At 60.8% G+C, this 57,671-nt stretch carries 52 protein-coding genes (2 of these 52 only partly in view); 27 read left to right on the top strand and 25 right to left on the bottom strand.

Annotated features, from left to right (window positions below):
- The 3 genes in view from E5180_RS09925 to E5180_RS09915 are tightly spaced (at most 14 nt apart) and all read right to left on the bottom strand, a layout consistent with a single transcriptional unit that may run on beyond the window.
- Positions 1-1,781 carry the 5' portion of an NADH:flavin oxidoreductase gene (locus E5180_RS09925; protein ID WP_138924241.1) on the bottom strand. 274 nt of this gene lie to the left of the window's left edge, so the window shows 1,781 of its 2,055 coding nt (coding positions 1-1,781); the start codon lies at positions 1,779-1,781; the stop codon falls past the left edge of the window.
- A 14-nt stretch (positions 1,782-1,795) separates the two neighbouring features.
- The gene (locus tag E5180_RS09920; RefSeq protein WP_171048937.1) at positions 1,796-2,848 is read right to left on the bottom strand and encodes a flavin reductase family protein; all 1,053 of its coding nucleotides are present in this window, start codon (positions 2,846-2,848) and stop codon (positions 1,796-1,798) included.
- A complete protein-coding gene (locus E5180_RS09915; protein WP_138924239.1) occupies positions 2,845-4,113 on the bottom strand; it encodes an aromatic ring-hydroxylating oxygenase subunit alpha in 1,269 nt (422 codons plus the stop codon). The genes E5180_RS09920 and E5180_RS09915 overlap by 4 nt, the downstream gene beginning before the upstream one ends.
- A 145-nt stretch (positions 4,114-4,258) precedes the next feature.
- Between E5180_RS09915 and E5180_RS09910 the strand changes: the two genes are divergently transcribed.
- Positions 4,259-5,167, top strand: coding sequence for a LysR substrate-binding domain-containing protein (locus E5180_RS09910; protein WP_138924238.1), 909 nt, complete (start codon positions 4,259-4,261; stop codon positions 5,165-5,167).
- 88 nt (positions 5,168-5,255) lie between these two features.
- Here the strand turns inward: E5180_RS09910 and E5180_RS09905 are convergent, their stop codons facing one another.
- Positions 5,256-6,587 (bottom strand): aspartate aminotransferase family protein, encoded by a 1,332-nt coding sequence (locus E5180_RS09905; RefSeq protein WP_138924237.1) that lies wholly within the window; start codon positions 6,585-6,587, stop codon positions 5,256-5,258.
- A 201-nt stretch (positions 6,588-6,788) separates the two neighbouring features.
- Between E5180_RS09905 and E5180_RS09900 the strand changes: the two genes are divergently transcribed.
- Positions 6,789-8,381: an FAD/NAD(P)-binding protein gene (locus E5180_RS09900; RefSeq protein ID WP_138924236.1), complete on the top strand. Its 1,593-nt coding sequence runs from the start codon at positions 6,789-6,791 to the stop codon at positions 8,379-8,381.
- On the opposite strand, the gene E5180_RS09895 is transcribed toward E5180_RS09900, so the two are convergent.
- The 5 genes from E5180_RS09895 to E5180_RS09875 all read right to left on the bottom strand — a co-directional run bounded on the left by E5180_RS09895 (position 8,378) and on the right by E5180_RS09875 (position 15,993).
- The gene (locus E5180_RS09895) at positions 8,378-11,494 is read right to left on the bottom strand and encodes an efflux RND transporter permease subunit (RefSeq protein ID WP_138924235.1); all 3,117 of its coding nucleotides are present in this window, start codon (positions 11,492-11,494) and stop codon (positions 8,378-8,380) included. The two genes, E5180_RS09900 and E5180_RS09895, sit on opposite strands and share 4 nt — an antisense overlap.
- Positions 11,491-12,750: an efflux RND transporter periplasmic adaptor subunit gene (locus E5180_RS09890; RefSeq protein ID WP_138924234.1), complete on the bottom strand. Its 1,260-nt coding sequence runs from the start codon at positions 12,748-12,750 to the stop codon at positions 11,491-11,493. The genes E5180_RS09895 and E5180_RS09890 overlap by 4 nt, the downstream gene beginning before the upstream one ends.
- Positions 12,751-12,843: 93 nt before the next feature.
- The gene (locus E5180_RS09885) at positions 12,844-13,578 is read right to left on the bottom strand and encodes a TetR/AcrR family transcriptional regulator (RefSeq protein WP_138924233.1); all 735 of its coding nucleotides are present in this window, start codon (positions 13,576-13,578) and stop codon (positions 12,844-12,846) included.
- Positions 13,579-13,851: 273 nt separating this feature from the next.
- Entirely contained in the window at positions 13,852-14,688 is an 837-nt protein-coding gene (locus E5180_RS09880) for an NAD-dependent epimerase/dehydratase family protein (RefSeq protein ID WP_171048979.1), read from the bottom strand.
- A 102-nt stretch (positions 14,689-14,790) separates the two neighbouring features.
- Positions 14,791-15,993 carry an NAD(P)/FAD-dependent oxidoreductase gene (locus E5180_RS09875; protein WP_138924231.1) on the bottom strand — a complete coding sequence of 401 codons (1,203 nt, stop codon included), beginning with the start codon at positions 15,991-15,993 and terminating at the stop codon, positions 14,791-14,793.
- 284 nt (positions 15,994-16,277) lie between these two features.
- On the opposite strand from E5180_RS09875, the gene E5180_RS09870 reads away from it, so the two are divergent.
- The 4 genes from E5180_RS09870 to E5180_RS09855 all read left to right on the top strand — a co-directional run bounded on the left by E5180_RS09870 (position 16,278) and on the right by E5180_RS09855 (position 18,770).
- Positions 16,278-16,820, top strand: coding sequence for a sigma-70 family RNA polymerase sigma factor (locus E5180_RS09870; protein WP_138924230.1), 543 nt, complete (start codon positions 16,278-16,280; stop codon positions 16,818-16,820).
- Positions 16,817-17,506: an anti-sigma factor gene (locus tag E5180_RS09865; RefSeq protein ID WP_138924229.1), complete on the top strand. Its 690-nt coding sequence runs from the start codon at positions 16,817-16,819 to the stop codon at positions 17,504-17,506. The genes E5180_RS09870 and E5180_RS09865 overlap by 4 nt, the downstream gene beginning before the upstream one ends.
- 404 nt (positions 17,507-17,910) lie before the next feature.
- Positions 17,911-18,405 carry a peptide-methionine (R)-S-oxide reductase MsrB gene (gene msrB / locus E5180_RS09860; protein WP_138924228.1) on the top strand — a complete coding sequence of 165 codons (495 nt, stop codon included), beginning with the start codon at positions 17,911-17,913 and terminating at the stop codon, positions 18,403-18,405.
- Complete coding sequence (locus E5180_RS09855; protein ID WP_138924227.1) at positions 18,405-18,770, top strand: DoxX family protein; 366 nt, start codon at positions 18,405-18,407, stop codon at positions 18,768-18,770. The genes msrB and E5180_RS09855 overlap by 1 nt, the downstream gene beginning before the upstream one ends.
- Here the strand turns inward: E5180_RS09855 and hrpB are convergent.
- Positions 18,767-21,181, bottom strand: coding sequence for an ATP-dependent helicase HrpB (hrpB, locus tag E5180_RS09850; RefSeq protein ID WP_138924226.1), 2,415 nt, complete (start codon positions 21,179-21,181; stop codon positions 18,767-18,769). The two genes, E5180_RS09855 and hrpB, sit on opposite strands and share 4 nt — an antisense overlap.
- Positions 21,182-21,293: 112 nt before the next feature.
- Here hrpB and meaB point away from each other — a divergent pair, with 112 nt between their 5' ends.
- Positions 21,294-22,265: a methylmalonyl Co-A mutase-associated GTPase MeaB gene (gene meaB, locus E5180_RS09845; RefSeq protein WP_138924225.1), complete on the top strand. Its 972-nt coding sequence runs from the start codon at positions 21,294-21,296 to the stop codon at positions 22,263-22,265.
- Here meaB and E5180_RS09840 read toward each other — a convergent pair.
- The 3 genes from E5180_RS09840 to fsa all read right to left on the bottom strand — a co-directional run bounded on the left by E5180_RS09840 (position 22,262) and on the right by fsa (position 24,818).
- Complete coding sequence (locus E5180_RS09840) at positions 22,262-23,209, bottom strand: tyrosine recombinase XerC (RefSeq protein WP_138924224.1); 948 nt, start codon at positions 23,207-23,209, stop codon at positions 22,262-22,264. The two genes, meaB and E5180_RS09840, sit on opposite strands and share 4 nt — an antisense overlap.
- On the bottom strand, positions 23,206-23,913 hold the full coding sequence (locus E5180_RS09835) for a DUF484 family protein (protein WP_138924223.1): 708 nt from the start codon (positions 23,911-23,913) through the stop codon (positions 23,206-23,208). Before E5180_RS09835 ends, E5180_RS09840 begins: the two co-directional genes overlap by 4 nt.
- A 251-nt stretch (positions 23,914-24,164) precedes the next feature.
- On the bottom strand, positions 24,165-24,818 hold the full coding sequence (fsa, locus tag E5180_RS09830; RefSeq protein ID WP_138924222.1) for a fructose-6-phosphate aldolase: 654 nt from the start codon (positions 24,816-24,818) through the stop codon (positions 24,165-24,167).
- Between the two features lie 118 nt (positions 24,819-24,936).
- On the opposite strand from fsa, the gene E5180_RS09825 reads away from it, so the two are divergent.
- The 4 genes from E5180_RS09825 to E5180_RS09810 all read left to right on the top strand — a co-directional run bounded on the left by E5180_RS09825 (position 24,937) and on the right by E5180_RS09810 (position 29,897).
- Positions 24,937-27,132: a primosomal protein N' gene (locus E5180_RS09825; protein ID WP_138924221.1), complete on the top strand. Its 2,196-nt coding sequence runs from the start codon at positions 24,937-24,939 to the stop codon at positions 27,130-27,132.
- A gap of 143 nt (positions 27,133-27,275) precedes the next feature.
- Positions 27,276-28,508 (top strand): MFS transporter, encoded by a 1,233-nt coding sequence (locus tag E5180_RS09820; protein WP_138924220.1) that lies wholly within the window; start codon positions 27,276-27,278, stop codon positions 28,506-28,508.
- Positions 28,509-28,567: 59 nt separating this feature from the next.
- The gene (locus E5180_RS09815; protein ID WP_138924219.1) at positions 28,568-29,440 is read left to right on the top strand and encodes a 50S ribosomal protein L11 methyltransferase; all 873 of its coding nucleotides are present in this window, start codon (positions 28,568-28,570) and stop codon (positions 29,438-29,440) included.
- A 109-nt stretch (positions 29,441-29,549) separates the two neighbouring features.
- Positions 29,550-29,897, top strand: a complete 348-nt coding sequence (locus E5180_RS09810) for a hypothetical protein (protein ID WP_138924218.1) — start codon at positions 29,550-29,552, stop codon at positions 29,895-29,897.
- Positions 29,898-30,030: 133 nt separating this feature from the next.
- Here the strand turns inward: E5180_RS09810 and E5180_RS09805 are convergent, their stop codons facing one another.
- Positions 30,031-30,249: a DUF1127 domain-containing protein gene (locus E5180_RS09805; RefSeq protein WP_093733392.1), complete on the bottom strand. Its 219-nt coding sequence runs from the start codon at positions 30,247-30,249 to the stop codon at positions 30,031-30,033.
- Positions 30,250-30,578: 329 nt separating this feature from the next.
- On the opposite strand from E5180_RS09805, the gene ruvC reads away from it, so the two are divergent.
- From ruvC to folD, 16 genes are all read left to right on the top strand, one after another.
- Positions 30,579-31,130 (top strand): crossover junction endodeoxyribonuclease RuvC, encoded by a 552-nt coding sequence (gene ruvC / locus E5180_RS09800; RefSeq protein WP_254700452.1) that lies wholly within the window; start codon positions 30,579-30,581, stop codon positions 31,128-31,130.
- The gene (ruvA, locus tag E5180_RS09795) at positions 31,072-31,737 is read left to right on the top strand and encodes a Holliday junction branch migration protein RuvA (protein ID WP_138924217.1); all 666 of its coding nucleotides are present in this window, start codon (positions 31,072-31,074) and stop codon (positions 31,735-31,737) included. The genes ruvC and ruvA overlap by 59 nt, the downstream gene beginning before the upstream one ends.
- 49 nt (positions 31,738-31,786) lie before the next feature.
- Positions 31,787-32,806 carry a Holliday junction branch migration DNA helicase RuvB gene (ruvB, locus tag E5180_RS09790; RefSeq protein ID WP_138924216.1) on the top strand — a complete coding sequence of 340 codons (1,020 nt, stop codon included), beginning with the start codon at positions 31,787-31,789 and terminating at the stop codon, positions 32,804-32,806.
- Positions 32,807-32,853: 47 nt separating this feature from the next.
- Positions 32,854-33,477 (top strand): hypothetical protein, encoded by a 624-nt coding sequence (locus tag E5180_RS09785; protein ID WP_138924215.1) that lies wholly within the window; start codon positions 32,854-32,856, stop codon positions 33,475-33,477.
- Complete coding sequence (ybgC, locus tag E5180_RS09780; protein ID WP_138924214.1) at positions 33,474-33,860, top strand: tol-pal system-associated acyl-CoA thioesterase; 387 nt, start codon at positions 33,474-33,476, stop codon at positions 33,858-33,860. Before E5180_RS09785 ends, ybgC begins: the two co-directional genes overlap by 4 nt.
- Positions 33,861-33,992: 132 nt before the next feature.
- Positions 33,993-34,688, top strand: coding sequence for a protein TolQ (tolQ, locus tag E5180_RS09775; RefSeq protein ID WP_093733387.1), 696 nt, complete (start codon positions 33,993-33,995; stop codon positions 34,686-34,688).
- 3 nt (positions 34,689-34,691) lie between these two features.
- Positions 34,692-35,171: a protein TolR gene (gene tolR / locus E5180_RS09770; RefSeq protein ID WP_138924213.1), complete on the top strand. Its 480-nt coding sequence runs from the start codon at positions 34,692-34,694 to the stop codon at positions 35,169-35,171.
- Between the two features lie 2 nt (positions 35,172-35,173).
- A complete protein-coding gene (locus E5180_RS09765; protein ID WP_138924212.1) occupies positions 35,174-36,379 on the top strand; it encodes an energy transducer TonB in 1,206 nt (401 codons plus the stop codon).
- On the top strand, positions 36,376-37,698 hold the full coding sequence (tolB, locus tag E5180_RS09760) for a Tol-Pal system beta propeller repeat protein TolB (protein WP_093733384.1): 1,323 nt from the start codon (positions 36,376-36,378) through the stop codon (positions 37,696-37,698). The genes E5180_RS09765 and tolB overlap by 4 nt, the downstream gene beginning before the upstream one ends.
- Positions 37,699-37,797: 99 nt before the next feature.
- Positions 37,798-38,322: a peptidoglycan-associated lipoprotein Pal gene (gene pal, locus E5180_RS09755; RefSeq protein ID WP_138924211.1), complete on the top strand. Its 525-nt coding sequence runs from the start codon at positions 37,798-37,800 to the stop codon at positions 38,320-38,322.
- A gap of 28 nt (positions 38,323-38,350) precedes the next feature.
- Complete coding sequence (ybgF, locus tag E5180_RS09750) at positions 38,351-39,202, top strand: tol-pal system protein YbgF (RefSeq protein WP_138924210.1); 852 nt, start codon at positions 38,351-38,353, stop codon at positions 39,200-39,202.
- 4 nt (positions 39,203-39,206) lie between these two features.
- Positions 39,207-40,466, top strand: coding sequence for a tRNA lysidine(34) synthetase TilS (tilS, locus tag E5180_RS09745; protein WP_138924209.1), 1,260 nt, complete (start codon positions 39,207-39,209; stop codon positions 40,464-40,466).
- A 78-nt stretch (positions 40,467-40,544) separates the two neighbouring features.
- Complete coding sequence (gene ftsH, locus E5180_RS09740; protein ID WP_138924208.1) at positions 40,545-42,461, top strand: ATP-dependent zinc metalloprotease FtsH; 1,917 nt, start codon at positions 40,545-40,547, stop codon at positions 42,459-42,461.
- A gap of 114 nt (positions 42,462-42,575) precedes the next feature.
- Entirely contained in the window at positions 42,576-43,157 is a 582-nt protein-coding gene (locus tag E5180_RS09735; RefSeq protein WP_138924207.1) for an MOSC domain-containing protein, read from the top strand.
- A gap of 171 nt (positions 43,158-43,328) precedes the next feature.
- A complete protein-coding gene (locus E5180_RS09730) occupies positions 43,329-45,005 on the top strand; it encodes a formate--tetrahydrofolate ligase (protein WP_138924206.1) in 1,677 nt (558 codons plus the stop codon).
- Positions 45,006-45,099: 94 nt separating this feature from the next.
- Complete coding sequence (folD, locus tag E5180_RS09725) at positions 45,100-46,002, top strand: bifunctional methylenetetrahydrofolate dehydrogenase/methenyltetrahydrofolate cyclohydrolase FolD (RefSeq protein WP_138924205.1); 903 nt, start codon at positions 45,100-45,102, stop codon at positions 46,000-46,002.
- Here the strand turns inward: folD and E5180_RS09720 are convergent.
- The 11 genes from E5180_RS09720 to E5180_RS09670 form a co-directional block, all read right to left on the bottom strand.
- Positions 45,999-46,427, bottom strand: a complete 429-nt coding sequence (locus tag E5180_RS09720; RefSeq protein ID WP_138924204.1) for a PaaI family thioesterase — start codon at positions 46,425-46,427, stop codon at positions 45,999-46,001. The genes folD and E5180_RS09720 overlap by 4 nt on opposite strands.
- 41 nt (positions 46,428-46,468) lie before the next feature.
- A complete protein-coding gene (pdeM, locus tag E5180_RS09715; RefSeq protein ID WP_138924203.1) occupies positions 46,469-47,134 on the bottom strand; it encodes a ligase-associated DNA damage response endonuclease PdeM in 666 nt (221 codons plus the stop codon).
- A 262-nt stretch (positions 47,135-47,396) separates the two neighbouring features.
- On the bottom strand, positions 47,397-49,841 hold the full coding sequence (locus E5180_RS09710) for a ligase-associated DNA damage response DEXH box helicase (protein ID WP_138924202.1): 2,445 nt from the start codon (positions 49,839-49,841) through the stop codon (positions 47,397-47,399).
- A 102-nt stretch (positions 49,842-49,943) separates the two neighbouring features.
- Positions 49,944-51,251 (bottom strand): ATPase, encoded by a 1,308-nt coding sequence (locus tag E5180_RS09705; protein WP_138924201.1) that lies wholly within the window; start codon positions 51,249-51,251, stop codon positions 49,944-49,946.
- A gap of 62 nt (positions 51,252-51,313) precedes the next feature.
- Complete coding sequence (locus tag E5180_RS09700) at positions 51,314-51,808, bottom strand: prepilin peptidase (protein ID WP_138924200.1); 495 nt, start codon at positions 51,806-51,808, stop codon at positions 51,314-51,316.
- Between the two features lie 5 nt (positions 51,809-51,813).
- On the bottom strand, positions 51,814-52,668 hold the full coding sequence (locus E5180_RS09695) for a tetratricopeptide repeat protein (RefSeq protein ID WP_138924199.1): 855 nt from the start codon (positions 52,666-52,668) through the stop codon (positions 51,814-51,816).
- Between the two features lie 28 nt (positions 52,669-52,696).
- Positions 52,697-53,251 (bottom strand): tetratricopeptide repeat protein, encoded by a 555-nt coding sequence (locus E5180_RS09690; RefSeq protein ID WP_138925184.1) that lies wholly within the window; start codon positions 53,249-53,251, stop codon positions 52,697-52,699.
- Between the two features lie 56 nt (positions 53,252-53,307).
- Positions 53,308-54,264 (bottom strand): type II secretion system F family protein, encoded by a 957-nt coding sequence (locus E5180_RS09685; protein WP_254700451.1) that lies wholly within the window; start codon positions 54,262-54,264, stop codon positions 53,308-53,310.
- 12 nt (positions 54,265-54,276) lie between these two features.
- Positions 54,277-55,239 carry a type II secretion system F family protein gene (locus E5180_RS09680; protein WP_138924198.1) on the bottom strand — a complete coding sequence of 321 codons (963 nt, stop codon included), beginning with the start codon at positions 55,237-55,239 and terminating at the stop codon, positions 54,277-54,279.
- 12 nt (positions 55,240-55,251) lie between these two features.
- Entirely contained in the window at positions 55,252-56,697 is a 1,446-nt protein-coding gene (locus E5180_RS09675) for a CpaF family protein (RefSeq protein ID WP_138924197.1), read from the bottom strand.
- A 39-nt stretch (positions 56,698-56,736) separates the two neighbouring features.
- Positions 56,737-57,671, bottom strand: the 3' portion of a protein-coding gene (locus E5180_RS09670; RefSeq protein WP_138924196.1) for an AAA family ATPase. It continues 304 nt past the right edge of the window; 935 of the gene's 1,239 nt are visible here — the last part of the coding sequence; its start codon lies beyond the right edge, outside the window; the stop codon is at positions 56,737-56,739.

The following is a 57,671-nucleotide window of genomic DNA, read 5'->3' as shown; positions in this document are numbered from 1 at the left end:
CCGATGATCGCGCGCAGCCGGTTGCCGTCTTTGAGAACCCCGCGCAGCCGTTTGGTGACGGTGAAGGTCACCTCATCACGTTGCAGATTGCGCATGTAGGGCACAAGGTTCATCGCCATGACTTCGGGTGCAAAGGTGCGATCTGGGGTCATGATTTCGACGGTGCAGCCCGCGTCGACGGCCATCTCGGCGGCTTGCAGCCCGCTGTGGTCGCCCGCTTCGTCGTAGATTAACAGGGATCCAGCCGGTTTTACATCACCCGATAATATATCCCAGGCCGATACGACGTGATCTGGCGTGTCCCCTTCATAGAGGGTGGTGTTGGCCATGCCGCCGGTGGCAATGATCACGACGTCAGGGCTTTCGGCCAGCACGTCCGCTGCCTCGGCATATAGATTATAGCGCAGGTCAACGCCGCCAGCTTCGCATTGTGCAACGCGCCAGTCGACGATCTGCATCATCTCGGCCCGTCGCTTTGTGCGCGCTGTCAAAAGGAGCTGCCCGCCGGCACGGTTGGCGGCCTCGAGCACAACGACCTCATGCCCGCGCGCGCTGGCGACGCGTGCGGCTTCCAACCCCGCGGGGCCCGCACCGACGATAACGATCTTGCGACGGTCGGCAGCGGGTTTGATGATGTGGGGCAGGGAAAGCTCCCGGCCTGTCGCGGGGTTGTGGATGCACAGGGCTTCGCCCCCCTGATAGATACGGTCAAGGCAGTAATTCGCCCCGACGCAAGGGCGGATATCATGTTCACGGCCCTCCTTGATCTTGCGCACAATATGGGGGTCAGCCATATGCGCGCGGGTCATGCCCACCATGTCCAGCAAGCCCGAGGCGATGGCGTGACGCGCGGTCGCGACATCCTGGATCTTGGCGGCGTGGAAGGTCGGCATGCCCGTCGCGCGCCGGACCTCTCCGGCGAAATCCAGATGCGGCGCCGAGGGCATGCCCTGGATCGGGATGACATCCGTCATCGCCGGATCGGTATGGATACGGCCCCGAATGACATTCAGAAAATCGACCTGCCCTGTATCACGCAGCAGTTTTGAAATTTCGATCCCTTCTTCGGCGGTGATGCCGCCCGCCTGAACCTCGTCGGCGGTATAGCGGATGCCAACAATAAATTCCGGCCCGACACGTTTGCGCACGGCGTCCAGCACATCGGTCGTAAAGCGAAGCCGGTTTTCCAGCGTATCCGCGCCGTAGGGACCGCTAAGCTTGTTCGACAGTGGAGACCAGAACTGGTCCATCAGATGGCCGTAGGCCTGAATTTCGATCCCGTCCATGCCACCGGCCTGCATCCGTTCGGCGGCGGTTGCATAGTCTTCGATCACGCGCTCGATATCCCAATCCTCCATCATCTTGGGAAAAGCGCGGTGTGCGGGTTCACGGTCCGGGCCTGCCGAAATCGAGGGCAGCCAATCCCCTTTGTTCCAGTTGGTGCGGCGTCCCAGATGCGTCAGCTGGATCATCGCCGCGCAGCCGTGTTCGTGCAGGGCATCGGTCAGTTCGCGGATCCAAGGCACGACCTCGTCGCGATAGGCGAGGATATTGTTGAAAACCGGCGGGCTGTCGCGACTGACGGCAGCGGAGCCAGCGGTCATTGCCAGCGCCACCCCGCCCTTCGCCCGTTCCTCGTGATAGAGGCGATATCGGGCCTTTGGCATGCCGTCCTCGGGGTAGGCCGGTTCGTGGCTTGTGGTCATCACCCGGTTTTTCAGCGTCAGATGCTTGAGCGTATAAGGCTGAAGCAGCGGGTCGGTGGTGACGTGGTCTTTCATGGCGGGGACTTTCTTTAGCAATCGAGGATGATGTCGGTCAGCGGGCGGCTGACACAGGGAAGGATGAAACCGCGGTCGATCTCGCGCTGGCGGATGCCGCCTTCGTGGGCCATGACGACCTCGCCCGCGTGTTTGAACGTTTTGCAGGTGCCGCACATGCCGCGTGCGCAAGAAGACGGCAGTGGCAGCCCTGCCTGCTTGACTGCAGCAAGGATCGTGGTGGTTTCAGCACATTCGAACGCGTGGCCCGTCCGCGCAAAGGTCACGGTCCGGCGCGGCGTATCACCCCCGCCAAGAGCCTCGGGTGGGGGGGCAGAGAAATCAAAGCTTTCCTCGCCGTAGCGGTCATCGGGGACGCCTGCGGCCTGTGCAGCGGCGCGCACCATCTCCATGAAAGGCTGGGGCCCGCAACATAGCACTGTGCGCGTTGCGAGGTCCGGCATGACACGGGTCAGAAAATCGGCATCAGGACGCATGCCGCCGGGGCCGCGGGTGATCGTGGGGAGATGCACCAACCGGGGCAGCCGGCGCGCGAGACCGTCAAGCTCGGCCAGCGCCACAAGGTCCTGCGGCGTCGACACGACCTGCAACAGCACGACATCCAGGTCCAACCCCCGGTCAGCGGCGGTGCGCAGGATGGACAGCATCGGTGTGATACCACTGCCAGCCGCCATCAGCGCATAGGCCGACCCGTGCCAAGTGGCCGGACCAAAGCGGCCAGACGGGCCGAGGGCTTCTATCTCTGCGCCCGGCACCAGCATCTCGTGAAGCCTGCGCGCACCCGGTCCTGCCTGTCGCTTGATCGTGATCTCTATCCCGCCGTCGCGCGCGGCAGACGAAGCGATGGTATAGCACCGCTCTATTCGACCCTCTGGCGTATCAATGCGAAACGTCATGAACTGACCGGAGGCGTGTTCGATCCGGCTGCCGTCCTGCGGCGTCAGAAAGAAACTGCGCATGTCCGCTGTTTCGTCCCAGACCGCGCGGCACACCAGCTTGCCCCAGCGGTCAGGGGCGAACCGCCGCCGCCGCCGTGCACCCCAATCTGCGAGATCTACCTCGGTCATATTCCGTACCCGCTTGCCCGCATACGGGCGACGTACCAGCCCGCGAATTCGTCCAGCGCACGCTCGGTGTAGGGCGAATAGGGCCCGGGCCGATACCCGGGCGAGCATGCACCCCGATGGGCCAGCCCGACCAGATGCGCGTCTTCGGCATTCGTTGTTTTCCAGACCGCGGTAAGCGTTTCAAGGTCGTAGTCCTCGCCCTCGACTGCGTCTGCATGGACCAGCCACTTTGTGCGCACCAATGTCCTGTCTGGCCCGAGCGGGAAGGCGGTGAAGACGACGGCATGATCAGACATCACGTGGTTCCAGGAATTGATCCCCCACAGATGTACATCGCCCATCCACGGTCTGTGCGCCTGGCCCAAAGGTATCTGCACGGCGGCGCGGGTGTCCGGTGTCTGGCTTTCGCCAAGCCCTGCGATAATCAAGCGCTGCGTACGGAAGTTGGTGGGCCAGCCGACGGTATGCTCTACCGCCTCGAAGGGCATATCCTCGTCGCGCCAGTATTTTTCATAGCTGGCATAGGCGTCCAGAAGCGCATTCGCCTCGGCCTTTTCGGTATCGGTCAGCCCCTCCGGGTCATAGCCGAAATCCGCGGCGTGGAAGGACAGGCTGAGCTGGGGATGGTTCGACGCGCAATGGTAGCACTCGCGGTTGTTCTCCATCGTCAGCTTCCAGTTCCCTTCCTCGATGAGGTCCTGTTCAAAGGCGACCTTGGCGTTGCGAAGATCATAGGCTGCCAGACGCGGTTCAACCACCGCCGCCAACTGCGCGATATCTTCGGGGGGATCATCCGAAAGACAGGCATATAAAAGCCCCCCTATATCGCGCAGAGCGACGGGCTTGAGGTGATGGAGGGACCGGTCGAAATCGATGCCCATATGCGGTGCCCGCGCCAGCGCCCCGTCAAGATCGTAGGTCCATTGGTGATAGGGGCAGACGAGCTTGCCAACCACCGACCGGCCCGGTGGCACCAGACGCGCACCGCGATGCGCGCACACGTTGTGAAAGGCGCGCAGCATGTCGTCGTCATCGCGCAGGATCACGATCGATACAGGCCCGATATCGACGGCCATGACATCGCCCGCTTCGGGCACATCACAGGTCACGCCCACGGCAATCCAGTGCCGCCCGAATATCGCGTCGCAATCCGCCTGCCAAACCGCTGCCGACGTATAAAGAGCCGCGGGAAGGCTATGGCCCGCACGGCGTGAAGCGAGCAGGGCAGCGATGTCTTGCGTGCGGGGGGAACCATGATCCAGCATTATGCCTCCTCGGCGTCAGACGCGCCGCGTCGCGGGGTTTCGTGTATGCTATGCTGCGCTTGACAGGGGAAACCGACAACCGCACAAATGAACGCCAATCCATACGGTCAAGTTATGGATCGCATGTCGTTTTCCGGAGAGTGCAATGCCCCATCCCATCCGACGCAGTGTGCCTTCCCTAACCGCGCTTGTGGCATTCGAAGCGGCAGGTCGACGTGAAAGCTTTACGCAGGCGGCGGCAGAGCTTGGCGTGAGCCAGGCCGCCGTCAGCCGCCAGATCGCCGCGCTCGAGACGGATCTTGGCCTCGCGCTGTTCGAGCGCGCGAATCGTCGCGTCCGCCTGACCGTCGGTGGCAAATCGCTTCATGATGCGGTGAAAGGCGGGTTCGACGGGATCGCCGATGCCATTGCCGAACTGCGCACAACCCACATCGATTTGACCGTCAGCGTGTCCGTCGCGTTTGCGCATTTCCGCCTTTTGCCGATCTTGTCCTCCTTCCGTGCAACCGCGCCGCAGATCGGTGTACGGGTCATTTCAGAGGATGATTGGCGCGCCCCGCTTGATCGGACGATCGACATGGCCATCCGGTATGGTAGGCCCCCGTTTGACGGCATGTCGATCGTCGGATCGCTGCGAGAAACGGTCGTGCCAGTGTGCGCCCCCGAGATCGCGGCACGGATTGCGGGTGTCTCGATTGACGAGCTGATGCACCAGAGGGATGTGGCGCTGATCGAAAGCGACGCGCCGGAGCCAAGCTGGCTCAACTGGTCGCAATGGTTGTCGCGGATCGGGGTGACCAAGCCGTCTGTCAAAGCAGGGTTGAACTTTACCAGCTATTCGGACGCGGCCTATGCGGCCATGGCAGGACAGGGCGTTCTTCTTGGCTGGACCGGCCTTCTGGACCGCCCCCTTGCGGATGGCCGTTTGGTTGAACTGGAGCTGCCCCGCCTTAGACCGGAAGAACGCCACTATGCTCTCGTGCCTGAACGGGGCCGACCCTCTGTCTCTGTGGACGCCTTTGTGCGCTGGTTCAGTGAGGACGCGTTTCAATAGACGGTAGCCATCGATATCGCCCTTTCGCTTTGACCGGTAAGGCGGGCTCGACCGTTGGAGTAATGCGGGTGCCGCCACGGCTCGGGGGCTACGGCGTAATAACGTCTGCGACAGCGTCTGCGAGGGTTTGGACGATGATATCTATCTCTTGCGGGGATGAGGTATAGGCGGGCGCGAGGAGCACGTGGTCCCCGTTTGTGCCATCGGCGCAGCCTTGCGAGGGGTAGACCATCATGCCACGTGCTTGTGCGGCGGCACCAATGCGGGGGGCGATGGCGTCAGCGGCGCGGAAGGGGGCTTTGTCGGCGCGGTTGGCGACGAGTTCGATGCTCCAGAACAGGCCGCGACCTCGGATGTCGCCCACGTGAGGGTTATCTTTGAAACGGCCGGTGAGCGCGGCGTGCAGTTGCGCCCCCAGCTCGCGGACACGGGCGAGCAGATCATCATTTTCAATGACCCTCTGCACAGCCAACGCGCCGGCGGTGGCGATGGCGTGCGACATATAGGTGTGCCCGTTCCACAGCTTACCGCTGCCCTGTTCGATGACGGACGTTACCTTTTGCGCGGCCATGACGGCGGCGATGGGCTGATAACCTGCCCCCAATCCCTTGGCGGTGGTGGTGATGTCGGCGGCAATGCCTTCTTGCTCTAGTGCGAACAATGTGCCGGTGCGCCCCATGCCGCACATCACTTCGTCCGCGATGTAAAGCACACCATGCGCGTCGCATATCTCGCGGATGCGTTTGAAATATCCGGCAGGGGCGGGCTGTGAGCCAAGCGACGCCCCGACGATAGGCTCTGCCACAAAGGCCATCACGGTTTCAGGCCCTAGGGCGCGGATCTCGGCGTCCAGCAGGTTGGCCATGCGCAGGGCGAAATCGCCCTCGGATTCGCCCTCGTTCCGCATGCGGTAGTCATAGGCCGCATCGATATGGCTGACGTCGATCAATAGGGGCGCGAACGGGGCGCGGCGTCCGGCGTGCCCCCCTGTGGCCAGCGCGGCCAGCGTGTTCCCGTGATAGCTGGGCTTGCGCGCGATAACCTTGCTGCGCGCGGTGTCGCCGCGTTCCACGTGGTACTGGCGGGCAAGCTTAAGCGCGGCCTCCATCGCTTCGGACCCGCTGCCCAGAAACATCACGCGGCCCTGACCGGTGCCCTCGGGGGCGCGGTCGATCAGAAATTTGGCGAGGTCTTCGGCAGGTTGGTTGGTAAAGGCCCCTGTATGGGCAAAGGCAAGCGTGTCGACCTGCGCCTTGATGGCGGCCCGAACGGTGGGGTGATCATGGCCAAGGCAGGACACCGCAGCCCCGCCACAGGCGTCCAGATACCGCTTGCCGGTGTCATCGATCAGATAATTGCCTTGGGCGGAAACGATACGGGGCAGATCGGCGTTCAGATCACGGTGGAACAGGTTGCTCATGGGGGGACCAATGGTTGGAGAGAACTGCAAATTGCTTAGGCCGCATTGTCACCATGCTCAAGATTTTCTTGGGACGAGGGCACGGCCAGCCCCGCGACAGCAGGTCTTTTGCTTGTACCACATTGCTTTCTGCCGTGACGGTTTAAATAGTCAGTCAGCCAGACATATCGCGAGGGCTGCCTTTTGAGAGATGGAAAACCAATGAAAAGCGCCAAGAACATTGCGATCATCGGGGCGGGGCCGATGGCGATCTATACGGTCAAGGAATTGATCAAGAGCGAAACGCCGCTGTGCCTGTCGATCTACGACAAAGAACAAGAGATGGGCTGCGGGATGCCGTATCGGTCGGGCATGAACGCGGATTACATGTATTGTAACGCCTTCAGCCGCGAGATCCCCCCGATCACCCGCGGTCTGGTCACATGGTTGCATGAACAGGACGACGACGCCCTGCGCGGCTTGGGGCTGACGCGGGACGAGATTGACGCGCGCGACTTTTACCCACGGGTGTTGCTGGGTGCGTTCTTTAGTGATGCGTTTCTTGATCTGTGCGAGGCGGGACGCACGGCGGGGCATGACATACGGCTTTATCCACGTCACGAGGTGACAGATATCGAACCGCTGGCAACGGGCGCGCGTCTGCACTTCACAGCCGCCGGCGACAGTCAGACAGCGGAGTTTGACGAGGTGGTCATCGCGACAGGCCATGACTGGCCCGCGTCTCCGCATATTGGCGAGGCTGATCTTGTGTCGCCTTGGCCCTATACCAACATCACCGCACTGCCCGCCGGAGAGATTGGCATCCTCGGGTCGTCCTTGTCGGCGATTGATGTGATTGTGACGCTGGGCCAAACCCACGGGACCTTCATTCATAAAGGCGACGATGTGCGCTGGTTCCCCAAAACCGATAGCAACGTGCCGCTGATCACGATGGTATCGCATAAAGGCATCATGCCAGAGCCGGACTTCTTCTACCCCTATCCCTACGCGCCGCTGCGCCATATCAATGCAGAGGCGTTAGCGGCAGAGATTGCCAAAGGGTCAGACGGGCTGCTGCAACGGGTGTTTGATCTGCTGATGGCAGAGCTGAACGCCGATGCCCCCGAGTATATCGAAACACTTGGCCCGCAGGGGCAGACGATTGATGGCTTTGCCGAAGCCTATTTCGATCACCGTGTGACGATGGGGGGGCTTCGGGCGTTGCGCGATACGTTGAACAGCGCGGTGGCTACGATGCGCAACAAGGAGACCCAGCCGCACCGATATGTCTTGCTGCGCGGGCACGAGAACTTTGACCTGATCCTTGAACATCTGACGCAGGACGACCGCGCACGGTTCTATGACAAGCTGATGCCGGTCTTCGGTGATTGCTATGCCGCGATCCCGCATATTTCGGTCAAGCGGGTGTTGGCGCTGTATGATGCGGGTGTGCTGCGGATCGTGCCAACGGGTGAGGAATCTTCGTTCCGCAACACCCATGACGGCGGCGTCTGCGCGCAAACGCTGGACGGCGAGCTACGCTTTGACGCGATGATCGACGCACGCGGGCAGGCGGCGGCACCTTTGGGCAAGCTGCCTTTCCCGACGTTGACCAAGGGGTTGTCGGCCAAGGACAATCTGAAAATCCCGTTCCGGCTGGATGTGCCAGCGCAGGATCGCGGCGCAATCTATTGCCTCGCGATGCCGCAAATCCTGACGCAGCATCCGTTCTCCCAAGGCCTGCCGAACTGCGCCGAGCTGGCACAGGTCGCGGTGCAGGACATGTTCGACCGGATGGCGGGGGCTGCGGCTTAGGCCGCGCTGCCCGCCGGCTGGGCGCGCTGCGCTTTCTTTTCGCCCAGCATCAACATGGCAGGGGTGACGATCAAGGTCAGCACCGTTGCAATCACCAACCCGCCGGCAATGGCCGAACTCAGCTCGGTCCACCACTGCGTCGAGGGCGCGCCATAAACGATCTCTCGGGTGAAGAAGTTCAGGTTCACGCCGATCACCATGGGTAACAGCCCAAGCGCGGTGGTCACAGATGTCAGCACCACGGGCCGCAAACGCTGTGCGCCGGTGCGCAGCGCTGCCTCAAGCGGGGACAGGCCCGTCTTCTTGAGGTCGTTATAGGTGTCGATCAGGACGATGTTATTGTTCACCACGATACCGGCCAGCGCAATCACCCCGATACCGCCCATCACGACGCCAAACGGGCGGCCTGTGAGGATCAGTCCGAACAGCACACCGGTCACCGAAAAGACGATCGCGCTCATCACCACAAAGGCTTGGTAGAAGCTGTTGAACTGGACCACGAGGATGACGAACATCAAGAATATCGCAGTCGCAAAGGCCCCGACGAGGAAGATCATCGAATCCTGCTGGTCCTGTGCTTCACCCGCAAAAGACGCTTCGACGCCCGACGGCAGGTCCATTCCGTCAATCGCGGCCTGTAGCGCGACCACCTGATCGTTAACCAACACATTCGGTGCCACATTCGCCTCGATCGTGATGACGCGGCGCTGGTCCACACGGGTGATGGTGCCACTGCGCGGGGCTGGCTCGAAGGTCACGAAGTTCGAGATCGGGACCAGTCCCGCAGAGGTGGGCACGCGCAGGGATTGCAGCTCTTCCAGGGTGCGTTCCTGCGATGGGAAGCGCACGTTGATATCGACCGATCCGTCTGCATCATCGGGGCGGTAATCCGCCACGGTAATGCCACGGGTCAGCAGTTGCACCGCTTGCCCCAAGGTCGAGATATCGGCCCCGAAACGCGCAGCTTCTGAGCGGTTGACGGCCAGCCGCCATTCGACGCCGGGCAGGGGGCGTGTGTCGGTGACATCGGTGAACCCGCCAATCCTGTCCATCGCCAAACGAATGCTCTCGACCGCAGCGGCCTGCGCGTCCGGGTTGCTTGACCGGACCCGCAGATTGATCGGCTTACCCGCCGACGGCCCGCTAGAGGCCGTTTGAACCTGCACATTGATCCCGGGGATAGTGGCCATATCGATACGGATATCCTCGCCAATCTCGGCGGCAGTGCGTCGGGTGTCCCACTCGGTAAACTCGATCTGGATGGTGCCGATCAGGTCAGCCGCATCCTGATTGCCCCCGCCCGAACGCGCATAGACCGATGCGATTTCATCATAGTCGAACAAACGTTCCTCGACCTGCCGCACCAGCGCGTCTTTTTCAAAGATCGAAAAGTTGTCCCGCGCACGGACTTGTACTTGGGCAAAGTCCGGCTCTACCGACGGGAAAAAGCTGATGCCGTTGCCAAATTGGCCATAGGCACCGAAACTCGCTAGCAGAAAGGTCACCGCCATGATCAGCGTTGCCCAGGGACGCAGGATCGCGAATTGCAGCACACGGACGTAGCCGCCAGTGAACCCCCCAAGCGTACGGGGGTCCCCGTTTTCGGCCGCATATAGCGCCTGTTTCGCTGCCGCCGATTGCGGGGGCTTCTTGCCGATCAATCCGCCAACCACGGGGATAAAAACCAGCGCCATGAACAGCGACGCGGTTAGGGTCAGGATCACGGTGATCGGCAGGAACTTCATGAATTCGCCAACGGTACCGGTCCAGAACAGCAGCGGGAAGAACACCGATAGCGTGGTCGCGGTGGACGCGATGATCGGCCATGCCATGCGTTCAGCGGCAAAGCGGTAGGCTGCTTTGGGTGTATCCCCTTCTTGCAGCCGCCGGTCGGCCAGTTCAGTCGTCACGATGGCACCATCCACCAGCATCCCCACCACGAGGATCAGCGAGAACAGCACCACAAGGTTCATTGTGTAGCCCATGACCAGCAGTGCGGTCACACCCGCTAGAAACGCACCGGGGATCGCAAGACCCACCAGCAGCGCAGACCGTATCCCAAGCGCCCAAACGATTACGATCATCACGAGGATGACGGCGGCGATCACATTCGCCTCCAGATCGCTGAGCATGGTTTCCACCTGCTCGCTTTCGTCCTGCATATAGTCGACTGTCACGTTTTCGGGCCAGTCGGCGCTGGCCTCTTCGATCAGCGCGCGCACGGCTGCAACCGTTTCGATAATGTTGGAACCGGACCGTTTCTTGATTTCAAGCGCCAGCGCGGGTTGGCCGTCAATGCGGGCAAAGCCGGTGGGGTCTTCGAAGGTGCGCCGGATCGTGGCCACATCGGCAAAGGTCACCACCGTATCGCCACGCACTTTGACGGGCAGGGCCATAACATCTTTGACATCCTCGATCAGACCCGGGACTTTCAGCACGATACGGCCCGCGCCGTTTTCGATGGCACCAGCGGCAATCAGGCGGTTGTTGCGGTTGATCTGACCGATCAGCTCTTCGAAGCTGATGTTATAGGTCTCGAACACGGTGGGGTCGATCAGGACTTCCAGCAGCTCGGTACGGGCCCCGCCAACATCGACTTCAAGCACGCCTTGCAGCCCTTCGATACGGTCCGAAAGGTCTTCGGACAGCGTGTTGAGCGTGCGTTCGGGCACAGGGCCGGACAGGATCACCGTCAGGATCGGGAAAAGCGCCGTGTTGATTTCGGTCACAGTGGGGTCGGTGGCGTCTTCGGGCAGGTCCGGTTGGGCGCGGTCCACGCCTTCCTTGACCTTGTCCAGCGCCGCTTCGGAATCGAAGCCCGGTTCGAATTCAAGCTGTACGCTGGCATAACCTTCGCCCGCGTTGCTGGTCATCTGCTTGAGCCCCGTGATCGCGCTGAGCTCTGTCTCTAGCGGTTCGACCAGCAGCCGTTCGGCATCCTGGGGAGAGATACCATCAAGCACGGTGGACACATAGAAAATCGGGATCGGAATCTCCGGAGAACTTTCCTTGGGGATCGACACATAGGCATAGGCCCCGACGGTGAGGATCATAAGCAGGGCCATGACCACCACCCGCGAGCGGCTGAAGGCCGCCTGGATCAGAGCGTTCATTGTTTGGCTTCCTGTGTGCTACCGGCTGGCGCTGCGCCGACGTCGCCGCCGATGATCTGGCCGTTGCCCTTGGCGGGGGTCTTTGCCTTCGACGCGGCGGTAACGGGGGGCTGCGCAGGGGTATCGTCATTCTTCGCGTCGTCGTTCTGGATTGTGGGATCAACGGTTTCGCCGTCATTCACAAACCCCTGACCGATGGTGATGATCTGGGCGGTTTCCGGCAGGCCCGAAATCCAGATGCCATCGGTTTGCGCGCGCACGATGGCGACCTCGTGGAAGGTGACCTTATTGGCCCCCTCCACCGTCTTGATCCCAAGCGTCCCGTCGGTATCCAGCGACAGGATCGCAGGCGACACGAAATGCGCGGTCAACGTGCCCGTGGGAATGCGCAGCTGCGCGCTGATGCCGGCGGGGATCGTGCCGTCGGCGTTGGGCACGTCGATATCGGCGGTAAAGGTGCGGGTTTCGGCATTGGCACTGGTGCCGACAAACGACACGGTGCCGGTGCTGGTTATGCCGGTGATAAAGGACACTTCGGCGGTTTGACCGACCTTGATATCTTGTAGCGATTGCTGTGGGATTTGGATGCGGATCGACAGGGGCGTGTTGTCCACGATGCGGCCAATGTCACTGGCGTTTTGCACAATCTCGCCCTCGTTGATGTCCAACGCCTCTAGGCGTCCGGCAAAGGGGGCGCGGACTTCGGTATTTTCAATGGCGTCCTGCGCCGAGGCAACACCTGCTTGGGCGGCGGCTAGCGTGGCTTGGGCCTGTGCGACCCGATCCACGGTGGACACGCCGCGGTTCAGCAGCGCTTGGGCATTGTCGAATTCACGTTGCGCGCGGTTCAGCTCTTCTTCGGCACGGGTGAGGTCGGATTGGCGCGTGGTCGTATCAAAGCGCGCGATGACCTGTCCGGCCTCAAGATCGGCCCCTTTGGCGACCAATACCTCTTTGATCTGGCCGGAAATCTCGGCGCGGATCGCGGTGTCGCGGTCGGGCAGGGCCTGACCTTCGGCCACGAACACCTGTTCGATTTGCTGTGCCAGAGACTGGCGCACCGCAACCGAGACGGCCTTGACCGGTGTCGCGGACTTGGCGACGGGCTCTGCACTTTCGGACGGCAGGATATACCCGCTGCCCATCCACCCGATGATAGCGACCGCAAGCCCGCCTGCAACCCAGCGGGAGCGGCTAGAGCCCGCATCGCTTTCAAAGCGAAGCGTCTGGCGGTCGGTTTTAAGTGTCTCGTTCATCTATGTCGTTCCTATGCAGTGCCGACTGATGTGATCGCGGCGGGTGTCACATTCGGCGATGGGGTAATGCGGCGATGGGGGCGCAAGGGCGTGCTATGCGTGCACGATCGCCTCCAGCATCAGCCGGTAATCAGAGGGTTTAGACAGCATGATACTGCCCTGCGGCAGGCCGAGCATCCTATCCATAAGCGCAGCTTCGGCGGTCATGCGATCATTCAGACGGGTCGTGGCCTCTGCAATGTCGCCCGCCTGAGCCGTCTGCACCGCGCTTTGAAGCGCCTTGCGCCGGTCGTGCGACATGGCGATGATCGTTCCCGCGACGAGGTTTATGTCAGGCACGTCAAAGGCACCTTCATCGACCCCATGAGAAATAATGTCGTGCAATACGGGCAGGGCAATTGCATCGACCGATGCGGTGATCCGGTGCGACAGCATCTCGTTTCCGGGACGTAGCATCATATCAATAAAGAACTTGAGCTGCGCGCCTTGCTGAACTTTCCAGCGGTTCGTCTCGGCTAGAAACGCGTTGAAACTGTCCAGCGCGCCCCCTTTTGCTGCGGCCCGCACGGCCTGCGCGGTTTTCAAAGCCTCGCCGGTGAAATGCTGCACGATACCGTCAAGCAAATCTTCCTTGGCGGTGAAGTGGTGGTAAAATCCGCCCTTGGAAATGCCCGCCTGTTTTAGCACATCTGCGATGGTCACGTTGTCCCAGCCATGGGCAAAAAACAGCGATTGCGCCGCGTTCAGAATATGCGCGCGACGCTCGTTCGGTGCCATACGCTGCCGCTTGGGCACGCTGGGTTTCTGCTTTTGCTCTGTGGTGTTCATGATCAACCTTACAAACCGACGGTCGGTAGGTAGGTGCGGTGGTGCGTGCCGTCAAGTGGTATGCCACTTGCCCTTACGTTAGCGAAAGGGACCTCGATTCGTTCCCCGACGCGGTACATAGTTTTCGCGCGGCGCACTTCAGGCCGTAGCTTGCGGTGCCGCTCGTGCCACGTGAAACAGGGGCTGGCGTTTTGTCATGCGTTGATCGCTCAGCGGTCGCTGGACGCGTGGAGCACGGGGCAGCAGGCAATCAGCCGCCCCGTTTTTAAGGCCTCAGGTGGTTTTCTTGTCGTTGACGATGTTCATCGACGCCACGCCGCTTTCGCCCAGATCAACGGCGGCAAAGGGGCCGCCGTGGTGCATCTGGCCGGGGTCTTTCAGATCGACCGGTGGTGCTTGGGCAAGGATTTCTGCAGCGAACTGTTCCGCGTTGTCTTTCGGGCGGTAACCGAGGAAAGACGCTTTGGCATTGTCCACTGGGGCGCGGTCGTTGTTGGACACGCCGTAGACAACGCTAAAGCCGACCGACGGCGTATCAACGGCACGGGTGACCAGCTGGATCAGATCGTCATAGGACAGCCAAGACCCAAGGGCGCGGGTGTTGTTGACCTGTGCGCAGCTGAGGATACGCAGGCACACGGCCTCTAGCCCGCGTTTGTCCCAATACATCGACGCAAGGTTTTCGCTAAAGCATTTGGCAAGGCCGTAGAACGTATCGGGTTTGTGGGGCGCGTCGATGCCGATGAAATCGGATTTCTTGTGCATGCCCACGGCGTGGATGGACGAGGCATAGACGACCCGTTGCAACCCGTGCTGATAGGCCGCTTCCCAGACGTTGTAAGACCCGACAAAATTCGGCCCCAGCAGTTCCTCGAACGGTTTTTCGTCAACGATTGCGCCAAAGTGGACAACCATATCAGCGCCTTCCAGCAGCGGCGCGATCTGGTCATAGACGGCGACATCAGCCTTGGCATAGCTCTCGCCTTCATAGAGCGTGCCGATATCATCGACGATGTCGGTGCTCACCAGTTCTTGGCACATCTTGGACAGGGGTTCGCGCAGATAGGACCCAAGCCGCCCTGCGGCCCCTGTCAGAACCAGTTTCTTCATCATGTTGTCTTCCTTCCACTGTCATTTTGCGCGGCTGTGCGATGGTATGGGCCGATGCAAAGGGGTGTTGCTCGGCATGGGTAAGTCATTGAGGCAGGCGGATCAAATCACCGCTTTTTCGATCAGCGACTGGTTTTGCTCGATCCGGCGGTAGGCATAGGGATTCAGGTCCAGCGTGCGGTATGCGCCATAGGCGATCCATTCAGCGATCCCGCGCCCCAACGCAGGGGCCTGCTGTAGCCCGTGACCAGAGAAGCCGTTCAGACACAGGAAATTCTCGACCACGCTGTGGGGGCCGACAATCGCGTTCTGGTCCAGCGTGTTGTAATCGTAATGCCCGACCCATTCGTTGATGACTTTGACCTGATCGAACTGCGGGATACGGGTCGCGATGGCGGGCCAGACCTTGTCTTCCCACAGGCTGTGGTCAAAGGCGAAGTCGTCATAGGCCACGGCAGGGTCCTCGTGCGGGGGGCAACCGGCCATATAGTATTTCCCTTCGGTTCTGAAATGCACGCCCGAGGGGTCGATCGTCAGCGGCAGGTCGCGGTCCAGCGGCTTGGCGGCATCGAACACAAAGGTATAGCGTTTGCGCGGCTCGACCGGCAGGGTGATCCCGGCCATGCCCGCCGTCGCAGCCGCCCGCGGACCAGAGGCATTGACCACGGTCCCGCAGGCCACGGTCGCGCCGGATTTCAGCGTCACATGTGTGACGGATTTGCCATCGGCGGCTTTCGTCATCGCAGTCACTTCGTCGTACAGATATTCCACCCCGTTGCGGCGGGCCATGCGTTTGAACCAGTCAAACATGGTGCCGCCGTCAAAATAGCCTTCGTCCACACGGTTGTGATTGGCGGCTAGAATGTCATCAAGCTGGTAGAAAGGATAAGCGGCGGCGACCTCGGCGGGGGTCATGTGTTGCGTGCCCGCCCCCAATGCCATTTGGATTTTCTGGTTCTGCTGCAGCGTCTTTGCGAACTCGGGCGTGTCAGCGAGGTAAAGATAGCCAAAGCTTTGCAGCGCCAGATGCGGCACCTCTGGATCATCGCCCATAAACCGGCGGAAGTTCTTGATGAATTCGGCCCCGAACTGCGACACTCGCACGTTAATTGCTGAACTGAACTGCTGCCGGATGCAGCTGTTGGTATGGCTGGTGGCCGCAAATTCATAGGTCGGGTCGCGCTCAACCACCAGAACCTTACCGTCAAAACCGGCCATCTGCGTCAGCCACCATGCGACCGACGATCCAAAGATCGCGCCGCCAATGATGACAACGTCGTAGGTGTGGTGTGTCGGGTGCGGCATTGCGATGCTCCTTTCGTGACTTGCAAGCAGCCTTGGCGCGATGCGCCGCTGGCCAGCCATGGCCCGACTAAACGCGCAAGATTGCGCTGCGTCCATAGCTTGTGAACATGGGCATCCATTTCTGAGGCCTCGGGCCGGCGAACCGATTACGCATTGGCCAAACTGCTGAAGCTGGGGTACACAAAGCTGTCCGATGTTAATGCTGTGCTGGACAAATGTAGTGAGTGCCGTAGGTTTCGGCGTAACGCTGAAAACACGTTCTGGTGGAGAGATGGCCCGTGCAAATGGACCGACAAGAGATCGAAAACTTGATTGCCCGTGTCGCATTGAACGACCGCGCGGCTTTTGACCAACTGTATGATCGCGTTTCTGCGAAACTTTTCGGGGTTTGTCTGCGTGTGTTGAACAAACGCGCCGCAGCAGAGGACGCCATGCAAGACAGTTTTGTCAAAATCTGGAACAATGCCGACAAGTACAACGCCAATGGTCTTAGCCCGATGACGTGGTTGATTACGATTGCGCAGAATACGTCGATTGACCGGCTGCGCGCGCGTAAAAAAGGCCATCAGGATGTGAACACGCCCGGCTTTGAACTTGTGTCGCCCGGTCCCACGCCGGAACAATATGCCGTGGCCTCGTCCGAGGCGTCGCGCCTTTCGGGGTGTCTTGATACGCTAGAAGAAGACCGCGGCAGCGCCATTCGCGGGGCCTATCTGGACGGCGATACCTATTCGGATCTGGCCGAACGCTTTGGTGTCCCGCTGAACACGATGCGCACATGGCTGCGCCGTGGCCTGATCGCCCTGCGGGAGTGTATGAGCCAATGACCCAAACGCCTGAAATACCCGATGACGATCTGCTCGCCGCTGAAATGGTGCTGGGTCTGTCCTCTGACGATGATATGATCGCTGCCAGCCGCCGCATTGGAACCGAACGCGATTTCGCTGACCGCGTTGTGTTCTGGCAGGAACGCATGACCGCGATGACGGACGGGATTGACCCTGTCGCACCGCCTGCGCGGATTAAGAAAAAGCTGATGGCACAGGTCTTCCCGAAACAGCGGGTGACGATCCTGCAGCGCCTGTGGCTATGGCAAGGTGTGGCGATGGCATCGCTGCTTTTCGCGGGCTACCTTGGGGTGCAACTGCTTGAGGCCAACACGCGACCTGATGGTCAGCCGATCGTTCTGGCGGCGCAGCTGGTCAGTGAGAGCAGCCCGCTTGAAATGTTGGCCGTCATCGAACCCGTCAAGCACGAGATCGCGCTGCGCCGCGTCGCGGGCGAGCCCATTCCGGGCCGCGAGTTTGAAGTTTGGGCGATTTTGCCGGATCAGGCCCCTGTATCGCTGGGTGTCTTGCCAGACAGTGAAACGACACGGATTCTTGTACCGGCAGAACTACGCAGTCGCGCCGCACAAATCACGCTTGCTATTTCGGACGAACCGATCGGCGGCTCGCCCACGGGTGCACCTACCGGCGCTGTGCTGGCCGCAGGTGCCATGTCTGAACTATGACCCGCATTTAACGGGCTAACCACTGTATGTACTCGGGTTTCGCGCGCTTTAGGGCGGGCGAAACTTCTGTTTATAAACGGTTTTCAAGAAAGTTTACTAAAAGCTGCGATTTTTTTCGTTCGCAGCGAAACTTCTTATTTCCGTCTTCCGTGTATCTCATCAACTCAGGTCGACACAGGCAACGCGCCCATGTCGCTGAGGGTCCGCGCCGTTTTTGTTTGGCGTGGTTTGGTAACAAGTTTGTTGTCGCGGAACCTTGTGTTCCGCCAACGGGTTTATCCAGTAACGGCACCTTTGTGTCAGGTAACGAGTACCGCCGGATGACTGCGCCCTGCGCAACATCCGGCGGCCCTTTCAACAGACACACAGTTCTAATCGCACAGACGCAACCTTAAGGGGGCACTATGAAACGCCGGAATTTTTTGAAATGCACAACACTGACCGTAGCGCTTTCTCCGTTTGGCGTAGGGGCCGCGGCGCAGGCGGGCACGGTGGCAGAGGGAAGGTTCGACGTCAGCCGAACGCCCGATCAATGGCGCGCACAGCTGGGCGACGATGCTTATGCGGTCCTGCGTGACGGTGATACCGAACGCGCGTTTACCAGCCCGCTGAACGACGAGGTCCGCGCAGGTGTTTTCCACTGCAAGGGGTGTGATCAGGCGCTTTATAGCTCGAAGACCAAGTTCAAAAGTGGCACCGGCTGGCCCAGCTTCTTTGCGCCGCTGAACGATGCCGTCGAAACGATGCCCGACCGCGGGCTGTTCACCACGCGTACCGAGGTCCACTGCGATCGTTGTGGCGGGCATCTGGGGCATGTGTTTGACGACGGTCCCGCACCCACTGGCAAACGTCACTGCATCAACGGTCTGGCCATGACCTTTGCGCCTGCCGCCGCCTGATGTCGAAGGTGTCGTCGATTGTGATTTACGTGGGCCGCCTGCTTTTGGCGGCCCTTTTTGTTGCGGGGTGTGTGCAAAAGCTCGTTGATCCCGCTGCGGCGCAAGCCTTGTTGGCAGAGCGCGGTTTGCCCGTTTTGCTGGTTTGGCCAGCGATGGTGTTTAACGGGGTGGCCGCTCTTAGCCTCGTGTTCGGACTATGGCTTGCCCCGATGAGCTTTGCGCTGGCGCTGTATTGTATGGGGACGAGCGTGTTTCACTTTATCCCTGATGATCCGTGGCAGATGTCGATCTTTGTCAAGAACTGGGCGATCGCGGGCGGGCTGCTGGTCCTTGCTGGCCACGCCGCGACAAAACCTGCAGCTTAGGTGCCGCGTGGCTTGACCCGCAGCGTCGGGTCGGCCTGCGTCGGATCTTCGGGCCAGGGGTGACGCGGATAGCGGGCGCGCATATCCTTGCGCACATCGGCATAGGACCCCGTCCAGAACCCCGGCAAATCGGTCGTGACCTGCACTGGACGCTGCGCGGGCGACAAAAGCGTGACCTGTAAGGGCTGGCCTGCGATCATCGGGTGGCGCGTCGTGCCAAAGACCTCTTGCAGGCGCAGGGCGATCTGGGGGTGCGCGGCACTGTAATCAATCGCGATCTTGCGGCCCAACGGGGTGGTGAAATGCGCAGGGGCGGCCCGGTCGAGCGCCTGCTGGTCGTCCCAGCTTAGCCGTGCCGTCAGGGCGGGCAGCAGGTCGAACGCCTTCCAGTCGGCGGTGCTGCGCACGCCTGTCAGATGCCCCGGCAGCCAGTCCTCCAATGTCTCGAGCAGATGATCCTCGCTGAAATCGGGAAAACCGTCGCCCATCAGCCGCGCCCGCGCCAAAAACAGCGCCGCAGCCTTGCCCGGCATCAGCCCCAGCTGGCGCACCCCGTCCAGCATGGCGTCTGCGATGTCTTCGGCGGGCGCGTCGGACCAAGCCCTGTCGTCCAGCGCCAGCGCACCAAAGCGTTCGTGCTGCCGCGCCAACACGCGGCCCTCGCGTCGGGACCAAACGCAGACCTGATGCCATGCAATCTGGTCGGGGAACGTATCGCGCAGATCGCTGTCGGACAGGCGCGCGGCCTGACGGATGCGCGCCTCGCGCGGGTCGCCATCAAGGTCGGTCGCCACCAGCAAACGTTCCCCCGCAAGGGGATCACCATCGCGCAATATCGCGCCTTTGCCGCCGGACATCACAAACCGCGGCGCGTCCCCTTTGCGCCGCAGCGCGATTCTGTCGGGATAGGCGAGCGCTGCGAGCACCCCAAGCGTGTCGGGGCCGGTGCCTGTCTGGCCGCGTGCCAGCCGTTTGGCGTCTTGTTTGATGCGGGCAAGGGCGGCGTGGTTGACCTCGGCGGGAACACGTTTGCCCGCGACTGCATCCAGACGCAGCCCCAAATCGACAGAGCCGCCGCGCAAAGGGTCACGTTCCGACAGGATCGCAGCAAGGGTCGGGGCGCTGCGTCCGCCCTTGGCAACCATATGGGCCAGTCGCGGGTGCAACGGCATCTTGGCCAAAACGCGGCCATGGCCGGTGATGCGGCCCGTCGCATCCAGCGCCCCGAGCATATGCAGCACACTTTGCGCCTCGGCCAGACGGCCTTCGTGGGGCGGGGTCACAAATTTCAGATCGCTGGCCTGTGCGCCCCAGACCGCCAGTTCCAACGCAAAGGCACATAGATCGCCCGCCTCGATCTCGGCGGGGGGGTAGGCGGCAAGCGCACCTTCCTCGCCGCGTGTCCAAAGCTTGAACGCGGTCCCTTCGGATACACGCCCCGCACGGCCCGCGCGCTGCGTCGCCTCGGCGCGGGTCACGCGGTCGGTGACCAGCCGCGACATGCCCGAAGACGGATCGAACTGCGCCCGCCGTGCGCGACCCCCGTCCACCACGATTTGCACCCCTTCAATGGTCAGCGAGGTTTCCGCGATAGAGGTCGCCAGCACAATTTTGCGTCCCGTTTTGGCGGGGGCAATCGCAGCGCGCTGCGCTTTGAAATCCATCGCGCCGAACAGCGGAGCAAGCGTGCAATCCGCGGGCAGCCGTCCGGTCAGCGCGCTCTCAACCCGCCGTATCTCGCCTTCGCCCGGCAAAAAGACCAGCGCCGAGCCGGAGGCAGTGGAGAGCGCATGCACAACCAAGTCGGCAACGGCCTGTTCAAACCGTTGCTTGCCGATGGGGCGGTCCAGCCAATTGGATGTGACCGGAAAACTGCGCCCTTGGGACGTTACAACAGGGGCGGCCATCAGCGCGGCGACGGGGCCAGCATCCAATGTGGCGGACATGGCGACGATCAACAGGTCATCGCGCAGCGCCTCGGCGACCTCCAGACACAGGGCGAGGCCCAGATCAGCATTGAGGGACCTTTCGTGGAATTCGTCAAAGATAACCGCACCGACACCGGGCAGGTCGGGGTCGTCTTGCAACATGCGGGTCAGGATGCCCTCGGTCACGACCTCGATCCGCGTGGCCTTGCTGATGGCGCTGGCACCGCGCACGCGAAAGCCCACGGTTTGCCCCGGTTCTTCGCCCAGTGTCGCTGCCATGCGTTCGGCGGCGGCACGCGCGGCAAGGCGGCGCGGTTCCAGCATCAGGATGCGGCCAGCGGTCAGCCCTGCGTCCAGCATTGCCAGTGGGACGCGGGTGGTCTTGCCCGCACCGGGGGGCGCTTGCAACACAACGCGGCCACTGCTGCGCAGCGCGTCGATCACCTGTGGCATGACGTGGTCTATGGGAAGGGTAAAAGCCATATCCGTGGTTATGGGCGAAAGCCGCGGCGGGGCCAAGGGCCGGCCTGCGGTCTGGACATTTGCGCCTGTGGGATTGAAAACATGGGGCAAGAGGCGCGAGGGGGCAGAACCTATGAACATCGATGATTTGGCCAAGGGCATTGAAGCAGGCGAACGCCGTGCGTTGGCACGGGGGATCACGCTGGTCGAATCCGGGCGTGAGGATCACCGCGCACAGGCAACGGAACTGCTCGCAGCTCTGCCAAAAGGACGCGAGGCGCTGCGGATTGGTCTTTCGGGCACACCGGGGGTTGGGAAATCCACGTTTATCGAAAGCTTTGGGATGATGCTGATCCGCCGCGGGCTTAAGGTGGCTGTGCTGGCGATCGACCCGTCTTCTTCGCGGTCCGGCGGGTCGATACTGGGGGATAAGACGCGCATGGATTTGCTGGCGCGCGAACGTGATGCGTTTATCCGTCCGTCGCCCAGCCAGACCCATTTGGGCGGCGTTGCCCGCCGCACCCGCGAGGCGGTGACCCTGTGCGAGGCGGCTGGCTTTGACGTGGTACTGATCGAAACGGTCGGTGTCGGACAGTCCGAGACCGTGGTGGCCGAAATGTCAGATGTGTTCTTGCTGTTGCTGGCCCCCGCAGGCGGGGACGAACTGCAAGGTGTCAAGCGCGGCATCATGGAGATGGCGGATATCATCGTGATCAACAAAGCCGATGGGGACCTGAAACCCGCCGCGTCGCGCACCTGTGCCGACTATGCCGGCGCCCTGCGCTTGCTGCGCAAACGGCCGCAAGATCCCAAGGGATTTCCCAAGGCGATGATGGTCTCTGCGTTACAGGAAAACGGGCTGGACGAAGCGTGGGCAGAGGTAGCGACGCTGACAGACTGGCGGCGTGCCCAGGGGTTCTGGCAACACGCCCGTGCCACGCAGGCGCGCTATTGGTTTGAGCAGGCGGTAAAACAAGCGTTGTTGGCGCAGTTGGAAAAGCCCAAGGCCAAGGCCGCGCTGACCGAGCTGAGCGACCGTGTGGCGCAGGGGCTGGCCGACCCGACCAAAGCGGCGCAGGATTTCGTCACGCAGCTGGACCGTTAACTGCCGCCGCCCGCCTTGGGGTGGGCGCGGTTATAGACATCCATCAGACGCGCGGTATCGACGGCGGTATAGGCTTGGGTGGTGGACAGCGACGCATGGCCCAATAGCTCTTGGATCGCACGCAAATCGCCGCCCGCATCCAGCAGATGTGTAGCAAAGCTGTGGCGCAGCGCATGGGGTGTGGCGCTGGCGGGCAGGCCAAGCTGCATCCGTGCGTCCGCCATGACCTGCGATATCGCCCGCGCTGCCAAGGGGCCGCCACGCACCGCGCGAAACAACGGCGCATCGCGTTCGCGACCGTAGGGGCAGACCTGCAAATAGGCGTCCACCGCATCGCGTGCCGCGGGCAGGACAGGCACCACCCGTTCCTTGCCCCCCTTGCCGACGATGCGCAGTACCTTGGGCAGGGGCGCGTCGGCACCCTTGAGGCCAAGCGCCTCGGATATGCGCAGCCCGCAGCCCCACAGCAGGGTCAGCACCGCCACATCCCGCGCGGCCACCCACGCATGGCGCGATTGCATTTCAACGCTGTCGATCATCGCTTGCGCCGCATCAATTGCCAGCGGACGCGGAAGCTTTTTGGGGAATTTCGGTGATCTGGTCGACAGCACGGCGGTGGGCTCGAACCCCTCACGCTCTGCCAGCCAGCGGTAGAACGCTTTGACCGCCGACAGTTTGCGTGCCATCGACCGCGGTCCGACATCGGCGCTGCGCGTCTGCGCCATCCAGGCGCGCATGTCTGTGATGGTGATCTTTGACAGTGCGCCCAGACCTTGGCTGTCGCCTTTGTGCAGGGTCATGAAAGCGAGGAAATCGATCAAATCTCCCCGATAGGCAGTAATCGTATTTTCAGCCGCGCCCTTGAGCGCGCGCTGATGGTCCAGCCAGTTTTGCAGGGCGTCCCGCGCGGCGGGGCTGATCAGAATCGCGTTTGCGCCGCTCAAGACAGCCAGCGGCGCATTGTCCGCTCGAACACACCGGCGAAGAACCCCAGCAGGTCGGTGCCTTGTTGCGGGCTGAACATATGGGGGTCTTCCGACCCGAGGATCAGCAGGCCCGGCAAACGGCCCGCACCAAAGTTCAGCTTGAGGCAGGCTTCGGACCGGATCCAGTCGGCAGATCCGCCGTAGATATGTTCGGGGCTGTGCTGGACACCGCGCAAGGTAACCTGACGCACCGTGCCGCCGCGCCCGTTTGACAGATAGTCGTCGATGAACCCCGGCTCCGCCACGTTGAGCACGTCGCCCAAGCGCTTGATCGCGGGATCGTCGTCATTCTCGGCAGATTCCAACACCAGTCGCACCGCATCGACCCGCAGGATATCGGCAACCTCGCCCCCAAGATCCTTGAGGAAGGGTTCGAAATCAACGGGGTCAAGCATGCGCAGGATCGCACGGTGAATCTGGTTGGTCCCCGCAAGGTTTTCATAGGCGGCGGCGATGACATTGCGGTGCGTATCCTCAAGCCGGTCCAGACGGGTCTCAAGGCGGTCCATGGCGATGCCGCGCAGATCGACGATGTTGCCCCCCATCGCGCGTTCATTCGCCGCGATCAGGGCCTGCATCACGTCGTTGTCGTCAAGGATGACGTCGGGCTGTGAAATAATCGCTTCCCGAAGGGAATCTTCGATTTTATGGTTACTGCTCATGCGGGTCTCTTTTTTATATTTGGCACTGACATAGCATGCACGTCAGGCTAAATCTGCTTTTTTCTTTTGGTATATGGGTGGTATTTCGGCGTCAAACCGCCCGTTTGCGATGCAACGGCGGGGCGGAGGCAAGGCAACGTTGGCGCGGCTTTGATCCGGGGCGCATGTGGCACTGTCGCGTGACATGCGGGGTGGGGTGGGCACGCGCAGAAGTGTGGCGCGTACCCCTTTGTCTGGGCCTGATCAGGCGATCAGAGGATGTTCTGACCTGTCTTTGCCCAGTCTGCCATAAAGGTCTCAAGACCCTTGTCTGTCAGCGGGTGCGACGCCAGCTTCTTGATCACTTCTGGTGGGGCGGTCATAACGTCGGCACCGATACGCGCGGCATCCAGCACGTGGTTCACGGTGCGGATCGACGCGGCAAGGATTTCGGTCTCGAAGCCGTAGTTGTCATAGATGGTGCGGATGTCCTGGATCAGGTCCATACCGTCAAGGTTGATATCATCCAGACGCCCGATGAACGGAGAGATGAATGTCGCGCCGGCTTTGGCGGCGATCAACGCTTGGTTTGCCGAGAAGCAGAGCGTGACGTTAACCATCTTACCCTCGTCCGAAAGCACTTTACACGCTTTCAGGCCGTCCCAGGTCAGGGGCAGCTTTACGGCGATGTTTTCAGCGATCTCGGCCAGCTTGCGGCCTTCGGCGATCATGTCGTCCGCTTTGGTGGCGACAACTTCGGCAGAGACGGGGCCGTCGACCAGATCACAGATCTCTTTTGTGACTTCCAGAATGTTGCGGCCGGATTTCAGGATCAGCGACGGGTTTGTTGTGACCCCGTCTACCATGCCCAGATCGTTCAGCTCGGCGATGGCATCGATTTCGGCGGTATCTACGAAGAATTTCATGTTACGTCCTTCAGGTTGGAATAGGCAGCAGGAATGGCTATGTCTGTCGCCTAGGGCTTTAGCGCATCATCCGACAAGCTGGAACCCTAATTCCCGTAACCCCGGCCCGGAGCACTTGGTGAAACCGCCAGAATTTTTTCATGCAAACGAGCTGGTGGCCGTGATGACCACCCAGCCACTGGGCCGTGCGCTGGATTACAAAGCGCCCGAAGGCGGCTGCCATATGGGTGCGTTCGTCGAGGTCCCGTTGGGCCCGCGCAAGGTGATCGGTGTTGTCTGGGGCGCTGGGCAGGGCGATTACGAGCTGTCCAAGATACGGTCTGTGATCCGTGTGCTCGATGCCGCCCCCATGCGCGAAGAATTGCGCAGCTTTTTGACACGCGCTGCCGCTTATACCCTGACGCCCATGCCCGCGATGTTGCGGTTGGCGACGCGCGCGCCGGGGTTGGGTGATCCGCCGTCGATGCGCAAAATCTACCGGCGTGGAGAAGGGGAGCCCGACCGCATGACCGATGCGCGTCGTCGCGTGCTCGAGACATTGGCGGAATATGGCGACCTTTCGTTCACGCTCAAGGAACTGGCCGAGATGGCGGGGGTGACGGCGTCCGTGATCAAAGGGCTGGTGACCCAAGGCGCGGTGCTTGAACAGGACAGCCCGCGCGATCTGCCGTTTATGCGCATGGACCCCAGCCTGCCCAGCAAAGAGCTGACAGACGATCAGGCCTCGGCCTCGGTGCTGTTGGCGGCGGGTGTGGCGTCGGGGAAGTACGGCACCACGTTGCTGCGCGGTGTCACCGGATCGGGCAAAACCGAAGTCTATCTGGAGGCTGTGGCCGCCGCGCTAAAGTCCGGCAGGCAGGCCTTGGTGCTGCTGCCGGAAATTGCGCTGACCGAACAGTTCTTGCACCGCGTGCAGGCGCGGTTTGGCGCGAAGCCTGCCGAGTGGCATTCGGGGGCGACAACGACAGAGCGTCGCCGGATCTGGAAAATGGTGGGGCAGGGCCAAGCTCAGGTGGTGATTGGCGCGCGATCGGCGCTGTTTTTGCCGTTTCAGAACCTTGGCTTGATCGTTGTCGATGAGGAACATGACACCTCGTACAAGCAAGAAGAGGGCGTGCTGTATAACGCCCGTGACATGGCCGTGCTGCGCGCGTCGATCTGCGGGGCGCAAGTGGTGCTTGCCTCGGCTACGCCTTCGTTGGAAAGCTGGGCCAATGCAGAGGCTGGGAAATATACGCGGGTCGAGCTGACGTCACGCTTTGGTCCGGCGGTGATGCCGACGATGGGCGCGATTGATATGCGCAGCGAAGCTCTGCCGGGCGACAAATGGGTGTCGCCCAGTCTGCGCGCCGAAGTCGACAAGCGGCTTGAGCGTGGCGAGCAGGCAATGCTGTTTATCAACCGTCGCGGCTATGCGCCGGTGACCTTGTGCCGTGCCTGCGGTCATCAAATAGGCTGTGACCATTGCGATGCACGTATGGTCGAACACCGATATCTCAAACGGCTCGTTTGCCACCAATGCGGCGAAAGCAAACCCATGCCCGAGGCCTGCCCGTCGTGCGAAGTTGAAGGCAAGCTGGCCGCAGTTGGTCCGGGGGTGGAGCGGTTGGGCGAAGAGGCCGCAGCGCTTTGGCCAGAGGCGCGGGTCGCGACGCTGAGTTCGGATATGTACGGATCGGCCCGCGCGCTGAAGGCCGAGATCGCGGGGATTGCCGACGGGGAGGCGGATATCATCATCGGCACGCAGTTGGTCGCCAAGGGGCACAACTTTCCCAACCTCACGCTGGTCGGGGTGATCGACGCCGATTTGGGCCTGATGGGGTCGGACCTGCGCGCGGCAGAACGGACCTATCAGCTGATGCGGCAGGTCGCGGGGCGTGCCGGACGGGCAGAGGCCCCGGGCACCGCGCTGCTGCAGACGTTTCAACCTGACCATCCCGTGATCCGCGCTATTCTTGTGGGCGACGAAGAGGGCTTTTGGAAAGCCGAAGCCGGAGAGCGACGTCACGCGGGCGTGCCGCCCTATGGCCGGATGGCGGGGATTATCCTGAGCGGGCCGGATGTCGCCGCGCTGTTCGATGCTGGCAACCAATTGGCAAGGCAGGACGGGCCGCTGCGTGCCGTCGGGGCGCAGGTCTATGGGCCGGCCCCCGCGCCGATCGCACGGGTGCGCGGGCGCCACCGCGTGCGGCTGCTGGTCAAAGCCGAGAAGACCGCCCCCTTGCAAGAGGCGCTGGCAAAATGGGTCGCACAGTTGCGGTTGAAGAACGACGTGCGCATCGCTGTCGATATTGACCCGCAGAGCTTTTACTAGGCGCGGCTCTCTCTTACCCGATGGGCAAGAATGCCTTCGGCGAGGATTTCTGGCCATTTGGAAGTTGCCGTTGCCACCGGCGTCCGGCCGGGCTGGGTGATTTGATCTCGTCAAGGGGTGGGAACAGGGGTAAGGAAATGCCCATGACCCAATATGTGACCCTTGAAGATGCCAAGCATCAGCCGTTCTGGCGACGTCCTGTGGCGCTGCTGTTCCTCATGGCGCTGGCCATGCCGATTGCGTTCAATACGTGGTCGGCGCTGCTGAATAACTTTGTGATCGAGGTCGCGGCGTTTGACGGATCGGACATCGGGTTGCTGCATACAGTGCGCGAGATTCCGGGCTTTCTGGCGGTCGGAGTGATTGCGATCATCCTGTTTGTACGCGAACAGGTTCTGGGGCTGGTGTCGCTGGTGCTGCTGGGGGTCGCGACGGCGCTGACCGCGTGGTTCCCGTCGATGGGCGGTATCCTGACCATCACGATGCTGAGCTCTATCGGGTTTCACTATTACGAAACGGTAAACCAGTCGTTGCAGCTACAATGGCTGAAGATCGAGGATGCGCCGCGGATGATCGGCTGGCTGATGGCGGCGGGATCGGCGGCGACGCTTGTGGCCTATCTGGCGATCATGGGGCTGTGGGAGACGTTGTCGCTGTCTTATAACATCGTCTATCTGATCGGCGGCGGCGTGACGGCGGTGCTCGCGCTGGTGGCGCTGGTGGCCTATCCTCAGTTCGAGGCCCCGACACCGCAGATCAAGAAGATGGTGCTGCGCAAACGGTACTGGCTTTATTATGCGCTGCAATTCATGTCGGGCGCGCGGCGGCAGATCTTTGTCGTTTTTGCGGGTTTCATGATGGTCGAACGGTTCGGGTTCGATGTGCACGAGATCACCATGCTGTATCTCATCAACCTGATCGCCAATATGATTTTTGCCCCGCTGATGGGGCGGGCTGTGGGGTTCTTTGGGGAACGCCGCACGCTGAGCTTTGAATATATCGGGCTGATCATGGTGTTTCTGGCTTATGGTGGTGTCTATTATCTGGGGTGGGGCGTGGTGGTGGCTGCGACGCTTTATGTGCTGGATCACATGTTCTTTGCGCTGGCGCTGGCGCTCAAGACCTATTTCCAGAAGATCGCCGACCCTGCCGATATCGCGCCTACGGCGGCGGTGGCCTTTACCATCAACCATATAGCGGCGGTGTTCCTGCCTGTGGGGCTGGGCCTGTTGTGGCTGGTGTCGCCTGCGGCGGTCTTCTTTCTCGCGGCGGGGATGGCGCTGGTGTCGCTGTTGTTATCGCTGATGATCCCGCGTCATCCCGTACCGGGAAACGAGACGATTCTTTCCAATCCGCTGCCCGCCCCGGCCGAGTAGCATTCATTGACCCTGCCTGATGTCGCGCGGCGATATCGGCGATCCTGACGGAGTTTCCCATGCCAACATTCACAGCTTTGACGACCCTCGAAGGACGCAAGCCCGCCTATGCTTTGGGCGAAGCGATGGAGCGGCTGGTGCCGGAACCTACCGGCGTCGGCGTGTTCGAGATCGAAGACGGATCGGGCCTGTGGGAGGTCGGCGGCTATTTCGAAGAGGCACCGGACGAAACCGCGCTGGCGGTTCTGGCGGCCTCCATGGGGTCGAAGGAATTCGTCGTGTCGGAACTGCCTGAAACCGATTGGGTTGCGCATGTGCGCCGCGAGCTGTCGCCGGTCGAGGCGGGGCGGTTCTTTGTCTATGGCAGCCATGACGCTGACAAGGTGCCCGAAGGGTGCGAGCCGCTGTTGATCGAGGCGGCGATGGCCTTTGGGACGGGGCACCATGGCACGACGTTGGGCTGTCTGCGTGCGTTGGACCGTCTGGCGAACGGCGGCATGGTCGGGCAGAACGTGGCGGATATCGGCTGCGGCACGGCGGTTCTGGCGATGGCGGCGGCGCGCATCTGGCCGAACCCGGTGTTGGCCAGCGATATTGACGAGGTCGCAGTTGACGTGGCCCGCGCCAACGCTGCCGCGAATAATCTGACCGACCGTCTGATCTGCGTCGAAGCGGCGGGGTTTGACCATCCCGAACTGGCATCGCGCGCGCCATTCGATCTGGTGTTCGCAAATATCCTCAAGGGGCCGCTGGTCGCGCTTGCCCCCGATATGGCCGAGGCGCTGGCCCCCGAGGGCTATGCGATTCTATCTGGCATTTTAAACGAACAGGCAGACGACGTGGTCGAGGTTTATGCGCAATCCGGCATCAATCTGGTCAATCGAGAGGTGATTGGCGACTGGACCACGTTGACTGTCCAGAAAATGCCATAATCTTTGTCACTTTTCGCCACGAACAAGGTCGAAATGCAGAGAATTTGACACATTCTTGCTTTATTGTGATCCTGCGAAAGGTGGGGGCCTTTAGCAAATAGAGGCTGCCATGGTTGATGCTCGTCAACAATTTGGATCACGCGTAAAGAGTTTAGAAAGTAAGAAAGTCAGGCTCGCTCAGGGCTATTACACCACCATTCGCGCCGACGGGCTGGTGGTCGCGCATCCGGCGCGGCGCGGCCTTCGGGTGCCGACCAAGCTGCTGGTTGGGCTGGTGTTGCTTTTCGTCTGCTTCAAAGGGTTTGTTTTGGCGGCCATCGGCCCCATGACCTATGATGCGCGTCTGACGACATTGGCGCAGGGCACAATTGTCGAACAGGCGGGGGCGTGGGTTCTGCAGGCTGATCCGGTGACGCAAGCGTTGGCGCGTAAGCTGGGCCCGGTCTTTCGCGGATAGGGTCGCTGGGGGACGGTGAGCTGCACCGCCGTATTTCACTGGCGTAAAATAAAGGAAGCCACGCAGATCACTCAGATGTGCGTGGCTTGTGCTTTGGGTTGGCAGCCCCTTGGGCGCAATCAGTCATCGAACCTTAGCGGATAAAGTGGTTCAGTGCGACGCGTTCGATGTCACCACGGACCAGACCGATATCGTCGAGCTCACGGTCGGACAGTGCGGACAGAGCGTTGCGTGTCACGCGGGCATCGTTCCATTTGGTCAGGTTGCCGGCAACATCGCCAAGACGCGCGAAAAAGCGATTTACAGCAGCGGCGGTGCCGTAGGTGGTTGGGGTATTATAGTAAACAGCCATGAGAGCCATCCTTGAATAAAGAAAGCCGGATTATCCGGCGGTGCGCTGTGCAATTAGGCAGAATAAAAACACTTCACAACACCTACCGGCGCATGTGTGTCTTGCGTTTGCTGCATAGCAGCATTTGGCGGTTTCGCGCCTATAGATAAGGGATTTGCGCTGATGCGAAGGTAGGTCGTTTTCGACGATCCGAGCGTCGCTAACCGCCGCAAAACCGCGGCTTCTGGTTCAATTGTGACTTTTGTGTGGCGATGTGCAAAACCCTTGGTGGATGTTCGCGTTTCGTGCTACTGCCTTGGAAAAATAAAATACGTGAGGATAATGGGCATATGATACGGGTAATCGGCATTGATCCGGGGTTGCGCAATATGGGCTGGGGCGTGATCGACGTCGCCGGAAGCCGGATTACGCATGTCGCAAATGGCATTTGCCAGTCCGAAGGGGTTGAGCTTGCCGCGCGCCTGCTGTCGCTGCACGCGCAGTTGACCCGCGTCATGGTGACCTACCGTCCCGGCTCTGCCGCGGTGGAACAGACGTTTGTGAACAAAGACGGCGCGGGGACGCTCAAGCTGGGGCAGGCGCGGGGGATTGCGATGTTGGTGCCCGCACAGGCGGGGCTGGCTGTGGGTGAATATGCGCCGAACACGGTCAAGAAAACAGTCGTTGGGGTTGGTCACGCGGATAAGGGGCAGGTGCTTCATATGGTGCGCATGCAGCTTCCAGGGGCAGAAATCGCGGGACCGGACGCGGCGGACGCATTAGCGATTGCGATCTGTCACGCGCATCATGGTGGGGCCAGTACGCTGTCGCGAGGGCAAGCGCATGATTGGCAAGATCACAGGACGCATCGACTACCGCGCGCCGGACCATCTGCTGATTGATGTGCGCGGTGTGGGCTATCTGGTGTACTGTTCGGACCGGACGATGGCCGCGTTGCCCGGCGTGGGCGAGGTCGTAGCCCTGTTCACCGATCTTGTGGTCCGCGAAGACCTCATGCAGCTTTTCGGCTTTCAGACCTTGGTGGAAAAAGAATGGCACCGGCTGCTGACCTCTGTTCAAGGGGTGGGGGCGAAAGCGTCCTTGGCTATTCTGGGCGCGCTTGGGCCAGACGGGGTCAGCCGTGCAATTGCGCTTGGCGACTGGAACGCGGTCAAAGTGGCCAAAGGCGTCGGCCCCAAGATCGCGCAGCGTGTGGTGCTTGATCTCAAGGACAAGGCCCCCGGCGTGATGGCAATGACCGGCACTTTGGCAGAGGCGCATGGCGAGGTAGAGGCGGCAGAGGTGATCGAACCGGCGTCACCCAAACGTCGCCCCGTCGCCCCGCCCAACCAGTCCGCCCAGTCAGAGGCGCTGTCGGCGCTTGCCAATCTGGGTTATGGGCCGGGGGATGCAGCAGGGGCGGTGGCGCAAGCCGCCGGAGAGAACCCCGAGGCCGACACCCCTCAGTTGATCCGCGCGGCGTTGAAACTGCTTGCTCCGAGAGAGTAGGATGCGCATAGGCGCGTGACCGTCCTGATGAATTTTGCTTGGATATTTGATGATCGACAGTGACCCAACTTTGCGGCCGGACCCGCTGCCCGGTGATGGTGACCGCGCCCTCCGCCCGCAGATGCTGGATGAATTCGTCGGTCAGGCAGAGGCGCGGGCGAACCTCAAGGTGTTCATTCAGTCGGCCAAGCAGCGCGGCGAGGCGATGGACCACACGCTGTTCCACGGCCCACCCGGTCTGGGCAAGACGACGTTGGCGCAGATCATGTCGCGCGAGCTGGGGGTTGGTTTTCGGATGACCTCTGGGCCTGTGCTGGCCAAGGCCGGCGATCTGGCAGCGATCCTGACCAATCTCGAGGCCCGCGATGTGTTGTTTATCGATGAAATTCACCGCCTGAACCCCGCCGTGGAAGAAGTGCTTTATCCCGCGCTTGAGGATTTCGAGCTGGACCTCGTGATCGGCGAAGGGCCCGCTGCGCGGACGGTGCGCATCGAATTGCAGCCCTTTACGCTGGTTGGCGCGACAACGCGCATGGGCCTGCTGACCACGCCGCTGCGCGACCGTTTTGGCATTCCCACGCGTTTGCAGTTCTATACCGAGGATGAGTTGTTCATCATCGTGGACCGCAACGCCCGCAAGCTGGGGGCCCCCGCCGATGAGGGCGGCGCGCGCGAGATTGCCAAACGCGCCCGTGGCACGCCGCGCATCGCGGGCCGGCTGCTGCGCCGCGTTGTGGATTTCGCTGTCGTCGAGGGTGATGGTCGCGTGACCCGCGCACTGGCCGATATGGCGCTGACGCGTCTGGGTGTCGATCAGCTGGGGCTGGACGGCGCGGACCGCCGCTATTTGCGCCTGATCGCGGAAAATTATCAGGGCGGACCGGTCGGGATCGAGACGATGTCGGCAGCGCTGTCTGAATCGCGCGACGCGCTGGAAGAGGTGATCGAGCCCTTTCTGCTACAGCAAGGCCTGATCCAGCGGACCCCGCGGGGCCGGATGCTGGCGCAGAAGGCCTGGACGCATCTGGGGATGGCCCCGCCCAAGCCGCGGGCGGATTTGTTTGGCTGAGGGCGGGGATGCCTTCGGCGAGGATTTAAGACCATTTGGAAGTTGAGATGACACCACAAGAGATCGAAGCGCTGTTTACCCGAAGTGACGACACCTATGCCTTTGCCCGGTGGGGCCGCCCCTTGGCGCCTGTCGTGTTTGGCGTTGATGATACGACGCTGACCGTGGTCAAAAGCGCGATAGAGGCGACATGCCAGCTGGCGGGGCATAGCATGTCCGAAACCGATCCGGAGCTCGGCAGCAATCTGATGATGTTCTTCTTTAAGGATTGGTCAGAGCTGACAGAGGTCCCCGATCTTGATCGGCTGGTCCCCGACCTTACCCCCTTGGTCCAAAAGCTGGAGGCGGTGGGTGCCAATCAATACCGTCTGTTCCGGTTTGACGAGGCGGGGGCGATCAAGGCCTGTTTCGTTTTCCTGCGCATGGATACCCAGCTAAGCGCGATGCCTGCGCAGGCCCTGGCGCTTGGGCAGATCGTGCAATCGTTTGTGCTGTGGTCTGATGCCGCGTTTCGTGAGGCATCGGCGCTGGCGCTGCACGAAGGGGCAACGATCCTGAAGCCCGAGATCGCAGCGCTGTTGCGCGCAGCCTATGACCCTGTGATGCCCGCTGTGGCACAGGACCCGTCGCACGCATTGCGCCTGTTCGCCCGGATCGGAGCCGCACAGTGACCCACCATCTGTCCATCCGCGTTTACTATGAAGATACCGACATGGCGGGGATCGTCTATTACGCGAACTACCTGCGCTATATCGAACGGGCGCGCAGCGATTGGGTGCGCGAGATGGGCATCGACCAGCTGGCGATGAAGGCCGAAGGTGTGGTCTTTGCTGTGCGACGGGTAGAAGGCGACTATATCCAGCCCGCCGTCTTTGATGACATGCTGGATGTCGTGACGTGGCCCACGTCGATCACGCCCGCACGCATGGTCATGCAGCAAGAGGTCAAACGCGGCGATGTGGTCCTGTTTCGGGCGGTGGTCACGATCGTTTGTATCGCGGCGTCCGGTAAACCCTGTCGATTGCCAGCGAAACTTCGCTCAATCCCTGTCTAGCCGGCGGATAGCCCCCATAATCCTAGCAATAGATATTGCCTTCGGCTAAGCTTGTGCCAAATAGCGCCTTGGAAAACAGGGCCGTTGAGGCAGATGAAGCCCCTAAGGGGCGCAACGAAAAGAGCAGGACCGATGGAAGCAGAAACGCTGGCGGCGGCGAGCGAGATTGATTTCTCGCTCTTGGGCCTATTTCTCCGCGCGACAATTACCGTAAAACTCGTGATGATCATGTTGATCGCTGCGTCCTTCTGGTCGTGGTCGATCATTGTCCAGAAGATGATCCAGTATCGCCATGCCAAAGCCGAAGCCGAACGGTTCGATCAGGCGTTCTGGTCGGGCGAGCCTTTGGATGGGCTTTATGACACAATCGGCTCGAACCCCGATGGGGCCGCCGAAAAGATTTTCGCCGCCGGTATGACCGAATGGCGTCGGTCGCATCGCGAGGATGGCGGGCTGATCCCCGGTGCCACCGCGCGGATCGACCGCAGTATGGATGTGGCCATCGCCAAAGAAGCAGAGCGTCTGCAAAAAGGCTTGCCCGTGTTGGCAACCACAGGGTCCACTGCGCCGTTCATCGGTCTGTTCGGGACCGTATTCGGGATCATGAACTCCTTTATCGAGATCGCCGCACAACAAAATACCAGCCTTGTGGTCGTTGCCCCCGGTATCGCCGAGGCGTTGCTGGCCACGGGGATTGGCCTTTTGGCAGCTATTCCGGCAGTTATTTTCTACAACAAGCTGAGCGCGGATTCAGACCGCATTCTGGGCGGCTACGAAGCCTTTGCCGATGAATTTGCCACCATCCTTAGCCGCCAGCTGGATAGCTGAGCCATGGCAGGTGGGGTGATGAAAAAGCAAGGCGGGGGTGGCCGTGGCCGTCGTCGCGGTCGGGCGCAGCCGATGGCAGAGATTAACATCACGCCGTTTGTTGACGTGATGCTGGTGCTCTTAATTATCTTTATGGTCGCGGCCCCTTTGTTGACGGTCGGTGTGCCGGTTGAACTGCCCAAGACGGCGGCAACGGCCCTGCCTTCGGAGCAGGAGGAGCCTTTGACGGTGACCGTTCTGGCTGACGGGTCTGTGCAGATTCAGAAGACCGAAACCGGCCGCGATGATCTGGTGTCCAAGCTGCGTGCCATTTCGGCAGAGCGTGCCAGCGACCGCGTGTTTCTGCGGGCTGACGGGGCTGTGCCTTATGCGTCAATCATGGAAATCATGGGCGCGTTGAACGCAGGTGGCTTTAGCAACATTGGTCTGGTCACTGAAACCGGCGGGCCAAAGTTGGACGGCACAGGCGCGTCAGGCGGGTAAGTATGCACAAGGGGCATTACATCTCTGGCGCGGGTCACCTAGGGCTCATTGGCTGGCTGTTGCTAGGTAATATCTTTACCTCGCGCACCGAACCTGTGGAGATGCAGGAAGTGTCGGTCATTTCGGCCGCGCAATATGACGAGATGGTCGCTGCAGCGCAGTCTGCGCAGGCAGAGGCAGCAGCGAAGCCCGAACCCGAACCCGAACCCGAACCTGCACCCGAGCCGGAGCCCGCACCCGAGCCGGAGCCCGCACCCGAGCCGGAGCCCGCACCCGAGCCGGAGCCCGCACCCGAGCCGGAGCCTGCGCCCGAACCAGAGCCCGTGCCGGAACCCGTCGCGCCGCCGCCCTCTGAAGAGGTGAGCGAGCAGGCACCGGAACTGCCCGAGCCGCCGGCAGATGTCGCCGTTCTCGCACCCGAAGAGGCCCCCGTCGCAGTACCGCGCCCCGTAGAACGTGTGGCCCCTGAACCCGTAGAGACGCCGGACCCCGAGGCACGCACCGATGATGTTTTGCGCGATGCGGCGACACCGGACGCACCGGCAGCGAAAGTCGTGGAAGAGGCACAAGAAGCCACCGCTCCCGAAGAGGCGACGACCCAGATCGTGACAGAAGCCGCGGAAGCACCTAAAGCGTCGCCAAACCAATCGGCCCGCCCACCTGCACGTCGCCCGACCCCACCCGCGCCGCAGGTGGCCGAGAAACCTGTCGAGACGCCGAAGCCCGAGACGCCCAAGCCTGCGACCCCAAAACCGGAAACGCCCAAGCCCGAGGCCCCCAAGCCCAAGCCTGAGCCGACAACGGATAAAGACGCCGTGGCGGCAGCGCTCGCGGAAGCTATGGGTACACCTGATGCGCCGCCCGCGCCGTCGGCCCCGTCCGGTCCGCCCTTGTCTGCGGGTGAGAAAGAATCGCTGCGCGTGGCGGTTTCTTCGTGTTGGAACGTCGGTTCGCTTTCCTCGGAGGCATTGCGCACTACTGTTGTGGTAAGCGTCGCCATGAATCAGGATGGCACGCCACAGACCAATTCGATCAAGCTGACCAGCAGTTCAGGCGGGTCGCAGGGGGCCGCCGATCAGGCATTCGAAGCTGCACGGCGGGCAATTATCCGCTGTGGTGCGCGCGGCTACCAGCTTCCTGTAGAAAAATTCGGTCAATGGCAGAATATTGAGATGACCTTTAATCCTGAAAGGATGCGCATCAAATGATTGTACGAATTCTGAGCATATGTCTCGCGCTTATCGGCGGTGTTGCCTCGGTTGCGCAGGCGCAGGACGGACCTTTGCGGATCGAGATTACTGAAGGTGTCATCGAACCCTTGCCCTTTGCCGTGCCCAGCTTTCAGCCCGAAAGCGGTGACGCAGGGCAGATGGCTGTCGATTTGGCGCGTGTCGTGTCCGAGGATCTTGTTGGCTCCGGTCTATTCCGCGAAGTGCCGGCCAGCGCCTATATCTCGACGGTAAGCGATTTTAACGCGCCGATCCAATACGCCGACTGGAAGGCGATCAACGCGCAAGCGCTGATCACCGGTGCCGTAAGCGTGTCGGGCAATACGCTGAACGTGAAATTCCGTCTGTACGATGTGTTTTCCGGTGCCGAACTGGGATCGGGTCTGCAATTCGCGGGCACAGTCGATGGCTGGCGCCGGATGGCGCATAAGGTGGCGGACGCTGTCTATTCGCGCATCACTGGCGAGGGCGGCTATTTTGACAGCCGCGTCGTCTATGTCTCGGAAACGGGCCCCAAGGATGACCGCGCGAAACGGCTGGCTGTGATGGATTATGATGGGGCCAATGTGCGCTATCTGACCGACAGCTCGTCCATCGTGCTTGCGCCGCGGTTCTCGCCGTCGGGGGATCGTATTTTGTACACCAGCTATGAAAGTGGGTTCCCGCGGATCTATGTGTTGGACATCGGATCGGTACAGCGCCGCGTTCTGGAAAGCGCCGAAGGCACGATGAGCTTTGCGCCGCGGTTCTCTCCGTCCGGGAATACCGTCGTCTATTCGCTGACCCAAGGTGGGAACACGGATATCTTTACGATGGATATCGGCACGGGCCAATCGACCCGTCTGACCAATACGCCCGCGATTGAAACCGCACCCAGCTATTCGCCCGACGGCAGCCGGATTGTGTTCGAAAGCGATCGTTCCGGGTCGCAGCAGCTTTACGTCATGCCCGCGTCAGGCGGCGAGGCGACGCGGATCTCGTTCGGCGAGGGGCGTTATGGCACGCCGGTCTGGTCGCCGCGCGGCGATCTGGTGGCCTTTACCAAGCAGAACAAGGGCCGGTTCCACATCGGTGTGATGCGTCTGGACGGGTCCGAGGAACGTCTGCTGACCGCCTCCTTCCTGGATGAGGGCCCGACATGGGCGCCAAACGGACGGGTCATCATGTTTGCGCGCGAAACCCAAGGGGCAGGCGGAGCGTCGTCGCTGTATTCGGTCGATATCTCCGGCCGGAACCTCAAGCCTGTGCGCACCCAAGAGGGCGGCTCCGATCCGTCTTGGTCGCCGCTTCAAAAGTAAAAATGAGCCATAGTGCCTTGGTGTTTCCCAATACCAAGGCACTATGGTACCACCGTCACAACAGACACACCAAATGCTATCGTCAAAAAGGCACAGTCCATGAACCGCATTCTTACCGCAACTCTATTGATCGCAGCCCTGGCCGTTTCGGCCTGTACCAACCCTGACCGCTTTGGTGCGGACGGCATGAACAACGGGGCCGCGAACGGCGCGGGCCTCAACGGGGGTATCGTTCCTGGCAGCGTGAACGACCCGGCGTCCACCGCCTATTTCCAACAAGCCATCGGTGACCGCGTCTTGTTCTTGATCGACCAATCTACCCTGACCCCCGAAGGACAGGCGACGCTGGACGGTCAGGCCGCGTGGTTGAACACGAATACCGACTACCAGGCCGTGATCGAAGGTCACGCGGACGAGCAGGGCACACGGGAATACAACCTTGCGCTTGGCGCTCGCCGTGCCAATGCCGCACGCGAATATTTGCTCTCTCGCGGGATCGCATCCAGCCGTCTGCGCGTTGTAAGCTATGGTAAGGAACGCCCGATCGAGATTTGTTCGAACGAGGCCTGCTATGCCAAGAACCGTCGGGCCGTGACCGTACTTGCGGGCGGTCTGACCAGCTAAGTTGTCTACGATAGGTTAGGAATTTAATATGCGGTTTGCTTTGATTGTCGCGCTTGGACTGGCCTTTGGGCCGGTGACGGCGCAAGCGCAGGACGCGCAGACTTTGGCGGATGTGCGTCAGGAACTGACAGTGCTGAACGTCGAGGTGCAAAAACTGCGCCGGGAACTCTCTACTAGTGGCAGCGCAAGCGTTGCGGTTACTGGTGGATCGGTGCTTGAGCGTGTCAATGCAATGGAAAGCGAACTGCAACGCCTGACCTCAAAAACAGAAGAGCTGGAAAACCAGATCAACCGGGTGGTCACAGATGGGACCAACCGGATCGGTGATCTGGAATTCCGGCTCGTCGAATTAGAAGGCGGTGACGTCGGGAGCCTTGGTCAGACCTCTACCCTTGGCGGGGGCGAGATGCCTGCGACCATGGCACCGGCCACGCCAGTACCGGCACCGGTTGATCCTTTGACCTCCAACTCTACCACAACCAACACCGCGGAACTTGCTGTCGGGGAAAAAACAGACTTTGAGCGGGCGAAGGCGGCGCTCGCTGACGGTGACTTTCGCACCGCCGCGGACCAGTTTGCGACCTTTAATCAGACCTACCCAGGCGGGCCGCTAGGCCCCGAGGCCGATCTGCGGCGCGGCGATGCCTTGGACGGGTTAGGCGACACGCGCGAAGCTGCTCGGGCCTATCTTGCGAGCTTTAGCACCGATCCCAACGGCCCCGTCGCGGCAGAGGCGCTGTACCAGCTTGGCAGTTCCCTTGGGGCACTGGGCCAAACCCAAGAAGCCTGTGTCACACTTGGCGAAGTCGCGTCCCGTTTCCCAACGAGCCCCTTCGTCGCCCAAGCCCAATCCGAACGCAGCGTGCTTGCCTGCCAGTGATCTTATGACTGTCGGGTTGGCGGAAAAGATCGCCGCCAGCTTTGACCCCGCGCCGCCCGCCGCCCTTGGTGTGGCGGTGTCGGGGGGCGGCGATTCAATCGCGCTTTTGCATCTGTTGAATGATTATGCCGCCCCGCGGGGCATTCCCCTTTTTGCGGCCACCGTCGATCACCGTCTGCGCCCCGAAGCCGCCGCAGAGGCCGCGATGGTTGCCGATCAATGCCACGCGCTTGGCGTTTCCCATGAAACACTGCGGTGGTCAGATTGGGACGGCAGCGGAAACCTCCAGAACGAAGCCCGCAAAGCTCGGTACCAGCTGCTTGCTGATTGGGCGCGTGGGCATGGTATCGGGGCCGTTTGCATTGGCCACACCGCTGACGATCAGGCCGAAACATTCGTGATGCGTTTGGGGCGACGTGCAGGGGTCGACGGATTGTCGGGTATGCCTGCCGTCTTTGACCGCCACGGAATGCGGTGGCACAGGCCCTTGTTGGACGCACGTCGGGATGATCTGCGTCAGCTTCTCAGGCTGCGCGGGATCGCGTGGGCCGAAGATCCGAGCAATGAGGACGACAGTTACGCGCGGGTCCGCATCCGCAAGGCGCTTGTCGTATTAACCGATTTGGGCGTTGATTCTGTGGCACTTGCAGATGTCTCGCGTAACCTTGCGGATGCCCGTAGGGCGCTTGATGTGCAGATGTGCGCCGCTGCACGTGCCCTTGCCACAATAGAGTGCGGCGCGGTGGCAATCGACTGGCAGGGTTTGCGCGACCTCCCGACAGAGACCCGCCGCCGTCTGGTCACGCACGCCATCGCTTGGGTCAACGGGGCACCCTACGCCCCCCGCAGCAGCGCGTTGGCCGAAGTGATGGCAGCGCTTGAGGCGGCAGGGGCGGCGACGGTACAGGGCTGCGAATTGCGCCTGAAAGATGATAAACTGTGGATCTTCAGAGAGTTGCAGGCTGTGCGGGCCCTCAGTTGCCCCGCTGATGCGCTTTGGGATGGGCGTTGGCGCATGAAGCCTTGCACGGGCATGTCATCCCCTTCGGACCAGCCCATCATCCGGCCCTTGGGCGCAGATGCCTTGCGCAGCTTTGCGGATTGGCGCGATCTGGCGGTGCCGCGGGGGGTGCTATTGTCCTCTCCGGCGGTGTGGCAGGGCGCGGAACTGGTCGCTGCCCCCCTTGTCGGTCGGTCGCAAAACTGGCAAGCAGTGCTCGAACGCGGTGAAGATGCCTTTTTCGCCGCACATATGACGCATTGAACATGTGCCGATCGTGTCTATCTTACACACATCGGGCATTGTGTTTGGTGCCGTCCCCCGGATTTAGGAGACTTTCCTTTGGGTAATATGCGCAATCTCGCCTTTTGGGTTGTATTGATGCTTTTGGTTTTGGCGCTGTTCAATCTGTTCAGCGGTTCGACTGGCGGGATGCAAAGCCGCGAAATCAGCTATTCCGAATTTGTGACCGCTGTAGAAGCAGGCGACGTGCGCAACGTCACGCTGGACGGCGAACAGGTTCGTTTCCGCCGTGCCGATGGCAGTGACTATGTCACGATCCGGCCCGAAGACGCCGAAGTCACCAGCCTGCTGATGTCCAAGGACATTCCGGTGCGTGCGGAGCCCCAGCAACAGTCCGGTTTCCAGACATTCCTGATGTCGCTGCTGCCGATCCTTCTGCTGATTGGTGTATGGATCTATTTCATGAACCGCATGCAGGGCGGCGGCAAAGGTGGGGCGATGGGCTTTGGTAAGTCCAAGGCCAAGATGCTGACCGAAAAGCATGGCCGCGTGACCTTTGACGACGTGGCGGGCATCGACGAAGCCAAAGAAGAGCTGGAAGAGATCGTTGAATTCCTGCGCAACCCGCAAAAATTCAGCCGTTTGGGCGGCAAGATCCCCAAAGGTGCCTTGCTCGAGGGCCCTCCCGGTACCGGTAAAACACTGCTGGCACGCGCGATTGCGGGTGAGGCGGGTGTGCCGTTCTTCACCATCTCTGGTTCTGACTTTGTCGAGATGTTCGTCGGTGTGGGTGCCTCCCGTGTGCGCGACATGTTCGAACAGGCCAAGAAAAACGCACCGTGTATCGTATTCATCGACGAAATCGATGCCGTGGGCCGGTCCCGTGGTGCGGGCTATGGCGGTGGCAACGACGAGCGCGAACAGACATTGAACCAGCTGCTGGTTGAAATGGACGGCTTTGAGGCGAACGAAGGCGTGATCATCATCGCCGCGACCAACCGCAAAGACGTGCTGGACCCTGCCTTGCTGCGTCCGGGCCGCTTTGACCGTCAGATCACCGTGGGCAACCCCGACATCAAAGGCCGCGAAAAGATCCTTGGGGTGCACGCTCGCAAAACCCCGCTTGGCCCCGATGTGGATCTGCGCATTATCGCACGCGGCACGCCCGGCTTCTCTGGTGCGGATCTGGCGAACCTCGTGAACGAGGCCGCCCTAACCGCCGCCCGCGTGGGCCGTCGCTTTGTCGCGATGATGGATTTCGAATCAGCCAAGGACAAGATCATGATGGGGGCGGAACGCCGCTCTATGGTCCTGACGCAGGACCAGAAGGAAAAGACCGCCTACCACGAAGCCGGTCACGCCATCGTCGGAATCAAGCTGCCGAAATGTGATCCGGTTTATAAGGCGACGATCATTCCGCGTGGCGGTGCTTTGGGTATGGTGATGAGCCTGCCCGAAATGGACAAGCTGCAGATGTTCAAGGACGAAGCCGAGCAAAAAATCTCTATGACCATGGCGGGCAAAGCGGCTGAAATCTTCAAGTACGGCGCTGAGACTGTCTCCTCCGGCCCGATGGGCGATATCATGCAGGCCAGCCAACTGGCACGCGGCATGGTGATGCGCATGGGTATGTCGGACAAGGTCGGGAACATCGACTATTCCGAAGCAGCAGCCGGTTATCAGGCCAATGGCGGCGCAGGCGGGTTCAGCGTTTCTGCGGCCACCAAGGAACTGATCGAATCCGAAGTGAAGCGGATCATCGACGAAGGTTACGACCGTGCCTTTAAAATGATCACCGACCACGAGGAAGAATTCGAACGTCTGGCCCAAGGCTTGCTGGAATACGAAACCCTTACCGGCGAAGAGATCAAACGCGTGATGAGTGGCAAACCGCCGCAAGACCCCGATGGTGAGGATACCAGTGGTTTGGATAAACCAAGCCTGACCGCGATCCCAAAGGCAAAGGGCAAAAAGACGCCTCCGCCAAGCGGGATGGAGCCTGAGCCAAGCGTCTGACGCTTTCGCGCTAAGTTAGTTTGAACGAAACGAAAGGCCCTGCACCCGCGGGGCCTTTTCTTTTGGTGCGGCTTTGCGCAGATTGCCGACAACGCATCACAAAGGACGTGCGCAATGCCCACGATGAAAGAAACGAAATTTACCGCTACAATTACGTGGCTTGGCGTGGTGCCGAAACTCGCCAAGGGTCGCCGCGCAGAACCCGTCGACGCGGCCTTTGCCAGCTATGCCGGTTTCGAAGATGACGTACACGCAGGGCTGACCCGTGCGTCCTGTGTGCGGGTGACCAACCTCTACCCCAAAGGCACCGACATCCGGAACGTGCGCCAGCTGTCGATCCTGTCGGACGAAGAGATGTCCCTGATTGCGGCAGATATGGGGTTGGACACGCTGGACCCCATGCACCTTGGCACGTCTATGGTGATCAAAGGCATCCCGGATTTCACCCATGTGCCGCCCAATGCGCGGTTGCAAGCGACCTCTGGTGCGACGATCACGATTGATATGGAAAACCGCCCCTGCGTACTGCCCGGTCGCGAGATCGAAAAAGACAGCCCCGGCCACGGCCCCAAGTTCAAGTCCGCCGCTGCCCACCGACGGGGCGTGACCGCCTGGATCGAACGCGAGGGGCTGCTGAGGGTCGGGGATACGCTGCGCCTGTTCATCCCCGATCAACCCGCCTGGCAGCACGGCTAAGCCCGTTTGCGGCGTATCATCGCGCCTTCAACGGGCAAAACCGCGGCACGCCCGCCCGTCTCGCCGCATCAAGAGCCGGATATGTCGGAATTGCGCCCTCTGCCCATGGCCCCGCAGGCATATTGAGGAAATAACAAACACAGAATGCCGACGGCACATCAGGGAGCACATATGACATTTAAATCCGACATCCAAATCGCACGCGAAGCCAGCAAACGCCCCATCCAAGAGATCGGGCAAAAACTGGGGATCAGCAGCGATGATCTGCTGCCCTACGGCCACGACAAGGCAAAGGTATCGCAGAAGTTCATCAACTCGGTGCAGGACCGGCCCGATGGCAAGCTGATCTTGGTTACGGCGATCAACCCCACCCCCGCGGGTGAGGGCAAGACGACCACGACCGTCGGATTGGGTGACGGGCTGAACCGCATCGGCAAGAACGCTGCCGTTTGCATCCGCGAGGCGTCGCTTGGGCCGAACTTTGGCATGAAGGGCGGTGCCGCAGGGGGTGGGTATGCGCAAATCGTTCCGATGGAAGAGATGAACCTGCATTTCACGGGCGACTTCCACGCGATCACCTCGGCGCACAACCTGCTGAGCGCGATGATCGACAACCACATCTATTGGGGCAACGCGCTTGAAATCGATCTGCGCCGCGTCGTCTGGCGCCGTGTCGTCGACATGAACGACCGCGCCCTGCGTCAGATCACGGCATCACTGGGCGGTGTCTCTAACGGGTTCCCGCGCGAAACGGGGTTCGACATTACAGTCGCATCCGAGGTCATGGCGATCCTTTGTCTGGCCAAAGACCTGAGCGATCTGCAACAGCGTCTTGGCGATATGATCGTAGCCTACACCCGCGACCGCAAACCCATCTATGCGCGCGATATCAAGGCAGACGGCGCGATGACCGTGCTGCTGAAAGACGCGATGCAGCCGAACCTTGTGCAGACGCTGGAAAACAATCCTGCCTTCGTACACGGCGGGCCCTTTGCGAATATCGCCCACGGCTGCAACTCTGTCATCGCGACGACCACCGCGCTGAAACTGGCAGATTACGTGGTGACCGAAGCCGGATTTGGGGCCGATCTGGGGGCTGAAAAATTCCTGAACATCAAATGTCGCAAAGCGGGGCTTGCGCCGTCTTGCGTTGTGGTCGTGGCCACCGTGCGGGCGATGAAGATGAACGGGGGCGTTGCCAAGGCCGATCTGGGCGCTGAAAACGTCGACGCGGTGCAGGCCGGCTGCCCCAACCTTGGCCGCCATATCGAGAACCTGAAATCCTTTGGCGTGCCCGTCGTTGTCGCGATCAACCATTTCGTCACAGATACGGATGCCGAAGTGCAAGCGGTCAAGGACTACGTCGCTTCGCAGGGCTCCGAGGCCGTGCTGTCACGCCATTGGGAATTGGGCAGCGCAGGGTCCGCTGATCTGGCGCAAAAGGTCGTCGAGACGATCGAGAAGGGTCAATCCAATTTCACCACGCTGTATCCCGACGCGATGCCGCTGGCCGAAAAGATCAACACGATCGCCACAAAGATCTACCGCGCCGACGCGGCGGTCATGGACCAGAAAATCCTCAATCAGCTGAAGGACTGGGAAGAGCAGGGCTATGGCGATCTGCCGGTCTGTATGGCCAAGACGCAATACAGTTTCACCACCGATCCCGAAGCCCGCGGCGCGCCGACCGGCTTTACCATCCCCGTGCGCGAAGTCCGTCTGTCCGCGGGTGCCGGCTTTGTCGTCGCCATCTGCGGCGAGATCATGACCATGCCGGGCCTGCCACGGGTGCCCTCTGCCGAAAATATTCGTCTCAATGACATCGGCGATGTTGAAGGTCTGTTCTAAGCGCGTATGAACAGGGCGCGGAGGATCGCTCCTTCGCGCCGTCATCTGCTGTGGCAGGTGATACCAGCGCCACTACAGACAAAGGACGGTCCCTATGACAGCGACGATCATTGATGGCAAAGCATTTGCAGCAAAGGTGCGGGGGCAGGTCGCCCAGCATGTGACGCGGCTGAAAGACGATCACGGGATCACGCCGGGGCTGGCTGTGGTGTTGGTCGGTGCCGATCCCGCGTCCGAGGTCTATGTCAAATCCAAGGGCAAGATGACCAAGGAAGTGGGCATGAAGTCGGTCGAACACCGGCTTGAGGACACAACATCAGAGGCGGAACTGCTTTCCCTGATCGACGCCCTGAACAACGATGACACGATCCACGGCATCCTCGTGCAGCTGCCCTTGCCCGATCACCTGAACGAAGACCTCGTGATCAGCGCGATTGATCCGGCCAAAGATGTAGACGGATTTCATATTTCGAACGTAGGGCTTTTGGGCACAGGACAGAAGTCCATGGTGCCCTGCACGCCGCTTGGCTGTCTGATGATGCTGCGCGACCACCACGGCAGCCTGTCGGGGATGGATGCGGTCGTGATCGGGCGCAGCAATATCGTCGGTAAGCCGATGGCACAGCTTCTGCTGAACGACAGCTGCACCGTCACCATTGCCCATTCACGGACCAAGGACCTCGCCGCCGTCGTGCGCCGCGCTGACATCGTGATTGCGGCCGTGGGCCGACCCGAGATGGTGCCCGGCGACTGGCTCAAACCGGGCGCGACCGTCATCGACGTAGGCATCAGCCGCCTGGACGCGCCAGAGCGGGGCGAAGGCAAGACCCGTCTGGTGGGTGATGTTGACTTTGATAGCTGCGTCGAGATGGCCGGTGCCATTACGCCCGTGCCAGGGGGCGTAGGGCCGATGACCATCGCCTGCCTGCTGGCCAATACGGTCACGGCCTGCTGCCGCGCCCATGATCTGCCTGAACCCGAAGGGCTGACGGCCTAGTCCACAGCCGCTGGAACCGGCACCACCGTGCCTTGCAACAAGGCGATCAGCACCTGCTGGTCGCCGCTTTGAGCAAACACTTCTGCCGTGACCACACACAGCCGCCTGCCCGGTTTGACCACCTTGCCAATCGCGATCAGCCTATCTCCGCGTGCGGGGGCCAGCAGGTTGATCTTGATCTCGGCGGTGACGACCTCGGTATCCAAGGGCAGTGTCGTCAGCGCGGCATAGCCCGCAGCGCTGTCCCCGATAGAGAACGTCAGACCCGCATGCCCGAACCCTTGCTGCTGCAGCGTGCCGGGCAGGATCGGGGCTTCGATCCGGATCAGCCCCTTGGACACATCGCTCAATTCTGCGCCGAGGGTCTGCATCATGGTCTGTGCGCCAAAGCTGTCGCGGATGCGGGCGATTTCTTGCGGAGTCATGGGGCCTCTTTCAACGTCGATATCCGGCCCCGTGACTGCGACTAGCGTGGCATGGGGATCGCGGTGGGCTGCGGTCCGGTGAGTATGGCGCAGGCCCGTGGCCCCATCAATGCCTGTAGCACCGAGGCGTCGCTGAACAGCCCGCCGGTATAGGTACCAAACGCCGGCATGATCAGCCGCTGGTCGTCATATAGAAAAGCCGCGCGGGATACCGCACGCCCGCGTAGTCGCAGCCGTGCCTTGGGGTGGTAATGCCCCGATACCTCTGCCTGCGTATCCGGTTGCGCAATATGGCGAAACCGCAAGGGGCCGATTGCGACCTCGGCCAGATGTTCCCCGCCCAATGCAACAGGTCCGGGATCATGGTTGCCCTCGATCCACAACCACTGCCGCCCTGCTTGAAGCTGGGTCAACGTCAGCCGCGCTGCTTCGGGCAATGCATGGGCCGCCTGCAGATCGTCGAAACTGTCGCCCAAACACATCACGACGCGCACCGGTAAACGATCAAGCTCTGCTGCAAGGCGGATCAGCGTATCGGTTGTCTCGTATGGGGGCAGCGCAGATCCGCCGCGCCGCGCGACCCGTTCTGCCTTGCCCAGATGCAAATCAGAGACACAGAGCAATCCATGCTCGGCCCACCAGAGTGCGCCAGACCCAAGCGCGGTGAGCCGCGCGCCGCAAAAGTCAAAGGCATACCCGGTGTTCATGATGCGTTCATCACCAAGTTTACCCGCAGGCGCAAGGGGCGCGGGCCGAAGTTTTGGTGTGACGCAGGGGCGCAGGAGTATTTGTAAAAGGGTGAAGCGGAGGACGCCCCCGACGCGCACAGACGCTGCGGGTGGGGGCATCTTCACCCTTTACGGTCATCGGCTCTCCAGCCTGTACCGCGAGGTATGTTTGGCAGAGATACCTTTATCCAAGGTTAATCCACTCTTTTGAAAATACTCATATGCCGGACGGCTGCGGGGTTTAGCGTCGCTTGAGGGGGATATTGTCAGGCGCAGGGGTGATCTGCGCGAGGCCCGAGGCCTCCATCAACCGGGCGGATTCCTCGGCTAGAAGGCGTTCTTCAGCTTGCCCTTTGACCGGCACACGTCCCATTTCCAAAAACAGTGGCGCTGACAGCGGGCTGACACGGTCGAGGCTGCGGTGATCGATACGGCCCTTGATCCGGTGCAGCATCTCTTCGATGCGGCCAAAGTCCACCAGTCCGCGTAGCGCCTCTTCGCGGGTGATGTCGAGCAGCAGGTGATCCGGTTCGTATTTCAGCAGTGTATCGTAGAGAATATCCGAGCTGAAAGTCGCCTGACGGCCTGATTTGCGGGCCTGTGGGGTGTTTCGTTCAATCAACCCAGCGATCGTGGCGGCAGCGCGAAAGGTGCGTTTCATCACAGCGTTGCCCGCCAGCCAAAGGTCAAGCCCGTCATGTAGTGCCGTGGCATCAACAAGCGGGGCCGGATCATCAACCGGATCAAGCCCCCAGATCAGCGTGGCATAATCAGTGGCGACAAAACCCAGAGGGTTAAGGCCAAGCTCTTCCATCCGTTTGGTCAGCAGCAAGCCAAGAGTTTGTTGCGCGTTGCGACCGGCAAAGCCGTAGAACACCGTTTGGGCGCGGCCATCGTGGGGGAAGCTTTCGATCAGCAAGCGCCCCGGTTGCGGCAGCTGGCTGACGTCGCGCTGCAGCGCAAGCCATTCGGCAGTATGACGCGGCAGGCCGGGCCAGCTGTCTTGGGTGAACATGCGTTGCACGCGGGCCGAAAGCTGGGTGGAGGTGGCGAATTTCGTGCCCATGAACGTGGCAACGCGTGGTTTCTTGGCGGCAGAGCGGCTGACCTCGACGGTCATTTCGCGCAGGCCTTCGTATTTGACGATCTGCCCGCCAATCAGAAATGTGTCGCCTGCGCTCAGCGATGCAGCAAAGCCCTCTTCGATCTCGCCCAGTGGTTTGCCGCCGCGATTGCGTTTCATCCGGACCTTTAGCGTATCGGTATCTTGGATGGTGCCGATGTTCATGCGGATGCGCTGGCTGCTGCGGGGGTCGCGCAGGTGCCATTTACCGTCCGTATACAGCAGCCGTTGCCACCTGTCATAGGCCCGCAGCGCATAGCCACCCGTGGCGCAGAAATCGAGGCAGGCGTCGAACTCTGCGCGGGTAAGGCCCGCGTAGGCGCCGGCCGAGGTCACCTCGGCATATAGCGCATCGGCGTCGAAGGGACCGGCGCATGCGGTGATCAGGATATGCTGGCACAATACGTCTCGTGGGCCGGGGCCGCGCGGGTCGCCGTCAAGCTCTCCGGCCAATACGGCGTCTAGCGCGGCAACGCATTCAACGACTTCGAACCGGTTCGCGGGCACCAGCAGCGCCTTGGACGGGGCGTTGTAGCGGTGGTTAGCGCGCCCGATGCGTTGCACGAGACGTTTCACATTCTTCGGGGCACCGATCTGAATCACAAGATCGACGTCGCCCCAGTCGATCCCAAGATCGAGGCTGCCGGTGCAGACAATGGCCCGCAGGTCGCCGCGCACCATCGCGGCTTCGACCCGTTCGCGTTGCTGACGGTCAAGAGAGCCGTGGTGGATACCGATGGGCAGACTGTCTTCGTTGGCAAGCCAGAGGTTGTGAAAGAAAATCTCGGCTTGGGCGCGGGTGTTGTGGAAGATCAGGGTGGTTTTATGCTGGCGTACCTGTTCGAGCACCGCAGGGATCGCATAGGCGGCGCCGTTGCCGGACCACGGCGGGGCCGCGTCTGTGTGCAGCATCTGGATATCGGGCGCCGGTCCGGGGTCGGCCAGCAGGATCGGGCAAGGATCGGGGTGGCGTGCCATAAAGTGGGCGATGGCTGCGGGGTCTTCGACCGTGGCCGACAGGCCCACCCGTTTCAGGCCCGGACATAAGCGTTGCAGTCGCGCCAGTGCCAGCATCAGCTGATCGCCGCGTTTGCTGTCGGCGAGCGCGTGGATCTCGTCGATCACCACGCGTTTGAGCCCTTTGAACATGCGTGGCGCGTCCTCGTAGGAGGTCAGCAGCGCGAGGCTTTCGGGGGTGGTCAGCAAGATGTGAGGCGGGTCCGCGCGTTGCCGCCGTTTGCGGGTCTGCGAGGTGTCGCCGGTGCGGTCCTCGATCCGGATGGGGAGGCTCATCTCGGTCACAGGGGTGGTGAGATTGCGTTTGATATCCGCCGCCAGTGCCTTGAGCGGTGAGATATAAAGCGTGTGCATCCCGTCATGCTCGCCCTCTGCCAAATCAACCAACGTGGGCAGAAAGCCTGACAGCGTCTTGCCGCCGCCCGTGGGGGCGATCAGCAGCAGCGCGGGGGCGTCGGCGCGGTCCAGCATATCCTGCTGGTGCGGGTGAATAGTCCAGCCTTTGGTGGCGAACCAGTCAGTGAATTTGGGGGGCAGGGTTTGCATGGGGTGCAAGATAGGGTGTTTGCAGACGGGGGCCAGCCCCCGCACCCCCGGAGTTTACAAGGCAAAATGAAGAGCGGGACACGCCCGAGTGCCAGCGGCGGCCTATCTGACGATGGTTTCATCCGCGACGAACATATTGGCCCATGCGCGGTCAACCAGATCGGGGCGCATCTGGTGGGGAATGCCTTCGAAGTCGCAGATCGCGATCATCTGGTCGATCAGGAAAATCGGTTGGTAGTTGGCAAAGGTGTTGTCGATGGTGGGGTATTTGGTTTTTAGCAGGTGGATCAGCGACGCCTCGTCGAGCTTGATGTTCCGCTTTTTGGCGACCATGGCAAAAATCTTGAGAAAGATTTCCTGATTGGGGCCATCGATCTTGATCTTGAAAAAGATCCGGCGCAGGGCGGCTTGGTCAAAGATTTCATTGGGGTGAAAGTTGGTCGAGAACACCACCAGCGTGTCGAAGGGCACTTCGAATTTCTCGCCTGATTGCAGGGCCAGGATGTCTTTGTTTTCTTCCAGTGGCACGATCCAGCGGTTGACCAATGCCTGCGGTGGTTCGGACTGGCGGCCAAGGTCGTCGACGATAAAGATGCCGCCCGTGGATTTCAGCTGCAGCGGTGCCTGATAGGTGCGTGCGGTGGGATTATAGACAAGATCGAGCATATCAAGCGTCAGCTCGCCCCCGGTGATCACGGTGGGGCGTTCGCATCTGACATAGCGGGTGTCAAAGCGGGTAACGCGGCGCAACGATGTCGGGTCTTGTTCTTCCTCGATCGCAGCGGAGTGGACGATAGGGTCGTAGACGGTGATCACCTGTCCGGCATATTCGATGGCTCGCGGGACGTAGATCTTGTCGCCAAGCGCATCGCGGATTCCGTTTGAAATACTGGACTTGCCGTTGCCGGGGGGGCCGTACATCAAGATGGATCGGCCTGCCGTAACAGCCGGGCCCAGATTGCCAATCAATTCCGGAGGAAGCACCAGATGGCCCATCGCGGCTTCGAGGCGGGCGCGGGTGATCTGCATGTTGCGCACCGACTGGCGTTTGACCTGTTCACGGTAAACATCAAGCGGCACTGGCATCGGACCAAAATATTCCGATTGCGCCAATGCATCCAGCGCGCGGTTCTTCCCCAGATCGGTCAGCTGGTAGCCCATTTCGGTGCCGCTATTCGCGTTGAGTGTGCCCGTCGCTTCGAGAAGGCGTTGTTCGCGCGCCAGGTCCACCAATTCCTGCGTGACCTGCAAGGGCAGGCATATGGCTTTGGCAAGCTCGCTGACCATGGTGACATTCTTGCGGAACATCGTCTTGATCATGATGTCGCGCATCATCACCACGGGCAGCTTCATCTCTAGGATGGTGCGTGGCGGAGGAGGGGCCATGACGGCGCTCTTTTGCATATTCACGAAGGGCTACTTTCATGGAGGTACAGGCTTGCCCCACGTCTTAGCGGCCGAATATGGCAAATTCAGGCCCCGAAGTAGGCACCGAGCATTAAATATGCGCCAAGCACAGTGCCAAGCGCGAGACCCATTGGGAATTTTTTGGCTTCATGCCAGCTGACCCACTGCGGCGCGAGCTTGCGCAGGGGGGAGTATTTGGCAGCGCGATGAATGATATAGGCCGCGATCAGCGTGGTCATGAAAAGCGCCATCAGAAACTGAAGATCCCCGAGCGCGAAGAACGGGGTGGCCGCAGCAATGAATTTCGCATCGCCTGCACCCATCAGCCCACCTGCGTTCATAAAGATTCCCACCACGAGCGCCATGGCCATCGCCAGCAGGTGCCAAAGATAGCTGTCAAACGGTAGGACGATGGGGCCGATGATGACAAACACGCCGGCCAGCGCGATCACCGTGACGTTGGTGATCCGCATAAAGGCGAGATCGGTATAGATCGTATAGGCGCAAAGCGGCAGCGCGAAGGGTAAAAACCAAAGCGCGGCATAGCTGGTGATCTCCACCGGGGCTAGGCTGCGTTTTCGAGTGCGCGCAGGGACCGGACAGCGGCTTCGAAGTGTTGCGGGTGGGTGCTGATGGCGTCGCGCAGCAAGCCTTTGCCCGTTTCAACATCGCCCTTTTTGATCGCGGACAAAGCAAGCGTATGCAGCAACTGCGCACGTTCGGTCTGGTCCATCTCTATCGGCGGCAGGCTGTACTCGCGCTGCGCGCCACGGGCGAGGATCAGGTTGTTCTTGGCGGTAAAAAGGGTCGGATCCTGTTTGACGGCTTCACCGAACAGACGTTCTGCCGCCTGATAATCACCGCGGGTGAGCTTGGAATAGCCCCAGTTGTTCATGACCGAACCGGGTTTAGTGGTCAGTCCGATGGCGATTTCGTAAAAGCTGTCGGCCTTGTCCCATTCCTGCTTGCTGTCGGCGACGATCGCCTCGAGCCGGTAGCGATTATAGGTTTCATGGGTTGGCGGGACAGAATCCAGTGTCTTTTCGGCCTTGGCCCAATCGCCTGCACGGATCAGCGCATCGGCGTAATCGATCTTGTCATCGGCGGTGGCATCTTTTGAGCCCGCGACCTTGCCCCAAACAACAGCTGCTTCTTGGTTGCGCTTGGCGCGGATCAACGATTTGCCAAGGCTGCGCTGGATGTCGATGCGATCGGGCTTTTCCTGTGCGGTGCGGGTGAAATAGCTCACGGCCTCGTTCGGGTCCGCGACAGTCAACATCACATCATTCAGGTTGCTTTCATCCACGACGTTTACGTCTTGGAACGCGCGAGTCACTGTGTCCTCGCCGGATTTTTTGCCGCAGCCTGCTAGTGCGACGACGCCTGCAATGCAGACGGCCGATAGGATAGGGTGGCGCATTTTTGCGTCCTTTTACTGCTCTGCCTCGTCATGATGCTGGCCGAACCAGATAGTCCCCCGAGCCGCGCCGCACCAATTTATAACTGTCTTCTTGCTCTGGGATCGTAACAGAGTTTTCCGATTTTGCGAGTGCTAAGCGTAAATTGTCACGGATTGCGTCACTTTCGCCATTATCGAGAGCATATGCCTTACGGAAGGTCAGTTGGGCTTCGGCGAGTTTGCCGCTTTCCATCAGCACAACGCCAAGATTATTCCAGACCTCGGGGTGAGTTTCATCCTTTTCGACGGCATCTCGCAGCAGGCTTTCGGCCTGGCCCAAACGCCCCAGTCCCAGATTGGCGCTGCCCAGACCCGACAGGATTTCGGCATTTAGTTCAGAGGCGAGCGCGGCACGATTAAAAGCGCGGATTGCGAGTTCGTATTCACCGGCGTGCATCAAACGGTGGGCGACCTCTACCCCGTCTTCGGCGTCTTTGCGGGTGTTAACGCCGGGGGCAAAGGGGCTGTCAGATGTGGTGCGTTCGCCCCCCAACGCGAAAAGACCGCCTGCAGAGCAAGCGGCCAGTCCGGCGATCAAGGTCATACAAAGCGCGAGCTTAGCGGGGTACGCGCGCTTGGAGGTGTGGAACATGCGGGGCCTTACTGACCTAGTTTGGTAATGTTCATCACCGATGGTGCGACCAGAATGATCAGCAGCGGTGGAACGGTCAGCATCATTGTGGCAAGTGTCATCTTGGTTGGCAACTTGTTTGCGGCCTCTTCGGCACGCATCACACGTTTGTCGCGCATCTCGGCGGCATAGACCCGCAGGGCGTCGGCGATGGATGTCCCGAAGGCCGCCGATTGCACCAGCACCGTGACAAAGGACGATACGTCTTGCACACCGCAGCGTTCGCCCATGGCGTTCAATACGCTGACCTTGTCCTTGCCGGCCTTCATCTCTTGGGCGACGATTTCGAATTCTTCGGCCAACGCAGGATAAGAGGCGCGCAATTCGGCAGCGACACGGACGATGCATTGGTCCAGCGATTGCCCTGCCTCGACGCAAACCAGCATCATGTCGAGCGCATCGGGGAAACCACGGGTGATTTCCTCTTTGCGTTCCTCGACACGGCGGGTCACCCAATAGCGGGGCAGGAAATACCCGATCGCACCGGGGCCGACTGTATAGATCATCATCTTATTGGTGCTCAGGCCTTCGCCACCGCCAAGAAAGTTGACGTAAACGGTGCCGATCACCAAGCCTGCAATACCAAGTGCCATCTGCGCAAAGTGAAAGAATCGCACTGCATCGCGCGAGCCATAGCCCGCCTGCCGGAGTAGCAGCGCCTTGGCGCTGAGCTCTTCCATGTTTTCGGGTTCAAGGAACTTGGCGAATTTTTGCAGCTGTTCGTTGCGGTCTGACTGGCGCAAGCGCTGTTGTTTGCCTGCGTCGGAGGATTCGGATTGGCTGCGTTTCAGCTTGGCCAGCGGATCTTCGGGCTGGCGCAGGATCATGATCAGCGTGGCACCGACCATGGTCAGGCCAAGTACGCCCAGAACGGCGATCCAGCCGATGGGACCAAGTGTGGTGTCGAGTGTGGTCAGGAAATTCACAGTGAAGCCCCCTTAGACTTTAATATCGGTCAGCTTGCGCATGACGATGAGGTTAAGCGACAGGAACACGACCACGGCAATGCAGCCGGGAACGAACAGCGGGTGGGTCATGACTTCGTCATAGTAATGCGGGTCGCCAAGTCTGATCACGATCAGCGCAACAACGGGGAAGGCTGAAAGGAACTTGCCCGACCATTTCGCTTCGGCCGTGATGGCACGTACGCGGCGGAACAGGCGGAAACGGGCGCGGATCACCTTGGCCAGCCCCGCGAGAATCTCAGCGAGGTTACCGCCGGATTGCTGCTGGATGGTCACCGCAACCGCAAGGAAGCGCATATCCTGCATATCAAGCCGTTCGGCCATATCCTTGAGCGCCTCGCCAATGTCGCGGCCATAGGCGGTTTCATCCGCGATCACCCCGAATTCCGACGCAAGCGGGTCCTGGATTTCCTTGGAGACAATAGAGATGGCGCTTGTGAACGGGTGGCCGACACGCAGCGACCGCACCATCAGTTCGACCGCATCAGGCAATTGTTCTTCGATCAGGTCCATGCGCTTTTTAGCTTTGGACGAGATCCAGAAATAAACCGCCCCGACCCCGATGCCGACAGAGATCAGGATACGCACGGGGACTTCGGTGCTGGTACCGATGGTCAGGCCCAAAAAGGCGACAACGGACAGCCCGGCCATAATCATGATTAGCTGTTTTGGCGCAAAGGCAATCGCGGCTTTTTGCGCTTTTGCGGCGAGCATTGAATAGATGGGAATGGATTTGTTATCCATATGCTGCTGCATTTCCTTGCGCAGCTTGTCCAGAACCTCTTCGCGGCCGGCCCCTTTTTCCAACATTTCCAGCCGGCGGTTGACCTTGCTGTTGAGGCTGATGGATTTACCGAAGGCGACCAGGTACAGCCCTTCGACCAGCACAAGGACACCGATAAAGATCAGGCCATAGATAATGGGTTCTGCGCTCATGATTGATAATCCTTACTTGACCACAACGGGTTCGTAGATGGACGACGGCAGGTCATAGCCCCACATTTTGAAGCGTTCAGAGAAGTGGCTGCGCACGCCGGTGCCGGTGAAATGGCCGATGATCTTGTTCTCGGGTGTCAGGCCGACGCGTTGGTACCGAAAGATTTCCTGCATCGAGATAACATCACCTTCCATACCGGTGATTTCGGTGATCGATGTCATACGACGCGAGCCGTCTTGCAAACGCGACGCTTGAACAATCAGGTTCACAGCCGATGAAATCTGGCTGCGCACCGCTTTCAACGGCATTTCGATACCGGCCATCGCAATCATGTTTTCCAGACGGCTCACACCGTCGCGGGCAGAGTTGGCGTGGATTGTGGTCATCGACCCGTCGTGGCCGGTGTTCATGGCCTGCAGCATGTCGATGACTTCCTCGCCACGTGTCTCGCCGACGATGATCCGGTCCGGACGCATCCGCAGAGCGTTTTTGAGACAATCGCGCGGAGATACTTCGCCTTTGCCTTCGACGTTGGGCGGGCGGCTTTCCATGCGGCCCACGTGGGTCTGTTGCAGTTGAAGTTCGGCGGTGTCTTCGATGGTCAGGATGCGTTCGTCGTTCGCAATGAAAGAGGACAGTGCGTTCAGCGTGGTGGTTTTGCCGGACCCTGTACCACCCGATACGATGATGTTCAGGCGGGTGGCCACGGCGGCTTGAAGATAGGCGGCCATCTCTTCCGAGAAGGCACCAAAGCTCACCAGATCGTCGATGCCCAGTTTGTCTTTTTTGAACTTACGAATGGACACAAGGCTGCCGTCCACGGCAATCGGCGGCACCATGGCGTTGAAACGCGAGCCGTCTTTCAAGCGCGCATCGACGTAAGGGTTGCTTTCGTCGACACGACGGCCAACGGCGGACACGATTTTGTCGATGATGCGCAGCAGGTGCTTTTCATCCTTAAATGTCACGTCGGTCAGCTGCAGTTTGCCGTCACGTTCGACAAAAATCTGCTGGGGCCCGTTCACCAGAATATCGTTGATGGTGTCGTCTTTCAGCAGCGTTTCCAGCGGGCCAAGGCCGGTCACCTCGTCATAGAGTTCGGAGTTCAGCTGAATCCGGTCTTCGCGGTTCAGGACGATGGATTTCTCGGCCAGAATTTCTGCAGAGATTTCGTTGATCTCGCTGCGCAGATCCTGTTCAGATGCATGTTCAAGAGCTGCAAGGTTCAGGTTCTCAAGTAGGGCGCGGTGCAGTTCAAGCTTGATCTCGCTCATGCGTTGCTTGCGCTTTACGTCGCGATCCTGTGGCGCGACGGATGCGGCTTGGGCCACGCGGCGCATGCTAACGGGCTTGGGGGCGACCGCGGCCTCTGGCTGTTGCTGGGGGGCAGGCGCCTTCGCCTTTGGGGCGGGTGTGGCTGCGGCAACGTCACCTGGCTTTTTATACTTCGAGAACATCTGATTACTCTTTCTAAGTTATCTGGCGCTAGGGCCGGATCAGGCGGCTTTGGCTTCGTCAGCCTTGAGATCGTGGATCGAACCGGCGAGCTTGGCGATCTCGCGGCGCAGGGGGTTTTTCGCGGCGGTGGTGGCCAGCGGCAGACCGTGGTCGTTGGCTTGGGTTACCTGTTTGCCGCCATCGGGCAGTTGCACATCGATCGAAATCCCTAGGCTCTCTGCCATCCGTTTGACGCGCGCTTTGGCGTTCAGGTCGGTGAACTTCGGCGCGCGGTTCATGACATACCGCAGCTTTTCGATAGGAAGGTCTTCGGATTGCAGGGCACGTTTGAAGCGCAGGGCGTTTTGGGCGCAGCGCATATCCAGTTCGAGCATGGCAAAATAGACATGTGCATTGGTCAGTACGGTTTCCGTCCACTGCACCAGCGTCGAGGGCATATCGACGACCACATAATCGAACTGATTGCGCGCCATATCCAGGATCCGTGTCACATCTTCCGAGGTGATCAAATCAAGCGGCAGCATGTCGGCAGGGGCGGTCAAAACCTGGAGCTTTTCTTCGTAGGTCAGCAGGGCTTGACCAAAGCTTTCCTCGTCCATCGCGTCGGTTTCGATCAGCATATCATAGACCACTTCGCGACGCGGCAGGTCCAGATAGGTCGCCACGGCCCCGAATTGCAGGTCAAGATCAAGCAAGCACACTTTGGGCGGGTTCTTTTTGTCAGATGTCGCCAGTTCCCATGCAAGGTTCACCGCAAGGCTGGTGGCACCGGTGCCGCCGGCCAGTCCGTGCACCACGATCACAGCACCATCCTTCTGGGTGCCGGGTTTCAGCTTGGGGCCTGTCTCCGCGGGTGCCACCATAGGTTCGGGGGAGGCGCGCAGACGAATTATAGTCGAGGCCAATTCACCTTCGGGTAGAGGGTAGGGGACAAATTCATCCGCGCCCTGGCGCAACAACGAATGGAGCGAGG

The organism is Sulfitobacter sp. BSw21498, from assembly GCF_006064855.1.
Taxonomy (GTDB): domain Bacteria; phylum Pseudomonadota; class Alphaproteobacteria; order Rhodobacterales; family Rhodobacteraceae; genus Sulfitobacter.
The sequence above is the reverse complement of the archived record's forward strand: the minus strand, read 5'-3'. Positions and strand labels throughout refer to the sequence as shown.

Excerpts from the sequence above, each read along its gene's own strand:
- E5180_RS09920 (WP_171048937.1), bottom strand. The coding sequence starts at position 2,848 with ATGACCGAGGTAGATCTCGCAGATTGGGGTGCACGGCGGCGGCGGCGG.
- E5180_RS09915 (WP_138924239.1), bottom strand. The coding sequence starts at position 4,113 with ATGCTGGATCATGGTTCCCCCCGCACGCAAGACATCGCTGCCCTGCTC.
- E5180_RS09910 (WP_138924238.1), top strand. The coding sequence starts at position 4,259 with ATGCCCCATCCCATCCGACGCAGTGTGCCTTCCCTAACCGCGCTTGTG.
- E5180_RS09905 (WP_138924237.1), bottom strand. The coding sequence starts at position 6,587 with ATGAGCAACCTGTTCCACCGTGATCTGAACGCCGATCTGCCCCGTATC.
- E5180_RS09900 (WP_138924236.1), top strand. The coding sequence starts at position 6,789 with ATGAAAAGCGCCAAGAACATTGCGATCATCGGGGCGGGGCCGATGGCG.
- E5180_RS09895 (WP_138924235.1), bottom strand. The coding sequence starts at position 11,494 with ATGAACGCTCTGATCCAGGCGGCCTTCAGCCGCTCGCGGGTGGTGGTC.
- E5180_RS09890 (WP_138924234.1), bottom strand. The coding sequence starts at position 12,750 with ATGAACGAGACACTTAAAACCGACCGCCAGACGCTTCGCTTTGAAAGC.
- E5180_RS09885 (WP_138924233.1), bottom strand. The coding sequence starts at position 13,578 with ATGAACACCACAGAGCAAAAGCAGAAACCCAGCGTGCCCAAGCGGCAG.
- E5180_RS09880 (WP_171048979.1), bottom strand. The coding sequence starts at position 14,688 with ATGAAGAAACTGGTTCTGACAGGGGCCGCAGGGCGGCTTGGGTCCTAT.
- E5180_RS09875 (WP_138924231.1), bottom strand. The coding sequence starts at position 15,993 with ATGCCGCACCCGACACACCACACCTACGACGTTGTCATCATTGGCGGC.
- E5180_RS09870 (WP_138924230.1), top strand. The coding sequence starts at position 16,278 with ATGGACCGACAAGAGATCGAAAACTTGATTGCCCGTGTCGCATTGAAC.
- E5180_RS09865 (WP_138924229.1), top strand. The coding sequence starts at position 16,817 with ATGACCCAAACGCCTGAAATACCCGATGACGATCTGCTCGCCGCTGAA.
- msrB (WP_138924228.1), top strand. The coding sequence starts at position 17,911 with ATGAAACGCCGGAATTTTTTGAAATGCACAACACTGACCGTAGCGCTT.
- E5180_RS09855 (WP_138924227.1), top strand. The coding sequence starts at position 18,405 with ATGTCGAAGGTGTCGTCGATTGTGATTTACGTGGGCCGCCTGCTTTTG.
- hrpB (WP_138924226.1), bottom strand. The coding sequence starts at position 21,181 with ATGGCTTTTACCCTTCCCATAGACCACGTCATGCCACAGGTGATCGAC.
- meaB (WP_138924225.1), top strand. The coding sequence starts at position 21,294 with ATGAACATCGATGATTTGGCCAAGGGCATTGAAGCAGGCGAACGCCGT.
- E5180_RS09835 (WP_138924223.1), bottom strand. The coding sequence starts at position 23,913 with ATGAGCAGTAACCATAAAATCGAAGATTCCCTTCGGGAAGCGATTATT.
- fsa (WP_138924222.1), bottom strand. The coding sequence starts at position 24,818 with ATGAAATTCTTCGTAGATACCGCCGAAATCGATGCCATCGCCGAGCTG.
- E5180_RS09820 (WP_138924220.1), top strand. The coding sequence starts at position 27,276 with ATGACCCAATATGTGACCCTTGAAGATGCCAAGCATCAGCCGTTCTGG.
- E5180_RS09815 (WP_138924219.1), top strand. The coding sequence starts at position 28,568 with ATGCCAACATTCACAGCTTTGACGACCCTCGAAGGACGCAAGCCCGCC.
- E5180_RS09810 (WP_138924218.1), top strand. The coding sequence starts at position 29,550 with ATGGTTGATGCTCGTCAACAATTTGGATCACGCGTAAAGAGTTTAGAA.
- E5180_RS09805 (WP_093733392.1), bottom strand. The coding sequence starts at position 30,249 with ATGGCTGTTTACTATAATACCCCAACCACCTACGGCACCGCCGCTGCT.
- ruvC (WP_254700452.1), top strand. The coding sequence starts at position 30,579 with ATGATACGGGTAATCGGCATTGATCCGGGGTTGCGCAATATGGGCTGG.
- ruvA (WP_138924217.1), top strand. The coding sequence starts at position 31,072 with ATGATTGGCAAGATCACAGGACGCATCGACTACCGCGCGCCGGACCAT.
- ruvB (WP_138924216.1), top strand. The coding sequence starts at position 31,787 with ATGATCGACAGTGACCCAACTTTGCGGCCGGACCCGCTGCCCGGTGAT.
- E5180_RS09785 (WP_138924215.1), top strand. The coding sequence starts at position 32,854 with ATGACACCACAAGAGATCGAAGCGCTGTTTACCCGAAGTGACGACACC.
- tolQ (WP_093733387.1), top strand. The coding sequence starts at position 33,993 with ATGGAAGCAGAAACGCTGGCGGCGGCGAGCGAGATTGATTTCTCGCTC.
- tolR (WP_138924213.1), top strand. The coding sequence starts at position 34,692 with ATGGCAGGTGGGGTGATGAAAAAGCAAGGCGGGGGTGGCCGTGGCCGT.
- E5180_RS09765 (WP_138924212.1), top strand. The coding sequence starts at position 35,174 with ATGCACAAGGGGCATTACATCTCTGGCGCGGGTCACCTAGGGCTCATT.
- tolB (WP_093733384.1), top strand. The coding sequence starts at position 36,376 with ATGATTGTACGAATTCTGAGCATATGTCTCGCGCTTATCGGCGGTGTT.
- pal (WP_138924211.1), top strand. The coding sequence starts at position 37,798 with ATGAACCGCATTCTTACCGCAACTCTATTGATCGCAGCCCTGGCCGTT.
- ybgF (WP_138924210.1), top strand. The coding sequence starts at position 38,351 with ATGCGGTTTGCTTTGATTGTCGCGCTTGGACTGGCCTTTGGGCCGGTG.
- tilS (WP_138924209.1), top strand. The coding sequence starts at position 39,207 with ATGACTGTCGGGTTGGCGGAAAAGATCGCCGCCAGCTTTGACCCCGCG.
- E5180_RS09735 (WP_138924207.1), top strand. The coding sequence starts at position 42,576 with ATGCCCACGATGAAAGAAACGAAATTTACCGCTACAATTACGTGGCTT.
- E5180_RS09730 (WP_138924206.1), top strand. The coding sequence starts at position 43,329 with ATGACATTTAAATCCGACATCCAAATCGCACGCGAAGCCAGCAAACGC.
- folD (WP_138924205.1), top strand. The coding sequence starts at position 45,100 with ATGACAGCGACGATCATTGATGGCAAAGCATTTGCAGCAAAGGTGCGG.
- E5180_RS09720 (WP_138924204.1), bottom strand. The coding sequence starts at position 46,427 with ATGACTCCGCAAGAAATCGCCCGCATCCGCGACAGCTTTGGCGCACAG.
- pdeM (WP_138924203.1), bottom strand. The coding sequence starts at position 47,134 with ATGAACACCGGGTATGCCTTTGACTTTTGCGGCGCGCGGCTCACCGCG.
- E5180_RS09710 (WP_138924202.1), bottom strand. The coding sequence starts at position 49,841 with ATGCAAACCCTGCCCCCCAAATTCACTGACTGGTTCGCCACCAAAGGC.
- E5180_RS09695 (WP_138924199.1), bottom strand. The coding sequence starts at position 52,668 with ATGCGCCACCCTATCCTATCGGCCGTCTGCATTGCAGGCGTCGTCGCA.
- E5180_RS09690 (WP_138925184.1), bottom strand. The coding sequence starts at position 53,251 with ATGACCTTGATCGCCGGACTGGCCGCTTGCTCTGCAGGCGGTCTTTTC.
- E5180_RS09680 (WP_138924198.1), bottom strand. The coding sequence starts at position 55,239 with ATGAGCGCAGAACCCATTATCTATGGCCTGATCTTTATCGGTGTCCTT.
- E5180_RS09675 (WP_138924197.1), bottom strand. The coding sequence starts at position 56,697 with ATGTTCTCGAAGTATAAAAAGCCAGGTGACGTTGCCGCAGCCACACCC.